This window comes from Pseudomonas sp. GW821-FHT03A09 (genome assembly GCF_059421065.1).
Genome location: NZ_JBWKUX010000011.1, coordinates 113,959 through 171,259 on the forward strand (window position 1 = coordinate 113,959; position 57,301 = coordinate 171,259).

The window sequence follows — 57,301 nt, forward strand, 5'->3', positions numbered from 1 at the left end:
CTGCTGTTGGCGCCGAATGCCGCCTCGGCACAAGGTGCATTCCAGCAACTGAGCGGTGAGATCTACCCGGCCTTGCAGAGCGCGCTGATCAACGACAGCCGTTATGTGCGTGAAGCGGTGGGCGAACGTCTGCGCAACGGCGAGATGGGCGCTACCAGCGCTACCCTCGACAGCCGTGGCAACGTGTGGGTCAAGGCGCTGGGCGCGTGGGGCAAGACCGACAGCCGCAGCGACACGGCGGGCTACACCACCTCCATCGGTGGCATGCTCGCTGGGGTGGATGGTGCACTGGATGAGGCCACTCGTATCGGCGTGGTCGCCGGCTACAGTGACACCTCGTTGAACATGGGCAGCGACACCCACAGCCGTGCCTCGGTCGACAGCTACCACTTGGGCGCGTATGCCGGGCATGAAATCGGCGCCCTGCGCCTGAGCGGTGGCGCGGCGTACAGCTGGCATCGCGCCGATGTGAAGCGTGACCTGCAATACGGCGCTGTTTCCGGCAAACAGAAAGCCAAGGTCGACGCCAGCAGCACCCAGGTATTTGGCGAAGCGGCTTACCGCATCAACCTGCAACCACTGGCCCTGGAGCCGTTCGCCAACCTGGCCTACGTGCACCTGGACACCGATGGCGTTACCGAGAAGGGCGATGCCGCCGCACTGAAAAGCCGTGACGACAGCCGTGACGTGGTGTTGAGCACCTTGGGCGCACGTGCGTTGAAGACCCTCAACCTGAACGACCACCAACAGCTTGAACTGTCCGGCACCCTGGGCTGGCAGCACAACCTGAGCCGCGTGGGTTCCGAGCAGCATCTGGCATTTGCCTCGGGCGGTCCGTCGTTTACGGTGGAAAGTGCGCCGATGGTGCGTGACGCAGCACTCGTAGGCGCGCGGGTCAGCCTGGCGTTGAGCAAGGACGCGCGGGTGAACTTTGACTACAACGGCCTGCTGGCCAGCAAAGAGAACGTCCACGGGGTGGGCTTGAGCCTCGACTGGGCGTTCTAAAGAGGCACGACTCTTAGCTTGAAGATTGGGCTTATGTGGGAGCGGGCTTGCTCGCGAATGCGGTGATTCAGCCAATGAATCTGTTAACTGACACGCCGCTTTCGCGAGCAAGCCCGCTCCCACTTTTGGATCGCGGGGCATCAGAAGGTGTTTTGGCTTTCTCGAAAAATCCAACAACAGAGAGGCACTACCATGGGTATCTTTGACTATAAAAACCTCGGCACCGAGGGCTCCAAAGCATTGTTTGCCGATGCCATGGCAATCACGCTGTATTCCTACCACAACCTGGATAACGGCTTTGCCGTGGGCTACCAGCACAATGGTTTCGGCCTCGGCCTGCCGGCCACGCTGGTCACGGCGTTGCTGGGCAGTACGGACTCCCAAGGCGTGATTCCCGGGATTCCGTGGAACCCCGACTCGGAAAAAGCCGCCCTTGAGGCGGTGCAAAAAGCCGGGTGGACGCCCATCAGTGCAAGCACCCTGGGTTACGAGGGCAAGGTCGATGCGCGGGGCACGTTCTTCGGTGAAAAGGCTGGCTACACCACGGCCCAGGTCGAGGTGCTGGGCAAGTACGATGACGCCGGCAAGTTGCTGGAAATCGGCATCGGTTTTCGCGGTACATCAGGGCCACGGGAATCCTTGATCAGCGACTCCATCGGCGACGTGATCAACGATCTGCTCGCCGCATTGGGCCCTAAGGATTATGCAAAAAACTATGCCGGCGAAGCCTTCGGTGGCTTGCTCAAGAACGTCGCCGACTACGCCAGCGCCCAGGGTTTGAGCGGCAAGGACGTGGTGGTCAGCGGCCACAGCCTGGGCGGGTTGGCGGTCAACAGCATGGCAGACTTGAGCAACAACAAGTGGGGCGGCTTCTACACGGACGCCAACTACGTGGCCTATGCCTCGCCGACCCAGAGCGCTGGCGACAAGGTGCTCAATATCGGCTACGAGAACGATCCGGTATACCGCGCCCTGGACGGCGCATCCTTCAACCTGTCGTCCCTGGGTGTGCATGACAAGCCTCATGAGTCGTCCGCCGACAATATCGTCAGTTTCAACGACCATTACGCCTCGACGCTGTGGAATGTATTGCCATTCTCCATCCTCAACCTGCCGACCTGGATTTCCCATTTGCCTACCGGTTATGGCGATGGCATGACACGTATTCTTGAGTCCGGGTTCTACGACCAGATGACCCGCGACTCCACGGTGATCGTCGCCAACCTGTCCGACCCGGCGCGGGCCAACACCTGGGTGCAGGACCTCAACCGCAATGCCGAGGCTCACAAGGGCAACACCTTCATCATCGGCAGTGACGGTAACGACCTGATCAAGGGCGGCAAGGGCGTGGACTTTATCGAGGGCGGCAAGGGCAATGACACTATCCGTGACAACAGTGGGCATAACACCTTTCTGTTCAGCGGCCACTTTGGCAACGACCGGGTAATCGGCTACCAATCCACGGACAAGCTGGTGTTCAAGGACGTGGAGGGGAGCACCGACCTGCGTGACCATGCCAAAGTGGTCGGCGCGGACACGGTGCTCACCTTTGGCGCCGACTCGGTGACCTTGGTCGGCGTTGGGCATGGCGGCCTATGGGCAGATGGCGTCAGCATCGGCTGATCAACGCCAATGGTGCCCCCGCCAGCCGCCATCCCAGTGCGGCCGGTGGGGGTAGCCATAACCGTAGTAGGGATGTGGATAGTAATAAGGCCGCGGGCCGTAACCCCAATGCCCGTAATAGATGGGCGGTGGAGGGGACTGCACCACGATCACCCGTGGTGGCTGGCGGATGATGATGGTATCGGCAAACACCGGTGCACTGACCATGGCCGCCAGGGTCAGGGGAATGAGTAAAAGCGCGCGTACCGCTCGGGACATGCGTGCCATGGCCGTGATTCTCCGTACTGCCACCTTCGAAGATGAAGTTGGCTTATCGGTTAAACGCAGCCGCGTGGAAAATCCTTCGGTAAATAAATCTTTAGCTTCCCAACGCGACGGATCGGTCGGTGCGCGCGCGTTTAACGATCAAGCGAACCGTTTCGCGTGATGACGTGGGAGGAGCCGAACATGTCCCGTTTGCGATTGCTGCTGTGCGCCCTGGTCCTGCTGGGGTTGGGTGGGTGTGCGGTGTACCCGGCGTATCCGGGGCCGTGCTGCTATCGTCCGTACTACCACTCGTACTATTACCATCCCTACTATCACCCGTATTACCACCCGTACTACCGGTATTGAGCGATTGGTCGCGCTAAACAAAAAGCCCCGCATTTGCGGGGCTTTTTGTTGTCATTTTTCTTTGATGACGGTCGCCACATCCGCGGCTTTCACGCGTACATGCTTGCCAGCGATGTCGGTGAACTCATAGAAACCATCGGCTGTTTTGGTATTGGGGATGTCTTTGGTCAAATACTGCGTGCCATTTTGCAAGGTCACCACGGTTTGCGTCGCGCAACCGGTCAATAGCAGAAAAGTGAGTGCAACCAGTGGCAGACCCAAATTCTTCATGTTCATTACCCTTAGCCTTAACCCTGAAAAATCCCGCAACCTATGGCTACGGGCCATAAATGTTACGCCATCAACTGAGCTATCTGATCACTTTTATACAAAAAGTTGCGTACGCCATTTATCTATTACCGATTGCAACAGCCGGTTTGGGACGGCACTCTGTATGCATAACCAGTATTAAGTCAGCGCGTGACATGGCCAATCCCCTCGACGATCCCTTGTATTACCTGCATAACTTCCGCCAAGTGCTGCTCTGGCTGCGGCAGCGCTATGCCGATTTGCTCGACGCGGACGAAGTGCATTTTATTCAGCAATTCGACAGCTTGCCCCAAGCGTCTCAGGCGCTGCTGGTACGCATGGTGATGCGCAAGGGTGTGCATTTTCGGGCGAGCAAACTCAATTACGTCGAAATTGGCTGTACCCACACGGCGGCGCTGACGCTGGTGGAGCAGGGGTGGGTCGATGACCAAGGCGAGCTGGGCTTTGCAGCCTTGTTTGCGTTACTGCAAAAAGGCGAAATCCTCGAGGTCTTCAAGCCATGGATCGAACAACCCAAGGGTAATAAGACGGACTGGCTGGAGGGGCTGGCCGCCCGGTTTACCGAGAACCGAAGTTTTGCCCAATGGTGCCCGGGCCTGGACGATGCCCTCTACAGCCTCACCGTGATGGACCTGTGCGACCGATTGCGGCTGATGTTCTTTGGCAATCTTCACCAGGACTGGTCGGAGTTCGTGCTGGCGGACCTGGGCATCTACACCTATGAGAAGGTCGAGTTTTGCGCGCAGTCCCGTGGCTTGCGTCACCGTGAGGATGTTCACGGCTTTCTGTTCCTGCACCAGTGCCAGCAGGCGTTTGAAGCGGGGGAGGCGGTGGACGCTGTATTGGCGCAAATCGCCACCTTTGCCACCGACAACCCTTGGCTGGAAAAACGCCGCGCCAAGCTGTTGTTCCAGATCGGCCACGCTTGCGAACGCAGCGCCGAGTTGGACGTGGCGCAACGTATCTACCGCCTGTGCGCCTACCCCGGCGCACGTTCACGGCTGATTCGCGTGCTGGAACGCCAGGAGGACTATGCCCAGGCCATGACCCTGGCGTGCGCCGCGCAACAGGCACCGGAAAGCGCTGCCGAACAGCAACACCTGCTGCGTGTGTTGCCACGTCTGCGCCGCAAGCTGGGGGAGCCGGCGTTGCCCAAGGCCAAGCCCCGCGCCGTCACACGCCTGGACCTGGCCTTGGCGCTGCCCGAGCCGCTGGTGTCGGTGGAGTACTGCGTCCAGGCCCATCTCAGCGAGCCGGACGCACCGGTGCACTACGTCGAGAATGGCCTGATCAATTCGTTGTTCGGGCTGTTGTGCTGGGACGCGATTTTCGCGCCGTTGCCGGGTTCATTCTTTCACCCGTTCCAACGTGGGCCGGCGGATTTGCACAGTGAGGATTTTCATCAGCGCCGCGCTCCGCTGTTCGCCGCTTGTTTTGAGCAACTGCAGGATGAGCGCTACAAGACCCGCATCCGCCAGCGCTACGCGGACAAATGGGGCATCCAGTCACCTTTCGTGTTCTGGAACCTGCTCAGCGAAGAGCTGTTGGAGCAGGCGTTGGAATGCCTTCCCGCCGAGCATCTGCGTTACTGGTTCGAACGGTTACTGTTGGATATCCGCGCCAACCGCGCCGGTATGCCGGACTTGATCCAGTTCTGGCCCGCGCAAAAAACCTACCGCATGATCGAAGTGAAGGGCCCGGGCGACCGCCTGCAAGACAACCAACTGCGCTGGCTGGAGTTCTGCGGCGAGCACCAGATGCCGGTCACGGTCTGCTACGTGCGCTGGGCGGAATCGGCTTGAGCTATAGCGTCGCGGTACGAGCACTGTGTGAGTTCACGGCCAAGGTCGGTGACCTTGACCTGCGTTTCACGCCGTCGCCCAGTGCCCAGGAAGGCATCATCGGGCATCGCACGGTGGCTTCCCGGCGCAGCGCGCACTACCAGAACGAAGTCGCCCTGGAGGGCGAGTACGCGCAACTGACGGTACGGGGCAGGGCGGACGGCTATGACCCGGATGCGAATCGCCTGGAAGAAGTGAAAACCTATCGCGGTGACCTCGACGCCCAGCCCGACAACCATCGCCAATTGCATTGGGCCCAAGTCAAAGTCTACGGCTGGCTGATGTGCCAGAAGCTCGGCCTGGACGAGATCGACTTGGCGTTGGTGTACTTCGACATCGTCGGCGAAGGGGAAACCCTGCTCAACCAGGGTTTCCAAGCGGCGGACCTGGAGCAGTTCTTCAACCAGCAATGTGCGCTGTTTCTCGGTTGGGCCCAGCGCGAGATGCAGCACCGCGACGCCCGCAACAGCGCCGCGCAACACCTGGCATTCCCCCATGCCGCATTTCGCCCTGGCCAGCGCCCGTTGGCCGAGTCGGTGTACAAGGCCGTGAGCACCGGTCGCTGCCTGATGGCCCAGGCGCCGACCGGCATTGGCAAGACCGTCGGCACGATTTTCCCGATGCTCAAGGCCCTGGCGCCCCAGCAGTTGGACAAAGTGTTCTTCCTCACCGCCAAGACCCCCGGGCGCAAACTCGCCCTGGACGCGGCCCAGGTGCTCTACGACAGCAGCCCGGCCTTGCCGCTGCGCGTGCTGGAACTGGTGGCGCGGGACAAGGCCTGCGAACACCCGGACAAAGCCTGTCACGGCGACGCCTGCCCGTTGGCCAAGGGTTTTTATGACCGTCTGCCGGCTGCGCGTGAGGCCGCTTCCCAGGTGCGCCTGCTCGACCAACACAACCTGCGGGAGGTGGCACTGGCCCACGACGTTTGTCCGTATTACCTGAGCCAGGAGATGGCGCGCTGGAGCGATCTGGTGGTCGCCGACTACAACTACTACTTTGACTTTGGCGGCATACTGTTCGGGCTGGCCCAACTCAACCAATGGCGCGCCGCCGTGCTGGTGGACGAAGCCCATAACCTGGTGGGGCGCGCTCGTTCGATGTACAGCGCCAGTCTTGACCAATACGCGCTCAAGACCTTGCGCGACATCGCGCCCGAAGCGTTGAAGAAGCCGTTGCAGCGCCTCAACCGTGAGTGGAATGCGTTGCACAAGGGCCAACTAGCGCCGTATCAAGCGTATGCGTCCAAGCCCGACAAACTGCTCCAGGCCCTGAGTCTATGCAGCAGCGCCATGGCCGAGTATTTCAATGACCACCCCGAAGCCCTGTCCGGTGAGCTGCAAACCTTCTACTTCGACGCGTTGCAATTTGCCAAGGTGGCCGAGCTGTTCAACGAACACTTCATCTTCGATATCAGCAAGCGCCAGTTTGGCGGCAAACGCAGCGCTTCAACCCTGTGCCTGCGCAACGTGGTGCCGGCTGAGTTCATCCGCCCACGCTTGACGGCCGCCCGCAGCGGCGTGCTGTTTTCCGCGACCCTGAGCCCGCGTCACTATTACGCCGACCTGCTGGGCCTGCCGACAGATACCGCGTGGATCGATGTGGAATCGCCATTCAAGGCCGAGCAACTGCACGTGCACATCGTGGATCAAATCTCCACGCGCTTCGTGCATCGGCAGGCCTCGCTGGAGCCGATCGTTGCTCTGATTGCACAACAGTTCGCCGCGCGACCGGGCAACTACCTGGCGTTTTTCTCAAGCTTCGATTACTTGCAGCAGGTGGCCCAGTTGATGGCCGAGCGGCACCCGCAGGTGGCGCTGTGGTTGCAGTCCCGGGGCATGGCGGAGGCTGAGCGGCAGGCGTTTCTCGATCAATTCACCCTGCACAGCCAGGGCATCGGCTTTGCCGTGCTGGGCGGTGCGTTTGGCGAGGGCATTGATTTGCCCGGCGCACGCTTGATTGGCGCATTCGTCGCCACCTTGGGCTTGCCACAACTGAACCCGGTCAATGAACAAATGAAAGCGCGCATGGGCGCTATTTTCGGCTCTGGCTACGACTACACCTATCTATACCCCGGCATTCAGAAAGTGGTGCAGGCGGCGGGGCGGGTAATCCGCAGCCAGCAGGACCAGGGCGTGGTGATGTTGATCGATGACCGTTTCGGCGAGGCGCGGGTACGCCAGTTGCTGCCCCGTTGGTGGGTGGTTGATTGAGTTATTCCTCTCATCAATGATGCTGGCGTCGATGCATGACATCTTCCAGGCTGTGCAAAACCCTGAGGGAGGCCATGCCCATGAACCCGCACACAATCGCCGTCAACGGCATTGCACTGAGTATTCACATTGCCGGTCCCGAGCAGGGGCGACCGATATGGCTGCTGCATGGTTTTCCCGAGTGCTGGCACTCCTGGCGTGAGCAAATCCCGGCCTTGGCCGCCGCCGGGTATCGGGTGTTTGCCCCGCAGATGCGGGGTTATGGGGAGTCGAGCTCGCCGTCGGACATTGCCGCCTACGATGTGCTGACGCTGTGTGCCGATATTCAGCAGGCCATGGATCACTTCGGTCACCAGCAGGTGGTGATGGTCGGTCATGATTGGGGCGCCGTGGTGGCTTGGCACTTGGCGCTGCTGGAGCCGGAGCGGATCACACGGTTGATCACGATGTCAGTGCCGTTTGCCGGACGTGGCCGTCGACCGGTGATCGAGGTCATGCGTGAACTGTACGCCGACCGCTTCAACTACATCCTGTACTTCCAGGAGCCCGGCGTGGCCGAACAGGAGTTGGACGCCGACATCGCGCGCACGCTGCGCTTGTTCATGCAGGATCAGGATGTGTTCCTGCAGAAAAAACCGGCCAACGCCAGGTTGCTTGAAGGCGTTGGCGCACCGAGCGCGTTACCGCACTGGTGCAATCAGGCGGACTTGGATGTGTATGTGCAGACCTTTGCCAAGCACGGTTTCCGCGGCCCACTGAACTGGTATCGCAACTTTGCGCGCAACTGGCAACGCACCGAACATCTGGCTGGTCGACAGGTGTTGCAGCCGACGCTGTTCCTGATCGGCGACCGCGACCCGGTGGGCGTGTTCGAAGCCCATACCCTCAAGCGCATGCCCGACGTGGTGCCGCGGTTGGAACAGCATGTCCTCGCCAACTGCGGTCACTGGATTCAGAACGAGCAGGCCCGGCAGGTCAACGCGCTGATGCTCGGGTTTCTAGGTAAAACGTAAAGGTGGCGCCATGGCCGGGACGCTCCACCAGTTGGATGCTGCTGCCGTGCAATTGCAGGATGCGGTGCACGATACGCAGGCCCAGGCCGCCATCGCGACGAGCACCGCCGATGGTGAAGGCACGCAGGAACAAGCCCTCGTGCAACTCTGCATCGATGCCTGGGCCGCTGTCGCTCACCGTAACGGCCACTCCATTGGCCTGAAGCGCCAGGATCACTTCGACTTCGCCATTCACCGGTGTATGACGCAGCGCATTGTCCAGCAGGTTGGTCAGCACCCGCTCGATCAGGCCCAGGTCGGCCAATACCGTCGGCACATACGGCGGCAAGATCGCGGTCAGGGTGATGGCACGGGCTTCGGCAGTGAGTTCGAACTTCTGGAAGATGTCCTGCACCAGGTCCGGCAGTGAAAACCCTTCGATCACCGGTTGCACAAAACCATGTTCCAGGCGCACCAGTTCCAGCAGTGACTGAGCCAGGCCGCCGACCTTGCGACTCTGGTCCAGGGCGATGCCGAGGTAACGTCGGCGTTCTTCGGGGCTGAGGCTGGCGTCCTTGAGCGAGAGGGTTTCCAGATAGCCATGCAAGGAGGCCAACGGTGTCCGCAGGTCGTGGGAAATATTCGCGACCATTTCCCGGCGTTCCTGATCCTGGTGGGTGATGGCGCGCCATTGTTCGCCCAGGCGGTTCTCCATCTGCACGAAGGCGTGGTCGAGCACCGCGATTTCATCGCCGCTGTCGAGCGCTGGCAGGGGAGTTTGCATCGGCACGGGCGTGCCGTTGACGTCGAAACGAGCGACCTTGTCGGTCAACTGGCGCAATGGGCGGGTGATCCAGGCGAAAGCGATCAGGCCGGCCATCAGGCACAGCAACGCCACCAGGCCGATGGACCACAGGGCGATTTTCAGCGCCATGCCCGTAGCGTCCTTGGCGTCGTACACATCGTGGGCTTCGCCCAGCAGCACCACGTACAGGAAACCGGTTTGCTGGCCGTTGGCCCGCAACGGCGCGACGCTGAACACCTTGCGCGTGTCGACGCTGCGCGGGTCGTCACCGAGGATCGGCAGCATCGCACCGCTGAGGAAGCGCCGGATCGGCGCAAGGTCGACGCGATCACGCAGCAGGTGCCCGGCAGGTGCGGCATTGCCCACCACGCGGCCGTCGATATCGAGCAAGTACACCTCGACGCTGGGGTTGACCAGCATCAGTTGGCCGAACAGGTTGCGCACCGCGTCGGGCTTGAGCCCGTCGGCGTCCATCAGTTGCGTGTCGCGGGCGATATGTGCCGCCAAGTCGCGGGACAAGCCTTGCACCACTTCCAGCTCGTGCATGCGGTTGGAGCGCACTTGCAGCCAGGCCGAGGTGCCGCTGCAGATCACCAGTAGCACGGCGAACACCACCGACAGGCGCTGGGTGAGGGTCAGTTTCATGGTGAGGTCTCGGCGAATTTGTAGCCACGACCCCACACCGTGAGGATGCGCGCCGGGTTGGCCGGGTCGGCCTCGACCTTGGCGCGCAGTCGGTTGATATGGGTGTTCACCGTGTGCTCGTAGCCTTCGTGGCTGTAGCCCCACACGGCGTTGAGCAGGTCCATGCGTGAAAACACCTTGCCCGGCTGGCGGGCGAAGAAGTACAGCAAGTCGAATTCCCGCGGCGTGAGGTCCAGGCGTTGGCCGCTCAAGGTGGCGTCGCGGGTCAGTGGATTGATGAACAACTGGCCGAGATCGAGGCTGCCGGCGTCCATCTTCAGGTTGCGTGCCATGGCGTCGACCCGACGCAGCAGCGCTTTTACCCGGGCCACCAGTTCCGGCATGGAAAACGGCTTGGCCAGGTAGTCGTCGGCGCCCAGTTCCAGGCCGAGGATGCGGTGCAATTCGCTGGAGCGGGCGCTGGTGATGATGATCGGCGTGTAGCGCGTCATGGCGCGGGCGCGGCGGCAGATTTCGAGGCCGTCGACGCCGGGCAGCATCAGGTCGAGGATCAACGCGTCCCAACCGCCTTGCTCAAGCAGCCGCAAGCCTTCGTTGCCGTCGGCGCTGTGCACCACTTCAAACTGTTCGTCACGCAGGTGCAGGCAGATCAGATCGGCAATATGGGCGTCGTCCTCGACCACGAGGACACGTTTGGGCTGTTCCATGGAAAGAAACCTTGGCTTGTCGTTCGCGCATTGTGCGGGTTTTGCAACAGTGTAGTTATCACGAATTGTTTAACTCTGCGTGAGGATTTCGCGACCGCCCAACGCCCAGAATCAAGTCATTGGCATGGCTCACTACAGGTGCAGAGTCCCTCAGGAGGACCGATGCTTTTATCTACTTATAAGGGACGATCCCATGTGGCTTCTGGTTCTCGCGTATCTGGGCGGCGTGCTGACTATTGTCAGCCCGTGCATCCTGCCTGTTCTGCCTTTTGTCTTCGCTCGCACCGGGCAGCCGTTTATGCGCAGTGGCTTGCCGCTGTTAGCGGGGATGGCGGTGACGTTCGCCCTGGTGGCCACACTGGCGGCGGTGGGCGGCGGTTGGGTGGTGCAAGTCAATCAGTACGGGCGCTGGCTCGCGTTGCTGTGCGTTGCCCTGTTCGGCTTGACGCTGCTGCTGCCACACCTGTCGGAGCGCCTGACGCGCCCGTTGGTGGCGGCGGGCAGTCGCCTGTCGGAGGCCGCAGGCGCCGATGCCAAACCGCGTCCGGGCGCTTCGTTCCTGATCGGCGTGGCCACCGGTTTGCTCTGGGCGCCGTGCGCCGGGCCAATTCTCGGGCTGCTGCTGACCGGCGCAGCGCTGCAAGGCGCCAGTATCGCCACTACCTTGCTGTTGCTGGCCTACGCCGCCGGTGCTGCGACGTCCCTGGCATTGGCGCTACTGGTCGGCGGTAAAGTCTTTGGCTTTATGAAGCGCTCCCTCGGTGCTGGCGAATGGCTGCGCCGTGGCCTCGGCGCGTTGATGCTGGCCGGTGTGGCTGCCATTGCCCTGGGCTTGGATACGGGCGTGCTGGCCCGTTTGTCGACGGCGTCCACGGGTGGTTTGGAACAAAGCCTGGTGGATCACTTGAGCGCCAAGCCCGAGCAAAAGGGCGGGGCGATGATGATGGCGGCCAACCACAGCGATACGCTGCCGATCGAAGGCATGCTGCCGCCGCTGGACGGCGCGGTGCAATGGCTCAACAGCCCGCCACTGACGGCCGAGGGCTTGAAAGGCAAGGTGGTGCTGGTGGATTTCTGGACCTACTCCTGCATCAACTGCCTGCGCAGCTTGCCGTATGTCAAAGCCTGGGCCGAGAAGTATCACGACCAGGGCCTGGTGGTGATCGGTGTGCACGCCCCGGAATTTGCCTTTGAACGCGACGTGAACAACGTCACCCAGGCGATGAAGGACCTGGGGATCACCTACCCGGTGGCCATCGACAACAACTACAAGATCTGGCGCGCGTTCAACAACCAGTACTGGCCGGCGCATTACTTTGTCGATGCGAAGGGACAGATCCGTTATCACCACTTCGGCGAAGGTGAGTATGCCGAGTCGGAGCGGGTGATCCAGCAATTGCTGCGTGAAGCCGGGGCGCAAAATGTTGCCGGTGGGCTGATCGAGGCTGCCGCCAAGGGCGTGCAACAGGCGCCGGACATGAATGAAGTGCAGTCGCCGGAAACCTACCTGGGCTTCCAGCGCGCCGAGAACTTCGTCAAGTCGGGGCCCCTGGCGCTGAACAACTGGACCCTGGACGGCCAGTGGAACGTCGGCGGTCAGCAAGTCACCCTCGATCAGGCGGGCGGGCACATTGTGTACCGCTTCCATGCCCGTGACCTGCACCTGGTGCTCGGCCCGGGGGCCGATGGCAAGCCGGTGCGCTTCAAGGTGACCCTCGACGGCCAGGCGCCGGGCGATGCCCACGGCACCGACGTGGCGCCAGACGGCAGCGGCACTGTGACCGAGCAGCGCTTGTACCAACTGGTGCGTCAACCCGGTGCCGTGCAGGACTGCACCTTCAGCATCGAATTCCTTGACCCGCATGTGGCGGCCTACGCCTTCACTTTCGGTTAACTGACTTATGAACTGTTAACCCCATCGATGTGGGAGCGGGCTTGCTCGCGAAGGCGGTACTTCAAACAACATATTCAGTGCCTGACACACCGTTTTCGCGAGCAAGCCCGCTCCCACATTTTGACGCCGTTTATTCAGTTGCATTGGAGTGAGAGTGATGAAGCTGCTCAGATATTTACCGGTTTTCGCTTTTGTTGCATTTGTAGGCCAAAGCTCGGCCTTTCCCTTTGGCGGCACTGAAGACGCCGTGGTGATTGCGCCGCCTGCCTTGGACCTGCCTGCCGAACCGGGCAACCTGCAAACAGCGGTGTTCGCCGGTGGTTGCTTCTGGGGCGTGCAGGGTGTGTTCCAGCATGTGCAAGGCGTGAAAAATGCGGTGTCCGGCTACGATGGCGGTGCTGCGAACACGGCCCAGTACGAGTCGGTCAGCGAGGGCAATACGGGCCACGCCGAAGCGGTGTCGGTGACCTACGACCCGAGTACCGTCAGCTACGGCAAACTCTTGCAGATCTACTTTTCGGTGGCCCACAACCCCACCGAACTGAACCGCCAAGGCCCAGACAGTGGCACTCAGTACCGTTCGGAGATCTTTGCGCAGAATCCCGAGCAGCAAAAAGTCGCCCAGGCTTATATCGCGCAACTGGACGCCGCAAAGGCCTTCGACAAGCCGATAGTGACCCAAGTGGAGACGGGCAAGACGTTCTATCCGGCGGAGGCCTATCACCAGGACTTCCTCACCGAGAACCCGTCTTACCCGTACATCGTGATCAATGACCTGCCCAAGGTGGCGCAGCTCAAAAAGCTGTTCCCGGATCAATACCGCGCCGAGCCGGTGCTGGTGAAGAACCAGTAGTCAGCCTTTGGCCTTGGCCAGGTAAGGCGCCAGGCGTCGGCCCATCTCGTCACCCAGGGCCTGCAGGCCGCTCAAGGGGCGGATCATCACTTCAAACTCGATGATCTGCCCTTGCTCGTTGAAGCGAATCAGGTCGATGCCCTTGAGCTGCTTGTCGCCCACCCGTGCGCTGAACTCCAGCACCACGCTCAGGCCGTCGCCGGTGGCCAATTCACGGTGGTAGATGAAGTCTTCGAACACGTTGATCACGGTGTTGAGGATCATCGGCACCACAGGCGCGCCAGGGTAGGGCGTGTGGGCCATGGGCGAGCGAAACACCGCGTCGGGGGCCAGCAGCTCGGGCAACGCCTTGAGGTCGCGGGCGGCCAGCATGGCATGCCAGCGTTGCAGGGTGTGGGCAGCGGTGAGGGTGAGGGTCAGTTCGGATATGCTCTGTACCTTTTCTTATGTTGGTAAGGCGTTGCACCTGCCCAACATAAGAGCCGCATCAAAGAAGGGTCAATCACCCGAATTGACAGTTAAGTGACCGTACTGCACTCACACCACTTCCAAGTAGGAGCTGTGAATGGCTCGAGCCAGTTCGCGCACCGTGTCGATAAAGTCGGTGAGGCGGCTATGCAGGCCGTCTTCGAGGATTTCATCGATCCCGGTGTAACGCAGCCGCGCCTCGAATTCCGCCGCCAGGCGTTGCGCGGCGCGCCCATAACTGCCGGGCAGGTCCGCCAGGATATGGCTCAGTTCCTCGATGCAGGCATGCAATGAGCGTGGTACATCACTGCGCAGGAGCAACAGCTCCGACACCGAGCGGGCATTCAGCGCATTCGGGTATAGCTCGGTGTACGCCTCGAACGACGACAGCGCACGGAGCAAGGCGCTCCACTGGTAATACCCGCGTGCCGACAGGTCGCTGACTTCTTCGGACTCTTCACCAAACATCTCGTAGCGCGCATCCAGCAGGCGCAGGGTGTTGTCCGCGCGCTCGACAAAGGTGCCCAGGCGGATAAATCGATAGGCGTCATTGCGCATGATGGTGCCCGAGGTGGCGCCTCGGAACAGGTGCGAGCGTTGCTTGACCCAGTCACAGAAGTGGCTGATGCCGTGGCGCGCCAAGCCTCCTGTGGCGATGCTGCGCATTTCCAGCCAGGTGGCGTTGAGGTTTTCCCACATGTCGGCGGTGATGCGTCCGCGTACCGCATGGGCATTACCCCGGGCGGCGCGCAGGCAGTTGTAGATGCTGGCGGGGTTTTCTGCGTCAAGGGCGAAGAAGTGCAGCATGCGCTCGGCGTCCAACTGCTGGTGACGTTCGAGGTAGCTGTCCAGGGTGCCGCTGCTGAGCAACGACATCGCCAGTTCGTCCAGGCCATCGCTGCGCCCGGCCTGGGGCATCAGCGACAGCGAATAACTGACTTCCAGCATGCGTGCCAGGTTCTCGGCGCGCTCCAGGTAACGAGACATCCAGTACAGATCTGCGGCGGTTCTACTCAACATACTCAGCCCTCTACCACCCAGGTGTCCTTGGTTCCGCCGCCTTGCGACGAGTTGACGATCAACGAGCCTTCCTTCAATGCCACACGGGTCAAGCCACCCGGCACCAGGCGGGTTTCCTTGCCGGAGAGTACAAAGGGCCGCAGGTCGATATGCCGTGGCGCGATGCCGTTTTCGACAAAGGTGGGGCAGGTGGACAGGCTCAAGGTCGGTTGGGCGATGTACGCATGGGGACGCGCCTGGATACGTTGACGGAAGTCCTCAATCTCGGCCGCCGTGGACGCCGGGCCCACCAGCATGCCGTAGCCACCGGAGCCCTGGGTTTCCTTGACGACCAGTTCGGACAGGTTGGCCAACACGTGGGACAGCTCATCCGGCTTGCGGCATTGGAAGGTCGGTACGTTTTGCAGGATCGGTTCTTCATCCAGGTAGAAGCGGATCATTTCCGGCACATAGGGGTAGATCGACTTGTCATCGGCCACCCCGGTGCCAATCGCATTGGCCAACACCACATTGCCGGCACAGTACGCCGCGACCAGGCCGGGGACGCCGAGCATTGACTCCGGGTTGAACGCCTGGGGATCGAGGAATGCGTCGTCGATGCGCCGGTAGATCACGTCCACGGCCTTGGGCCCGTCGGTGGTGCGCATGAACACCTTGAGGTCGTGCACGAACAGGTCAGCGCCTTCCACCAGTTCCACGCCCATTTCCCGGGCCAGGAATGCGTGTTCGAAGAAGGCACTGTTGAAGCGCCCTGGGGTCAGCACCACGACATTGGGGTTGTCCAGGCGACTGGAGCTTTTCAAAGTCTTGAGCAGCAGGTTCGGGTAGTGGTCCACCGGCGCGATGCGCTGCTTGGCGAACACTTCCGGGAACAGGCGCATCATCATCTTGCGGTCTTCGAGCATGTAGCTCACGCCGCTGGGAGTACGCAGATTGTCTTCCAGCACGTAGTAGGTGCCATCGCCGTCGCGCACCAGGTCCACACCGGAGATATGGGAGTAAATGCCCCGGTGCAGATCCAGGCCGACCATGGCCTGCTGGTAACCCTCGTTGCCCAGCACCTGGTCCGCTGGAATGATTCCGGCCTTGATGATGCGCTGGTCGTGGTAGATATCGGCCAGGAACAGGTTCAGTGCGTTGACCCGCTGGATGCAGCCGCGTTCGATCACGCTCCATTCACTGGCGGGGATGCTGCGGGGGATGATGTCGAAGGGGATCAGGCGCTCGGTATCCTGCTCGTCGCCATAGAGGGTGAAGGTGATCCCGGCGCGATGGAACAACAGGTCGGCTTCGCGGCGCCTTTGGGCCAGCAATTCCGGGGGCGTATTGGCCAGCCAACGGGAGAAATCCTGATAGTGCGCACGGCACACGCCGTTAGCGTCATTCATTTCATCAAAGAAAGATCGAGCCATTCCAGTTCCTTGTCAGTGCAGAGGGACGCCCAGAGACATAAAGCAATGCGTGTGCCGAATACCCTGGTTTGTAGTGAGCGGGCTTGCCCCGCGCTGGCGTGCGCAGCGTTCCCGTTTTTTTTGGGGCAGCTACGCAGCCCAGCGCGGGGCAAGCCCGCTCACTACAAGGCATATATGCTCCGAATTGGTGCGCGAGTACGGGGCATCCCACAGGGGGAATCGCAAGGCGCTGCTATTCTTAATGTTCAGGTGGACAATCCTGGCGCTTGAAAGAGGAAGTGGTCATGTCTGAAGAAGAGGCCGACGAGGAGCTCAATGACCCGGGAAACGAAGATCCGGGCTCATTGATGGATGACGCGCAGGTGCCGCTCAAAGACCCGGATGAGTTGCGGTTTGTCGAGCCGGTTGCCAAGCCCTTAACGACCTCTTTGGCCGATAAACGACACCCCGGCAAACTTACCCATTGAACGACTGTTCAGTTTGAACTATGTTGACCGCATCCACCCGTTTGCACATGAACGGGTCAGCGCTTTTTCTTTTTGAACGAGAGGCTACGGCATGCGGTTTTCCCCCTTCGTTGAGCGAATTTCAGGGCAGGGCGTCGCTGCCTGGGACATCCATCACGCCGCGTTCCACGCCGCCAGCCAGGGCGAGGACATCATCATTCTTAGCGTCGGCGACCCCGATTTCGCCACGCCATCGTTCATCACCGATGCCGCCGTCGGCGCCCTGCGTGACGGTGATACGCACTACACCGAAATCCCCGGCCGCCAGCGTCTGCGCGAGGCGGTGGCGGCGCGTTACAGCAGCAGCCTGGCACGCAACCTGAGCGCCGAAAACGTCATCATCGTGCCCGGCGCGCAAAACGCCTTGTTCATCAGTTCCCTGTGCCTGCTGCAGGCTGGCGATGAAGTGCTGGTGCTCGATCCGATGTACGTCACCTACGAAGCCACGCTCAAGGCCAGCGGCGCGACCTTGGTGCGCGTGCCGTGCGCGCCGGAGTCCGGATTCCGCCTGGATGCCCAGGCACTCGCCGCCGCGATCACCCCGCGTACCCGTGCGATCTTTTTCTCCAACCCGAACAACCCCACCGGCGTGGTGCTGAACCCCCAGGAACTGCAAGCCATCGCCGACCTGGCCATCGCCCATGATTTGTGGGTGGTGGTCGATGAGGTCTATGAAAGCCTGGTGTTCGATGGCGAGTACCACAGCCTGGCCGCGCTGCCGGGCATGGCTGAGCGTTGCATCGTGATCGGTAGCCTGTCGAAATCCCACGCCATGACCGGCTGGCGCATCGGCTGGATCATCGCTGCGCCGCAGATGGTGGTCCACGCGGAAACCCTCGTGCTGAGCATGCTCTACGGTTTGCCTGGGTTTGTGATGGAGGCCGCCACGGCGGCAGTGCTGGCCCATGATGATGTGACCCAAGGCATGCGCGAGATCTATCGGCGGCGGCGGGACTTGGTGGTGGCCGGGCTGAGTGCCTGCCCGGGCATCAAGGTGCAGGCGCCACAAGCCGGCATGTTTGTGCTGGTGGATGTACGTGGCACCGGCCTCGACTCCCTGGATTTCGCCTGGCGCTTGTTTCGTGAAGCCGGCGTGTCGGTGCTTGATGCGGCGGCTTTCGGCGAACCCGCCCAAGGGTTTGTGCGCTTGTCATTCACCCTCGGCGAAGAGCGTCTGGGCGAAGCGTGTCGGCGCATCGCGGGGTTTGTCGCTCAGTTGGCCGGTGAGCCACGTGTCGTTGCGGCGGCGCCGGTCGAGGTCGCACCCGCAGCAGAAGCCCGGAAGATGATCGAAGTCATCGACCTGCATAAGCGCTTCGGCAACATCGAGGTACTCAAGGGCATTTCCCTCACCGCCCGCGAAGGTGACGTGATTTCGTTGATCGGCGCCAGCGGCTCGGGCAAAAGCACTTTGTTGCGGTGCATCAACATGCTTGAAGTGCCCGACCAGGGCAGCATTCATGTCGACGGCGAAAGCATCAAGCTGAATTACGGCATCCCCGGCGCACCGTTGGTGGCCGATGCCAAACAGCTGGTGCGTATTCGTTCGACCCTGGGCATGGTGTTCCAGAACTTCAACCTGTGGCCCCATCGCACCGTCCTGGAAAACCTTATCGAAGCGCCCACCCAGGTGCTGGGCGAAAGCCGCGCCGAGGCCACCGAGCGGGCCGAAGCCTTGCTTGACCGTGTGGGGCTCGCCGCCAAGCGCAATGAGTACCCGGCGTTTCTATCCGGTGGCCAACAGCAACGGGTGGCGATTGCCCGCGCGCTGGCCATGCGGCCCAAAGTCATGCTGTTCGACGAGCCTACCTCAGCCCTTGATCCGGAACTGGTGGGCGAGGTCTTGCGCGTCATCCGCTCGTTGGCCGAAGAAGGCCGCACCATGATCCTGGTCACCCATGAAATGGCCTTCGCCCGGGATGTGTCCTCCAAAGTGGCTTTTCTGCACCAAGGCATGATCGAGGAGGCCGGCTCGCCGGACTCGGTGTTTATCAACCCACGCAGTGAGCGTTGCCGGCAGTTCGTCAACGCGCATCAAACTCGCTAACTCCAATAAAAAGACGGGGCAAATCATGACATTCAAATCCATGGCAAGCTGGTTGGGCAGTGCAGTGTTGGTGGTGGCCGCAGGTTTCACTCAGGCAGCGGAAAAGCCCATTGTGTTCGCCGTGGCGGCCGAACCGTACCCGCCGTTCACCCTGAAAGGCGGCAACGGCCAGTGGTCGGGCTTTGAGGTGGACCTGATCCACAAGCTGTGTGAAGGCATGAAGGCCGAGTGTCAGATCAAGGAAGTGGCGTGGGACGGCATCATCCCCTCGTTGCTGGCGAAGAAAATCGACGTGATTTTTTCCTCGATGTCGGTCACCGATGAGCGCGAAAAACAGATCGCTTTCAGCCGTGCCTATTACGACTCGCTGATCGGCGTGGCAGGGCCGAAGGGCAGTGAAATCGAAGTGTCGCCAGCGGGCTTCAAGGGCAAGCTGATTGGTGTGCAGATCTCCACCGTCAGTGCCAATTACTTGAAAAAGTATTACGAGAACATCGCTGATCTTAAGTACTACGACACCCAGGAATCGGCCAACGCCGACTTGATCGCAGGGCGTATCGACTACATGGTCGCTGACGACACCGCCATCGCCATGATGATCAAAACCCCGGAAGCCCAAGGCCTGGCCCATATCGCCAGCGTGCCCTACGACCCGATCATCGGCCGTGGTGTCGGCGCCGGGTTACGCAAGGAAGACACTGCGCTCAAGGCCCGCCTCGATAAAGCCATCGGCGAACTGCTGGTCAGCAAGGACTATGACGACCTGTCCCAGCATTACTTCGGCCTGTCGGTGAGCCCGTGCAAACGCACTGACACGCCAGCGTTTGTCAGCAAGACCTGTGACAGTCCTTACCAGCAACTCGCCCAGAAGACCGAATAATGCTGGATCTCCTCAGCTTGGGTGAACAAGGATGGGGCAACGCGCTGCTTAAAGGGTTATGGATGACCCTGCAAATTTCCGCCGGCTCATTCGCCGTAGGCTTGTTGATCGGCCTGGTGGTGGCCTGCGCCAAACTCAGTGCGCCGCGCCCGATTGCATTGCTGATGCGCGGCTACACCACGGTGTTTCGCGCGGTGCCGGAGCTGCTGCTGATCCTGCTGCTGTATTACGCGGGTTCCATGGGGCTGAACGCGTTGATGCTGGGGTTGGGTTTCCAGCAAGTGAATATCAGCGGGCCGCTGGTGGCGATTCTGGTGCTGGGCCTGGTACAGGGCGCTTATGCGTCGGAGATCTTCCGCGCCGCCATCCTGGCGATCCCTCATGGGCAGATCGAAGCGGCGCGGGCGTTCGGCTTGAGCGGCTTTGGCCTGTTTCGCCGGGTGACCTTGCCGATCATGGCACCCTACGCCTTGGCCGGCATGTCCAACCTGTGGATCAACCTGATCAAGGACAGCGCCTTGATCAGCGTGGTCGGCACCAATGAGTTGCTGTACACCGCCAAGCAGGCGGCGGGTTCCACGCGCCAATACCTGTTGTTCTACCTCACCGCCGCCGCCTTGTATTACCTGGTGACGCTGGCTTCCAACCACCTGTCCGGACGCCTGGAGCGACGTATTCGTCGCTGGATGCCGGTTGTCGAGTGAGGGGCGTATGCCTGAGTGGATAAGCTATTACGCGGGGCTGATCGCCAAGGGTTTGCAAACCACCTTGTCGCTGCTGGTGGTCTCGGCGCTACTGGGGTTTGCCCTGGCGGTGCTGGTGGCCTTGGCGCGGTTGTCACGGCGCAAATGGCTGGCGCGCTGCGCGTCGGCCTACACCAGCATGTTGCGCGGTACGCCGCTGTTGATCCAGATCTACATCTTCTATTACGGCCTGGGCAGTCTGTTCGCCCAGTTCCCCATGGTGCGCGGCAGTTTCCTCTGGCCATTCCTGCGTGACGGCTATTGGTACATTGTGTTCGCCCTGGTGCTGTCAGTGGGCGCTTACGTGGGGGAGGTGATTCGCGGCGGCTTGCTGGCGGTGCCCAAGGGCGAGATGGAGGCGGCGTCGGCCTTTGGCATGACCCCACGCCAGGCGCTGCTGCGCGTGCGTCTGCCTCGGGCGATGCGCCTGTTGCTACCGACCTTGGCGGGGGAGACGGTGATGTTGCTCAAGTCCACGGCATTGGCGTCGACGATTGCCGTGGTCGACCTGTTGGGCGCCGCCAACGTGGTGCGCGCGCAGACGTTGCAGATCTACCAACCGCTGCTGCTGGTGGCCGGTGTCTACCTGTGCCTGACGTTCCTCATCGAAGGCGTCTACGCCATCGCCGAACGACGCGGTACGTCGCTGCGCAGGTCGGCTGGATGAAACAGGACCGCGCGTTGCAAGGGATTGCCCTGTGCTCACTGGCCTACGCGTTCCTGGCGTTGCAGGACGCGGTGATCAAATGGCTGGTGGCCGATTATTCGGTGTTTACCATTCTGTTCTGGCGCAGCCTGGTGGTGGTCGGCGCCTGTGTGATCGCCGGACGCATGGGCTTGTTGCACCGCGCGTGGGCCTCCGCCAGCCGCAAACTGTTGATCATTCGCGGGTTGCTGTCGTTGCTGGCGTGGCTGCTGTACTACACCGCGGCCAAGGACCTGACCCTGGCGGAAATGACCACGCTGTATTTTTCCGCGCCGATCATGGTCACGTTGCTCGCGGCCTTGATCCTCAAGGAGCGCGCCAACCGGGGCCAGTGGGTCGCCTTGATCATTGGGTTTGTCGGTGTGGTGATTGCCTGTCGCCCCAGCCATCTGCAAGACCCGGTGCCCATCGCCCTGACCCTGGCCGCCGCGCTGTGTTGGGCGTTCACCTATATCCAACTGCGCCAGGTTGATCCGGCCACTTCGGTGTTGGAGCAGATGCTGATCACCAATGGGGTGTTCGTGATCTGCATGGCCCTGACCTTGCCCTGGACTCACACGCCAGCGCCGACACCCGCGTGGCTGGGCATGCTGGCCGCAGGGCTGGTGGGCGGTATCGGGCAGTTCCTGTTGTTCGCCAGTTTTCGCCGCGCCACCGCAACCTTGCTCGCACCGTTCGAATACACCGGCTTGATCTGGGCCTTTCTCTTATCCAGCCTGATCTGGGGCGTCTCGATGGACACCTCGCTGATCATCGGGGCCGTGCTGATCGCCGTCAGCGGCACCTTGGCCATGCTCAGTGCACGGCATCCCGAATCACAAGATGTGGTCGGCGCTGAATGCTCCGTGACGCAACCCCTGTACCCAGCAGCGACAGATGTGCAGGCCGTTGGCGGGGCTGAAAGTGCCGGGGTTGAGGCAGCCCTCAAGCCAGAGCCCGTCGAGCATCGCCGATAGACCGATGGCGGCCAGGTGGCTGTCGTGGATCACGAGGTTTTCACTGCGGGCCAGGTCGTCCAGCAGTTGCTGGATCAAGGCCAGATAGGCGCGGTAGCTGTTTTCGTGGGATTGGTTCACATGGGGTGAATGGCGGATCAGGCTCCAGAACACCACCCACACGCCCAGCAGGTCGGGGTCCATGACCCGTGGCGAAAACGATGCGCTGAGAAACGCATCCAGGCGTGCGGCGGCACCGTCGGCCTGCTCGACCTGTGCCCACAAGGCGCTGGTCAGTTCGTTGGCCAGCTTGTGATACGTCTCGGCGATCAGCGCATCAATGGTGCCGAAATGATGATTGAGCAAGCCCACCGACACACCGGCTTCGGTCGCGATCCGCCGCACGGAAATCCCGGCGTGGCCGTCGCGGGCAAGGCAGGTGAGGGTGGCGGCGACCAACAAGTCCCGGCGTTCATCGGGGTCGGCGCGGCGCAGTTTGGGAGGGTCGACGGTCATGTCAGGGCCTTTGATCAAACACCAGTGTCCAGATTAGTTGAACAGCTGTTCAATCACTAGCGAATAAATGATCAGGGGAGGGCAGGGCATGGCAAGAGACCTTTCGTGGCAGGTATCCGGCGATGCGGGCAACCCGTTGCACGTCGGTGCCTGGCGTTTTGAGGGCGATGGCAGCGGGCCGAAGGTGCACCTGCAGGCGGGCGTGCACGCTGACGAAATCGCCGGAATGCTGGTGTTGCATCAACTGCTGCCGCGTTTGCAGGCCTGCCAGGATCAAGGCCGCCTCAAAGGGCGCGTGACCGTGGTGCCCCAGGCCAATCCTTTCGGCATCGGCCAATTTCGCCAGGGACGGCTACTGGGGCGATTCCACGAGGCCACCGGGCAGAACTTCAATCGCGCTTTCGACCTGACCATGGAGCGGCCGGCGACCAACCTGGCGCATTGGCAAAAAAGCCTGGTGCAACTGGCGGCGGACGCGGACTTGGTGCTGGACCTGCACACCGACGACGACGCGCTGCCTTACCTCTACATCCACCGCCGTTTCTGGCCGGACCAAGGGCTGGCATTGGCGGCGGCATTGCAAGCGGAGGTAGTGATCGTCTGGGATGAGGGCGGCGACGGCTCCTTTGAAGAGACCATCATCAACCACGGCGCACCGCGGCTGGCGGCGACCATTGAATTGCGTGGCCAGGCGGACGTCAGCGATGCCCTGGCCCAGCAAGACGTCGATGGGCTGTGGGCGTGGCTGTGCGTCAATGGTGTGATCGACGAGGTGGCGGCTATCGGTGAATGGCAAGGCGAGGTGGTGGACATGGGCTGCATGGAAACCATCCTTGCCCCGCGTGCTGGTGTGCTGGTGTTTGAACGAGGCCTGGGTGATTACGTCGAGGAAGGCCAGCGCTTTGCACGGATCATCGCGCGCCCAGGCGACCCCGACTCCGAGGTAGTTTTGCACGCCGCACAAACCGGGCGCATGGTCACCCGCCACCGCGAACGACTGGTGGCCCAGGGCGCGGTGGTGGCCAAGTTCACCGGTAGTCGTTTATCCGACAGCTACAGCGGTGGGGTGCTGGACCCGTAGCGCGTCTGGTGCCGAGGGGCATGGCTGACGCGGTAAAATGTGGGAGCTGGCTTGCCTGCGAAAGTGGCGGTATGGCCGATGAATAGGTTGCCTGTACCACCGCCTTCGCAGCCTCGCTGAAGCTCGACAGCTCCCACAGGTGATTGGCGGTGTTACTGCCGTGTTCACCAACGACATAGATCAAATGTGGGAGCGGGCTTGCCCGCGATATCGGTGTACCAGTGGATGCATGTATTGGCTGAGCGACCGCCATCGCGGGCAAGCCCGCTCCCACATGGTTTACCTGCCCAGGGACTTGAACAGCCTGGCAAAAGCCTCCAAACGATCCTCATCCGTAACGCACGAGTTTCGTACTTTAGTGCTAGATGAAACGATTCATCAAGCGATAAACGGCTTACGCAAGCGCTTGCGTAAGGAAATGTATCTGGCATAGAGTCGGCAGCACTCGACTACAAAAATAATAATGCCAGGAGCTCATCCATGAGCCTTGAACCCTTGCTTGAGATGCAGGGCATCAGCAAAACCTTCAACGGTTTGCGGGTGCTCAAGAATGTCGGCCTGAAGGTCTATTCCGGTGAAATCCATGCCTTGATGGGTGAGAACGGCGCCGGTAAATCGACCCTGATAAAAATCCTCTCCGGCGCTTACCAGGCCGATCCCGGCGGCGAAATCTGCATCGACGGCCAGTCCGTCGCGACCTTTGACCCCGCCACTGCCAAAACCCTCGGAATCGCCGTGATCTATCAGGAACTGAGCCTGTGCCCGAACCTGAGCGTGGCCGAAAATATCTACCTGGGCCGTGAACTGCGCCGTGGCTGGACCATTGACCGCAAGGGCATGGAGGCCGGGTGTGTGGAGGTGCTGCAACGCCTGGGTGCCGATTTCAAACCGGCGACACGGGTCAGCAGCCTGTCGATTGCCGAGCGCCAGTTGGTAGAAATCGCCCGCGCCCTGCATGCCCACGCCAGGATTCTGGTGATGGACGAACCGACCACGCCATTGTCGTCCCGCGAGACCGACCGCCTGTTTGCGCTGATCAAACAACTGCGCAGCCAGGGTCTGGCGATTATCTATATCAGCCACCGCATGGCCGAGATCTATGAGTTGTCGGACCGGGTTTCGGTGTTGCGCGACGGCCAATACATCGGCGAACTGAGCCGCGATGCGCTGTCGGCCGAAGTGCTGGTGAAAATGATGGTGGGGCGCGACCTGTCCGGTTTCTACAAGAAGGAGCACGCTGCGTATAACCCCGGCAATGTGGTGATGCGCGTGCGCGACATGGCCGATGGCAAGCGCGTACGTAACTGCAGCTTCGACGTGCATGCCGGTGAAGTACTGGGCATTGCCGGGCTGGTCGGGGCAGGGCGCACCGAGCTTGCGCGGTTGATCTTCGCCGCCGACCCGCGCACCTCTGGCACCCTCGAAGTGGTCGGCAAGACGGTGACTCAACTGCGCACCCCGGCAGACGCGATTCGCGCCGGCGTGGTGTACCTCACCGAGGACCGCAAGGCCCAGGGCCTGTTCCTGGACATGAGCGTGGCTGACAACATCAACGTTTGCGCCTGTGTCCCGGATGCGCATGCCGGTGGCGTGCTGGATCGGGGGCACGCCGCGCAACGTTCGAATGATGCGATCAAGTCGCTGTCGATTCGCGTGGCGTCGGGCAAGGTCAACGTCGGCGCATTATCCGGCGGCAATCAGCAAAAGGTCCTGCTGGCACGGCTGCTAGAGGTCAAACCGCATGTGCTGATCCTTGACGAGCCTACGCGTGGTGTCGACATCGGCTCCAAATCCGAGATCTACCGCATCATCAATCAACTGGCACTGGCCGGGGTTGGCATCGTGGTGATCTCCAGTGAGCTGCCGGAAATCATCGGCACTTGCGACCGCGTGTTGATCATGCGCGAAGGCCAGCTGGTGGCCGAAGTCGGCGGGGCTTCCGGCCACGTTATTTCCCAGGAACGCATTATTGACCTCGCCACCGGTGGCGATCAGGTGGCTGCCAATGGTTGATTCAAACAACACGCTGACAATTCCAGTGACGGGTAAAGCTGAGCGCGTTCGAGAGCTGATGCGCACGGTCGGCATGCTGCCGGTGCTGGTGTTGCTGCTAGTGGGCTTTGCCCTCGCCAGTGAAAACTTCCTCACGGTGCAGAACCTGTCAATCATCACCCAACAGGCCTCGGTCAATGTGGTACTGGCGGCGGGCATGACTTTTGTGATCCTCACGGCCGGTATCGACCTGTCCGTCGGCGCGATTCTCGCGGCGTCCGCCGTGGTGGCGTTGCAGGCGTCGATGTCGCCGCAGTTCGGCATGTTCGGGATTGCCGCCGGGGTTGGCTTCGGCTTGTTGCTGGGCCTGGTCAACGGTGGGTTGATCGCATTCATGCGCCTGCCGCCGTTTATTGTCACCCTCGGTGCGCTGACCGCCATGCGTGGCCTGGCGCGTTTGCTGGCCGATGACAAGACGGTGTTCAACCCTGATTTACCGTTTGCGTTTATCGGCAATGACTCGATTCTCGGCGTGCCCTGGCTGGTGGTCATCTCGGTGGCGGTGGTGGGGCTGTCGTGGTTCATCCTGCGCCGCACCGTGATGGGCGTGCAGATTTATTCGGTGGGTGGCAACCCGGAAGCTGCACGGCTGTCGGGGATCAAGGTGTGGAAGGTGTTGCTGTTCGTCTACGCCATGTCCGGTGCGCTGGCCGGGCTGGGCGCGGTAATGAGCGCCTCGCGCCTGTTCGCCGCCAATGGCCTGCAACTCGGGCAATCCTACGAGCTGGATGCGATTGCTGCGGTCATCCTCGGCGGCACCAGTTTTACCGGCGGCGTCGGCACCATCGGCGGCACGCTGATCGGCGCGCTGATTATCGCGGTACTCACCAACGGCCTGGTGCTGCTGGGGGTGTCGGATATCTGGCAGTACATCATCAAGGGCATCGTGATCATTGGCGCGGTGGCACTGGATCGCTATCGCCAGTCCGGTGCACGGACCTGATTTCACTTAAAACAACAATCACAAGAGAGACCCGCATGAACTTAAAACGCATCTTTCCCGTCATTGCCTTGGCTGCCCTGATGTCCCATGTCGTGGAGGCCCGTGAACTCAAAGCCCTCGGTATCAGCATGGGCTCGCTCGGCAACCCGTATTTCGTCACCCTGGCCGACGGTGCCACGGCACGGGCCAAGGAGCTGAACCCCAACGTCAAGGTCACTTCGGTGTCGGCTGACTATGACCTGAGCAAGCAGTTTTCGCAGATCGATAATTTCATCTCGTCCAAGGTCGACCTGATCCTGATCAACGCCGTCGACCCATCGGCCATGGCTTCAGCCATCAAGAAGGCCCGTGACGCCGGCATTGTCGTGGTCGCGGTCGATGTGGACGCCAAGGGCGTGAACGCCACGGTGCAAACCGACAATGTCGAAGCCGGCAAGCTGGCCTGCCAATTCCTGGTGGACAAGCTCTCGGGCAAAGGCAACGTGATCATCCAGAACGGCCCGCAAGTGACCGCCGTGACCGACCGCGTCAAAGGCTGCAAAGCCGCATTGGCCGGTGCGCCGGCTATCAAGGTGCTCTCCGTTGACCAGGACGGCAAAGGCTCGCGCGAAGGTGGCCTGAACGTAATGCAGGGCTACCTCACGCGCTTCCCGAAAATCGACGGCCTGTTCGCGATCAATGACCCACAAGCTATCGGCAGCGACCTGGCGGCCAAACAGCTTAAACGCAGTGGCATCATCATCACGTCGGTGGACGGTGCGCCGGATATCGAGAACGCGCTGAAGACGGATACCCAGATTCAGGCCTCCGCCAGCCAAGACCCCTGGGCCATGGCCCAAACCGCAGTAAATGTCGGTCATGACATTCTCAATGACAAGGCACCCGCCGAAGCGGTTACCCTGCTCACGCCAAAACTGATCACCCGCGACAACGTCAGTACGTACAGCGGCTGGTCGAGTAAACATTGATTCAGTGAGAGGGAACAGCGTCGTGGTCACTATGGATGACGTGGCAAGCAGGGCGGGAGTATCGACGTCGACCGTCTCACACGTGTTGAACGGCACCCGCAAAGTCAGCCCGGCCACGGTGTTGGCCGTGCAGCAAGCGATCCAGCAGTTGGGCTATGTGCCCAACACCCTGGCGCGTTCGTTGGCGCGGTCAAGCACCAGCACGATTGGTGTGGCGATCTCCTCGCTGTCCAACCACTACTTCAGCGAAACGGTGCACGCGATTGAAACCGAGTGTGCCAAGCACGGCTTCATGATGCTGTTTGTCGACACTCACGACGATCCGGAGCAAGAGCTGAGGGTGATCACGGCATTGCATCACCGGCGCGTCGACGGGATTTTGCTAGCCCCGTCACCCGGCTCGGTCGCTCGTGAGTATTTGCAGGCCAACGAGATTCCGGCGGTGCTGGTGGACCGCATGATGGACGGGCCCTTTGATCAGGTCGGGGTGGAGAATACCCAGTCCACCCAGGCCCTGGTCACTCACCTGATTGAACACGGGCACCGGCGTATCGGCTTTATCGCCGGGCGCGAGGGGCTTGGCACCACCGATGAGCGTGTTGCCGGTTATCGCGCGGCCTTGCAGGCGGCGGGGCTGGCGTTTGATCCGCAGCTGCTAGTCAACGGCGGTTCCAACAGCGCGCCGGCACGTGCGGCCACCGTGCAGTTACTGGCGTTGGCAGCGCCGCCGACGGCGATCATGGCCGCCAACAACTTGATGACCCTGGGCGCGATGCACGCATTACGTGACGCGCAGCTTGAAGTGCCGGGGCAGATGGCCCTGGTGGGGTTTGATGATTTTGACTGGGCGGATTTTTTCGTACCGCGCCTGACCCTGATCGCGCAGCCGGTCAAGGAATTGGGGGCACTTGCCGTCAATCTTTTGCTGCAACGCATGGCGACGCCTGCCGCGCCTATCCAGCGCGTGCATCTGGCGCCGACCCTGCAATACCGCAATTCATGTGGCTGTATTTGATTGGAATGATCCGCGTATGAGCAGTCCTGTTTCCCTCGGCATAGACCTCGGCACCTCGGAACTCAAGGCCATCTTGATGGGGGCAGACGGCGCCATTCTGGCTCACACCGGTGTGCGCTTGAGCGTTTCACGGCGCCACAGTGGCTGGTCAGAGCAGGCGCCCGAAGCGTGGTGGCAAGCCTGTTTGCAGGCGTTGGACCAACTGAGACTCGAGGCGGCTTTTGAGCGTGTGGCGTGTATTGGTCTGTCCGGGCAGATGCACGGCGCGGTCTTGCTCGGTGACGACGACCGCGTGCTGTATCCGGCTATCCTCTGGGACGACTCGCGCGCCATCGCCGAAGCTGAACAGCTTGGGTCAGGGTTTGCCGAGGTCAGCGGCAGCTTGCCCATGGCCGGGCTGACGGCGCCGAAACTGCTCTGGCTGCAACAGCATGAGCCAGAGGTATTCAAGGCGATCGACTGCGTGCTTTCACCCAAGGATTACCTGCGTTTGCGCCTGAGTGGTGAGCGCATCAGCGAGATGTCCGATGCCGCCGGCACGCTGTGGCTAGACGTGGCGCAGCGTCAATGGTTTGGCCCCATGCTGCATGCCACAGGCCTTGCGCTGGCGCAGATGCCAAGACTGGTGGAAGGTGGCGCGGCGAGTACGTGTTTGACGGCGAGCATGGCGGCACGGCTGGGGTTGTCTTCTGAGGTCGTGATTGCCGGTGGCGGCGGTGATAACCCGGTGGCTGCGGTGGGCATCGGCGCAATCAATGCCGGTGACGGTTTCATTACTCTCGGCACCAGCGCGGCCATCGTTGCGATCACCGACCACGCAGCGGGAAACCCGGCAAGCGCGGTGCACAGCTTCTGTCACGCGTTACCCAATCGTTGGTACACCATGGGCGCCATGTTGGCCGGTGCCAGTTGCCTGCGCTGGGTCACACGACTGACCGGTACGTCAGATGAACAGGCGTTGTTGGATCAAGTGCAGGCACAGCTGCCGATCGGGCAGCCAGTGCCTTTGGGCACACCGTTGTTTCTGCCGTACCTGGCCGGTGAGCGCACTCCTCATAACGATCCCTTGCTGCGTGGTGGCTTCATGAGCCTTGGCCACGACTGCACACCGGCGATGCTCGGTTATGCGGTAATGGAAGGCGTCGGCTTCGGTTTGCTGGATGCCCTGCGCGCGGTGCAATCGGCGGGGGCCGACGTGGAGGCATGCGCCTTGGTGGGGGGCGGTGCGCGCAGCGAATACTGGGCGCAGTTGCTGGCTAATATCCTGCAACGTGAAATCTTCACCTTGCAGGGGAGCGAGCTTAGCGCCTGCGTGGGTGCGGCGAAGCTGGGGTTGCTGGCGATTGGGCAGGCCGCGGATGTGTTACAGGCGGGCATGCCGGTCAAGGCACGGTACGCGCCGGACGCGACGCAACAGCCGGTGCTGGAGGCGCGGTATCGCAAGTTTCAAGGGTTGTTGACTGCCGCGAAGGCCCTCCACGATTGAAGTGGCGGGCTTTCTACATTCTCAAGATCGGACTCGGTCAATGTGGACAGTGCTAGCTGACCCACCGCTTTCGCAGGCAAGCCAGCTTCCACCGTTGATTTTTGGTGTCCCTAATCAGCCAGTGGCGGCAAACGCCGTTTCACCGGGGTTTTCTTGACGATAGCGGTATTGGTTTCGGCATAGGCGTTGAGCCGATCCAGCAGGCTGTCCAAGTGATCCATCGTGCGCACATGCAGGCGCGCAATGAAGCAATCCTCGCCAGTCACCTTGTCGCACTCGGTGAATTCAGGGATCGCCTGGATCTGCCGTTCCACCTCCTGCAATTTACCGGGCAGCGGGCGGATGCGCACGATGGCTTGCAGCAGGTAGCCGAAGTGCTTGGGGTCGATATCGACCGTGTAGTGGGTCAGCACACCGCGTTCTTCCAGGCGGCGCAGACGCTCGCCGACACTGGGCGATGACAGCCCGGTGATGCCTGCCAGCGCCTTGAGGGACAGCCGTGAGTCGTCCATCAGGGCGGCAATCAGTTGCTGGTCAATGGTGTCAATCATGGTGTTTGCCTAATAAGAAAAGGTTACTTGGGTGTTTGGCCTTTTTTAATCCCTGGAGCCGCTGCCAAGCAGATTGCCATAATTGAGCCTCACTTGAGGAGCCTCTATCGTGGACACATCTATCCGTCGCGGTTCGTGGGAAATGATCGCCGCCATGCTGATCTCGGGCACCATCGGTTGGTTTGTGCTGGTGTCGGGCGTGTCGGTGATCGAAGTGGTGTTCTGGCGCTGTGTGATCGGCGGGCTGACACTGTTGTTGGTGTGCGCGTTGCTGGGCTACTTGCGCCTGGACTTGCTCACCTGGACCAAGCAGGGGTTGGCGATGCTGAGCGGTGTCGCCATCGTCGGCAACTGGCTGCTGCTGTTCGAGTCCTACTCCCGTGCGTCTATCGCCATCAGTACGGCGGTGTACAACGTGCAACCGTTCATGTTGGTGGTACTGGCGGCGCTGTTCTTGGGTGAAAAGATCACCGTGCAAAAACTGGCATGGCTGAGCGTGGCGTTCCTGGGGATGCTGGCGATTGTCACCGCTCATGGCGATCAACAAACCGGCGAGGATTACTTGTCAGGCATCGCATTGGCGCTGGGCGCTGCGTTCCTGTACGCGATTGCGGCGCTGATCATCAAGCGTTTGAAAGAAGTGCCGCCGCATCTGATGGCATTGATCCAAGTGACCACCGGCGCGCTGTTACTGGCGCCGTTGGTGCCCTGGAATAGCCTGCCCGTCACGCCCAACGCCTGGGCGGCGCTGGTGACACTCGGGGTGGTGCACACTGGTTTGATGTATGTATTGCTGTACGGCGCCATCCAGAAACTGCCGACGGCCCTGACCGGCGCGCTGTCGTTTATCTACCCGATAGCGGCGATTTTCGTCGATTGGATTGCCTTTGGGCATCGCCTGGGCTGGCTGCAGTGGCTGGGGGTGGCGGCGATTCTATTGGCGGCTGCGGGGTTGCAGCGGGGCTGGTGGTGGCCCCGCATGTCCAAGGTCAGTGCGTGCCCTGAAAGATGATGTTTTCTGGATCGAAGTGAGCCACACCGCTGCCCGGCTGTGGCAGACCGAGGATATGCCCCTTGATCTTGCCCACCACGTGCATTTCGCAGGGCTTGCAGTCGAACTTCAACGTCAGCACTTCATCGCCGTGGATCAACTGCATCGGCGCCACCTTGGTTTTCACCCCCGTCACACCCTTGGCCTGTTTAGGGCACAGGTTGAACGAGAAACGCAGGCAGTGCTTGGTGATCATCACCGGCACTTCGCCGGTTTCTTCGTGGGCTTCGAAGGCGGCGTCGATCAGCTTCACACCATGACGGTGATAGAAGTCGCGGGCTTTCTGGTTGTAGACGTTGGCCAGGAACGACAGGTGCGCTTCCGGGTACACCGGCGGCGGTGAGGTTTCAGCCTTGCGCCCGCCACGCGGGTGAGCCGCTACACGAGCCGCGGTCAGCGCTTCGATCACTTCGCGGCGCAAAGCCTTGAGCTGCGAATTGGGAATGAAGAACGCTTGCGGTGCATCCAGCTGGATGTCGGTAGCGTGGTATTCGGTGGTGCCCAGTTGGCCGAGCAGGTCACGCAGGGTGTCCAGCGCCTGTTCCGGCTTGTTGGCCACGCCGAATGGGCCGGGCAGGGTGACGCTGGCGCTGATGCCTTCTTCGCTGGTGGCGGTGACTTCCAACTGTTCTTCACGCAAACGAGCGGCCCAGGTCAAGCCGATACGGCGCTCGGACGAGGTCTTGAGCAGCGCTTGTTGCCAGTTATGGTCCAGGTTGCGGTTCAGTGGGTGGTTCGGCCGCAACTGGTGCAGGCCTGCCGGCATTTCATTCGGCTCGACGCGATAGCGGTAGCGCTTCTCGCCGTCTTCTTCGAACTCGCCCTTGGGCTCGGCAATGTTGGCGCGGAAACCCACGACTTCACGCTTGATCAGCACATTGAGGCCGTCGCCATTGGACAGCGGCTCGTGTGTGATCACCTGCAAGTCACGTTTGCCGGCTTTTTCCACCACACCCACCGGCAGGCCGGTGAAGGTCGGGGTATCGAAGGCGCCGATGTCGACCTTACGGTCGGTGACGAAATAGTCAGTGCTGCCACGGTGGAAGGTTTTTTCCGGGTCGGGCAGGAAGAAGTGCGCGGTACGGCCGCTGGACGCACGGGCCAGGTCTGGACGGTCTTCAAGCACTTCATCAAGGCGCTGGCGGTAATAGGCGGTGATGTTCTTCACATAACCCATGTCCTTGTAGCGACCTTCGATCTTGAACGAACGCACGCCCGCTTCGACCAGCGCACGAATGTTGGCGCTTTGGTTGTTGTCTTTCATCGACAGCAGGTGCTTTTCAAAGGCCACGACACGGCCCTGGTCGTCTTTCAAGGTGTAAGGCAGGCGGCAGGCCTGGGAGCAGTCGCCACGGTTGGCGCTACGCCCATTCTGCGCGTGGGAAATGTTGCACTGCCCGGAGAACGCCACGCACAGCGCGCCGTGAATGAAAAACTCGATGGCGGCATCGGTTTCGTCGGCGATGGCGCGGATCTCTTGCAGGTTCAGCTCACGGGCCAATACCAACTGGGAGAAACCTGCCTGGTCGAGAAACTTGGCGCGACCCAGGGTGCGAATGTCGGTCTGGGTGCTGGCGTGCAGCTCGATAGGCGGAATATCCAGCTCCATCACACCCAGGTCTTGCACGATCAAGGCGTCGACACCGGCGTCATACAGCTGATGGATCAGCTTGCGCGCAGGCTCTAGCTCGTTGTCATGCAGGATGGTGTTGATGGTAGTGAACACACGGGCGTGGTAACGGCGTGCGAATTCCACTAGGGACGCGATATCGCTCACGTCGTTACAGGCGTTGTGGCGCGCGCCGAAGCTCGGGCCGCCAATGTACACGGCGTCGGCGCCATGCAGGATAGCCTCGCGCGCGATGGCGACATCGCGGGCAGGGCTGAGCAATTCCAGGTGATGCTTGGGCAAGGACATAGTTTTTTTAGTCAGGCTTGTCACGGTTGAGGCGGGCATTGTAGCCGTGAAACGCTGGGGGGGCACCTACCACAGGGCTGGCTGGTTTGGTGCTGGAGCCAATGAGTTCCAGTGTGGGAGCGGGCTTGCCCGCGATAGCGGTGGGTCAGTTGGCACATTGATCGACTAATGCACCGTCATCGCGGGCAAGCCCGCTCCCACAGGTTCAGGCTTTTGCGGCCATTGCGGTGACTTCTACACGCATACCTTCAACGGCCAGCGAAGCAACACCAACTGCCGCTCGCACAGGCCACGGCTTGGCAAAAAAGCGCTTATAGACTTCGTTGAATGCAGCACGATCAGCCATATCGGTGAGGTAGATGGTCAGGTGCATCACCCGGTCCATGGAGCTGCCGGCCTTTTCCAGGGCGACTTTCAGCGCTTGCAGGGTGCATTCGCTTTGCAGGGTGACATCGCCCAGTTCCAGGCTGCCGTCGGCCCGGGTCGGAATCTGGGTGGAGACCAGGATGCCGTTGAAGCCGATGACATCGGAAGAGATGGAATCGGCGTCGGGATCGGGAGTGTAGGACAGGTCGTGGTTGGCCATGGGCGCCTCTTGTTGACTGAACAGAAGGCGCCATGGTCCCCGAAAAAAACGCCCGGGGCAAACCGGAAGCCGGGCGGATTACAAGAGGGTGAACGGGTAGTCGACGATCACCCGCAGCTCGTTCAGCTTGCCATCACGCTGATCGGCGTTCGATGAAACCATGGCGTCACGTACGCGAAACGACAGGTTTTTCGCCGGGCCGCTCTGCAGTACGTATTTGGCTTCCACATCGGTCTCGTGATGGTCACCGTTGGCGCCGTAGTCGCCCACGTAGGCACTGTTGGCCGGAGTGTGGGTACCATCGATGCCCGAGCCATTGACGTAGCGGGTCATGAAGCTCAGGCCCGGTACGCCGAAGGTTGCCATATTCAGGTCATAACGAACGCCCCAGGACTGCTCGCCGGGACCGTTGAAGTCGCCCCACTGGATCGAGTTGGCCAGAAACACCGAATCACCGCCTTCACCCGCGCCATTATTGCCGGTGCCGATGTAGTCAAAGGGCGTGTCGCCATGCACTTTCTGGAACGACAGCGTCAGGGTGTGGGCCGCCAGGAATGAGTAGGCCGCTGCCACCGAGTACGTGGTGTTGTTGATCGCCCCGGCCTTGGCACTGCCCGTGTCGAGGGTGCGGTACAGGTTGCCGTCCAATGCCAGCGACTGGTCCTGGCTCAACGGAATCACGTAGTTGAGATTGGTGTAGTACTGGCGCCAGATATCTTCCAGCTCACCTGCGTACAGGGTGGCGCTCAGCGAAGGCGTGAAGGTGTATTTACCGCCGATGAAACTCGCACTGTTGGCTGCCACGTTAGCGTAGGTGGCGTAGATGTCGTGGTCATGGTTGCTGGTCATGCCGCTGTTGGTGCTGGTGAAGTGCCCGGCCTCCAGGTCCAGCCCGGCGATCTCGCTGCTGGTCAGGTCGAAGCCGGTGGCGGTCTGCGGCAAGATGCGCGTACCACCAGTGGCGAAGACGGGGGCGGTGGGCTGCATGTCACCGAATTTCAGCTGGGTCTTGGAGACCTTGATCTTCACCGCTGCGCCGACTGAGCCATAGCCATTTTCCGGATCGCCATGGCGGTCGGTCGGCAACTCGCCGGTGCCGGCGTCCGCGTGGGTGGCGTCGAGCTTCATCGCGCCATAGGCGTAGGCATCCACGCCAAACCCGATGGTGCCCTGGGTGAACCCCGAGGCGTAATTGAGCATTGCGCCTTGGGTCCAGTCGCGGTTATCCGCCTTGCCACTTTGGCGGTCGCGGTCGAAGTAATAGTTGCGCAGTAGCCCCGTGATGCTGCTGCCTTCGATAAACCCCTTGGAATCGGCCTGGTCGGTCACGGACTCGGCAAGGGCGAATTGGCTGACACTGGCGCACACAGCCAGTGTTAACAGGCTCCACTGTTTGATCATGTTCTTATTTCCCAGGAATAATTATCGCGCGCACAGAAACACCGCATTTTTTAATGGCGCATGGGGTTTTATGGCAGATGTTTGCAGATGAGCGTGATGCTGTTTTTATTGTGCTCGGCGTGTTTGCCGAGCCTGATTATTAACAGATTTTTCGCGGGGCGCAGCCTTGGCCTTGATTAAACTCAATTAATTAAACTTCACCTTGTTTAATCGGCCACAGGTGTAGCGTGGATAAGGTCTTAGCCGCTCTGCTTCGACAAAAAACCTTTGGTTTGCCGCCGCAGGCTCTGCGGCGGATTTTTTAGGTTTAGTTAAGTTATATAAAAATGCATATCCAACATCATCTCATCAGTGGACTTCATTGATTCTGATGACCACTGCAGATCTCATGGCGCGAGAATAGCAAGAGAGCTGCTAGAAACAATTTGATGCCCTATCATGGCGCCCACATTCCTCTCTACAAGGACCTGGAGACCTCATGAGAAAAGCCTCGCACATCCTGCTGACCACGCTTTTATTGACGGCCAGCGCCACGGCATTGGCGGCTGAGGGCTTCATCGGCACCGGCGCCAATGCGGGCAATGGCTACGAGCCGGACGGTTATGGTGGTTTGCGAGGCACCGGGGGTAACGCTGGTGGTGACTATGTCCTGGAAAAGGACGGTTCGCTGCGCGGTACCGGTAAAAATGCCGGCAAGGGCTACGTGCCGGCCGATGATGGTGGGCTCAAAGGCACTGGTTACAACTCCGGCTATCGGTTCACGCCGGATGGCAATGGTGGCTATAAGGGCACCGGCCTCAATTACGGTGAAGACTACAGGTCTGATGGCAAGGGTTATTTCCGTGGCGACGGCACCGCTTCGGGGGGGAGTTGGGTGTCTGATGGCAAAGGTGGCTATGAGGGCACCGGCGACAACCGTAAGCGCGGCTACAAGTCTGATGGCCGTGGCGGCTACATAGGAACCGGTAGGAACGAGGGCAGGGGGCTTGAGTCCGATGGCCGAGGCGGCTTCATCGGTACGGGTGACAATGCCGGGGGTGGCTGGAAGCCAGATGGGTACGGTGGCTACAAAGGCACGGGCAATAACAAGGGTGAGCGCTGGCGGCTGGAGTGATTCAGGTGCTGATGGAACCCATCAGCACCCGTATCGGGATTACTCTTTGACGTCCATGAACTCTTCAGCCCAAGCCATGTAGCTCTTAGGCAACGTGTAGGTATGGGTCAACTCTGTAGCGCTGAGGTTCGAGGTGTTGTGGGTCAGTTGGCGTTGTGCGCGCAGGCTGTCGTAGGTGGCCTTGATCGACGCAAAGTAGGCGCCATGGCCGGCCACCACGATACGTACGCCGAGCTTGGCCAGGCGTTCGCTGTCATTGAGCTTGGGGTTGGCGTAGGTCACCAGCATCAATGGCACCGTGAGGTTTGCCGCGATCTGCTCAAGGTGGTCGAAGTCTTTGACGCCGACCATGCAGATACCATCGGCGCCGGCTTTTTCATACGCCTTGGTGCGGGCGATGACATCTTCCGTGGGCAGCACGCCGGCATTGGTACGGGCAATGATCGACAGCTCAGGGTCAACACGGGCCTCAAGCGCTGCCTTCACTTTGCCGATGCCTTCCTCGACGGAAATCAGGTCGGTGGATTTGCGCCCGAACTGCGCTGGCAATAGCGTGTCCTCAATCGTCAGCGCCGCCACACCGGCACGTTCAAGCTCTTCTACGGTGCGCATTACGTTCAGGGCGTTGCCGTAACCGTGGTCGGCGTCGGCGATGAAGGGCAACTGGGCCACGCGCCCGATGCGGGTGGCCTGTTCAACGAACTCACTCAGGGTGATCAGCGAAAAATCGGGGGCCGCGAGTACCTGCAACGAAGCGACCGAGCCACCCAGGATACCGACCTCAAACCCCAGGTCGGCCGCGATACGCGCGGACATGGGGTCGAAAACCGAGGCGGTTTCAACGCACATTTTCTTGGCAAGCAATTCACGGAAGTTGCGGCGCAACGCTGAGTGAGAGATTTTCGGCATGTTCTTTCCTGGCTCTGTCGTCGTCGTGACGATCACTGTCTATTCATGGTTGCGCGAGATTACCATGCAGACGAGCCGGGGATTATGACGTTTGAACATGAGGCAGGCGCCGGACGCATGGATCATCGATTCACGGTTGGGCGCTGGACAAGCCGCTACTTGTTAAGCGTGATGTACGACTTGCCCAGGTCATGGGCCCAGCCATCGAGTACCGCCTTGACGTTGCTGGCGGTCATGACTTGCTTGTCGTTGTCCAAGGGTATGCCAGTGCCCTTGCGGACCACGGCTGCAACCACGTCACCCGTCGAACCGTCCTCGAAGGAGACTTCCGTCGCGATCTGACTGTCTTGGTCACGCCAACCAGCGGCCGTACTGACGCCTGCGGCGACCAGCGTGATCGGCATCCACTCATAAAACCGCAGCCCCTGAGTGCTGGCGGCAATCCGGGTGATGGCTGGCCGCACGATCAGTGTGTCGGGCCCCGGTACGGAGACCAGGTGCACGACCCGCCCCAGTTCGGCCCTGAGCGCCGAGTCGTAGTACCCGGTCACGAGAGAGAGCGTAGTTTGTGGAATGCGCCCAGTGGGTTCGACAGCAGGATAAAACTGGCTAGGTGCCAGATAGACCTGTCGGTACCGGCCTCGTTTCAAGGCCGGGCTGACCCAGCTCAGTACCGTTTGCCCCTCAGGCGTCTGATGTTCTTTCAATACGCTGTAATCGTGCAGAAACCCGGTGTACATCTCAGGCTCGACCTTTGTGCTGCTGCACGCCGCCAGGCTGAGGGTGGCCGCGAGCATCAGCGGTAGCGAGTACTTGATTCTCATCAGTGGGATTCCTTAGCGGTTCTTTCCGGGGTGTTTTCCGAGCAGGTGATCTGCAACTGGCCGTGGGTCATGATCCAGTGGATGAGTTCAGTGGTCGGGATCGAATGGGCGTACTCCACCCAGCGGGCCGTGTCCGGGCTGTAATGTTCGAAGTAGCGCCGTAGCACGATGCGGCCTTGATCGTGGGCCAGCCCCAGGCACAACTCCTGGAACAGGATCGGGCTATCCTGTTCAGGGACCGACGTGCGTTGGCTCAGGACCAGTGGCTGTTCGCTGTGTTGCGGTGGTGCGGTATACCGACTGCTCAAGACCTTCATGAAAGCCCCCTTGGATGGAAGGCGTGCAGGATGCCTGCGGGCCGTTGCCCGAAGATGTCCGGCTTATGTCTGCGGCGAAGGAATATTGCTCGATTGAAATAAATGACCTGAGCGCCGGAATGGTTTTAGATGTGCTCCTTTTTTGACCTGAAGGGTCCTGCCAACGTGAGCCGACTACTGATCGTCGATGACGATATGGAAATCCTGTCATTGCTGAAGAAGTTCTTCGTCCAGCACGCCTATGAGGTGGACGTGGCGCCGGACGGCGAAGCCATGTGGGCGGCGATCGAACGTAATCGTCCAGACACGCTGATCCTCGACCTTATGTTGCCCGGTGAAGGCGGTCTCAGCCTGTGCCAGAAAGTACGCGCGCAGATGGGCATTCCCATCATCATGCTGACGGCCATGGGCGAATTGAGTGACCGTATTGTTGGTCTTGAGCTGGGGGCTGACGACTACCTGACCAAGCCTTTTGCACCCCGGGAACTGCTGGCACGCTTGCGTGCCGTGCAGCGGCGGACGGGGGAGCCGATTACGGCCAGTGATCGCACACGGCCAGTGCTTGGGTTCGCCGGTTGGCACCTGGATATCACCTGCCGGGAGCTACGCTCGCCCGAAAACGTGATGATCCCGCTATCCGGTGGCGAGTTCGACTTGCTGGTGGTGTTTCTCGAGCATCCGCAGCGCATCCTCACCCGCGAGCAACTGATCGACTTGACCCATGGCCACGGCCATGACGCCTTCGACCGCAGTATCGACGTGCAGGTGAGCCGGCTGCGCCGCAAGATCGAACCCGACAGCAAGCGCCCCGACCTGATTCGTACCGTGCGCAATGGAGGCTATATGTTCAGCACCCAGGTCACCCGCTCGTGATCCTGCGCCTGTTGCGCCGCGACACCTTGAGTCGCCGGATAGCCCTGACCATCGTCGCTGCGATGCTCGCCTCACTGGCCCTGAATGCCCTGTTCGTGCAAGTGGCGGGGATCTGGGCGCGCCCACCCATCGAGCGCACCGGCCTGTTGGAACAGATCGCCGTCACCTCGAAAGTGGTCCAGGCGGCGCCGGTCTCATTGCGCCCGCAATTGGCTGAAGCGGCCGGCAGTTCGATGTTGCACGTAGCGTGGAGTACGCACCTGGCGGATTTCGGTCTGCCGGCCTCAGGCATGCGCTTCAAGTCGGGCAGGGTGCCGGCGTTGCAGCAACAGCTGGGCGATGAGCACGAGGTCCAGGTGCTCAACCCCGAGGACTGGCCAAGCGGAAGTCCCCAGGGGCGTTATGTTGCGTTAGTGCAATTGCTGGATGGCAGCTGGCTGTCGTTCACGCCCTCCGAACGCAGTTGGGGCTTGGATATCAATATGCGGATCGCGGTGATTATCGGGCTGGGGCTGATCGCCACCTTGCTGGTCGCCTGGGTCGCCACACGGCAGTTGGCCAATCCATTGCAGCGCTTCGCCCATGCTGCCAGGCGCTTCGGTGGAGACCTGCGTGCACCGCCCATCGACGTTGAAGGCCCCCAGGAAATCCGCCAGGCGATCATCGCTTTCAACACCATGCAGGCGCAGATCCAGCATTTCATCGGTGAACGCACCCACATGCTCGCAGCCATTTCCCACGATTTGCGCGCACCTCTGACACGGATGCGGCTGCGCAGTGAGTTCATGGAAGATCTCGATCATCAGCGCAAGCTGATTCGCGATGTTGAAGAGATGCAATCGATGATCAACGCGGCGCTGGCATTCTTTCGCGAAGACACCCTCCCGGAGCAAACCACGGCCTTCGACCTGTCGGAGTTGCTGCAAACCATCATCGACGATTACCGCGACCAGCACATAGCCGTCGACTTCACCGGCCCGGCGCATCTGGTGTACCACGGCCGGCCGCTGGGTATAAAACGGGTGATCGTCAACCTGCTGGAGAACGCCACAAAGTATGCCCAGCACCCAGCCATTACGCTGAGTGCTGACCCTCACGTGATCTGCATCGAGGTCAGCGATGAGGGGCCGGGGATTCCGGAAGCAGACTTGCAACGCGTCTTCGATCCTTTCTATCGCCTTGAGGCGTCGCGCAACCGTCACACCGGCGGGGTTGGGCTCGGGCTTTCGGCCGCGCGGGCGATTGTTCGCGAACAGGGGGGTGAACTGACCCTGAGCAATCGCCATGGCTCAGGGCTATTGGCGCGGGTTGAGCTACCCCGCACCCGTTAGGGCTGACTCACCTGGTTGCTCGGCCTCGTGGTGATGCGTGGCCCCGATGAACATGTACATCGCCGGTACCATGAATAGCGTCAACAGCGTGCCGATCGACAAACCGGCGAAGATCACCAGCCCCATGTCATGGCGCCCCGCAGCCCCGGCGCCGGAGGCCCACACCAGCGGCACCACGCCCAACACCATCGCCGCCGTGGTCATCAGGATAGGGCGCAAGCGCACGGCGGCTGCTTCTTCGATTGCCTCACGCTTACTGTGACCGGCGCGCTGCAGTTCGTTGGCAAACTGCACGATCAGAATCCCGTGCTTGGTGATCAACCCCAGCAGCGTCACCAGGCCCACCTGGGTGTATACGTTGATCGACGCGTAGCCCATGGTAATGAACGCCAGTGCGCCGAAGAGGGCGGGCGGCACCGAGAACAGGATCACCACTGGGTCACGGAAACTCTCGAACTGAAAGGCCAGGGCCAGGTAGACGATCAGGATCGAGAACATCAGCAGGCCGACGAAACCACCCGATTCCTGCATGAACTGCCGCGATTCCCCGGCAAAGTCCGAGGTATAGCCCGAAGGTGCCACGTTATTCAGGATGGTGTTCAGCTTGGCGAGCAGTTCGCCCTGGGCCACGCCGCTGACGCCTCCCAGCGTCGCGGAGTTGAGTTGCTGGAAGTGGTTGATCGATTCCGGCTGGGTCGAGGTCTCGATATGTGCCACCGTGCGCGCGGGGATCATGCTGCCTGCGGGCGTGCGGATGTAGTAATCGAGAATCTGCTCGGGGTTGAGGCGGTTGACTTGCAGCACTTGGGGAATGACTTTGTACGAGCGCCCGGCGGTGGAGAAGTAGTTCACGTAGTTGCCACCCAAGGCGGCTGACAGTGCGGCGCCGACGTCGGCCTGGGTCATGCCCAAGGCGGCAATTTTTTCCCGGTCTACCACCAGTCGGGCCTGTGGCTTGTCCAGTTTCAAATCCATGTCGGCGAACCAGAACAGTTGCTGTTTCTGGGCCTCGGCCATGACCGCTTGGGCGACTTCGTTGAGGTTTTCCACCGAGTCAGTGGTGGTGATCACAAACTGCACCGGCAAACCCTGGGCACCCGGCAGGGAGGGTAGCGGGAAGGCAGCGATGGTTGCGCCCGGCACCTGATTCCATTTTTGCTGGAGGTCCAGAATCAGTTGGGCCTGGGAGCGCGTGCGATCACCCCAGGATTTGAGCAGTACGCCGCCCAGGCCCTGGTTGAGGGCGGGCAGGCCGGTCAGTTGGAACATCTGCGCGTATTCCGGTTCTTTGTTGGCGATCTGGAAGGCTTGGTCGGCAATACGCTCCATCTGTTGCGGCGACGCCGTCGGCGGGCCTTTGATCTGCATGAACACCAACCCCTGGTCCTCGGTGGGCGACAGCTCGCTCTTGGCGGTCATGCCACTGGCCGCGACCAACAGGAACAGGATGAAACCAAAGGTCACCAGCACCGGCCAGACATTCAGCCCGCCGGACAGCACACGGTGGTAGCGCTTGCGCAGCCAGTCAAAGTACTGGTCGAGCCGCTTGGCGAATCGACCTTCTTCCTGGCCAGGCTTGAACAGCTTGGAGGTCATCATCGGCGACAGCGTCAACGCCACCACCGCCGACACGGTCACTGCGCCCGCTAACGAGAAGCAGAACTCCTTGAACAACGCGCCCGTGAGGCCACTGCGCAACCCGATGGGCACATAGGCGGCCACCAGCACCACGGTCATCGCGATGATCGGCCCACCCAGCTCTCGCGCCGCCACCAACGCGGCCTCCAACACGCCTTTGCCTTCCTCCTTGATGTGACGGTCGACGTTTTCCACCACGATGATCGCGTCATCCACCACCAGCCCTATCGCCAGCACCAGGGCGAGCAAAGTAAGCAGGTTGATGGAGTAACCCAGCAGGTACATGACGAAGAACGTCCCCACCAGCGACAACGGGATCGCCACCAGCGGCACAATCACCGCGCGGAACGAGCCAAGGAACAGGTAAATCACTACCGACACAATGATCATGGCCTCGACGAGCGTCTTCACCACCTCGTAAATCGAGGTGTTGATGAACTCGGTCGAGTCATACACGATTTCACCGCGCACCCCCGTCGGCAGTTGCGATTGCAGTTCGGGGAAGGCTTCGCGCACGCTATTGGCGACGGTCAGGATGTTCGCGCTGGGTGCCGCCTTGATGCCGATGAATACCGAGCGCTTGCCGGAAAACGCCACGCTGCTGTCATAGCTTTCGGCGCCGAGGGTGACGGTGGCCACATCCTCCAGGTACACCAGCGCATCGCCTTTCTGCTTGATGACCAGCCGTTTGAACTCATCCACCGTGTGCAAATCGGTGCCGGCGGTCAGGTCGACCGTCACCGTTTGACCGCGGGTCGACCCCACGGCAGACAGGTAGTTATTGTTGGCCAGGGCCGTGGACACGTCCTGCGCCGTGACGTTATGGGCCGCCAGCTTGTCCGGGTCGAGCCAGGCCCGCAGGGCGAATTGGCGACCACCGAGAATTTCTGCGGTCTGCACGCCCTGGATCGAATCGAGCTTGGGTTTGACCACTCGCACCAGGTAGTCGGTGATGTTGTTGGTGGGCAGCGTGTCACTGTAGAAACCCAGGTACATGGCATCCGTGGTTTGCCCGACGGCCACCGTCAACACCGGCTCCTGGGCTTGGGCCGGCAGTTGGTTCTTCACCGAGTTGACCTGGGTGTTGATCTCGGTGAGCGCCTTGCTCGCGTCATAGTTCAGCCGCAGCGTGGCGGTAATGGTCGAGACCCCAGTAATGCTCGATGAGGACAGATAATCGATGCCCTGGGCTTGGGCAATCGCCGCTTCCAGGGGCTGGGTGATAAAGCCTGCGACCGTTGACGCATCCGCACCATAGTAAGCCGTGGTGATAGTGACCACGGTGTTCTCCGTGCGTGGCCATTGATTCACCGGCAACTCGAAAATCGAGCGCAGCCCCAGGATCAGGATGAACAGCGAAACGACCACGGCCCAGACCGGTCGGTGGATAAAGGTATCGGTAAGCTTCATGGGACACCTTTAATGTTCTTGGGGAGTCGGGGCGGGGTCGTTCAGCGGTGCGGCGCTGTTATCGACCTTCACCGGCGAGCCATTCTTGAGCTTCATCTGGCCGCTGGTGATCAACAAGTCGCCTTCCTTGACTCCGGACAGGATCGCCACCTGGTCGCCACGGGTCGGCCCGGTCTTGATAAAGGTTTGTTGTGCGGTGAGCAGCTCTTCGCCCTTGTCGTTCTTGCTCGAAGTGGCGATGAAAACCGTGGTGCCGTAAGGGTTGTAGGTCACCGAAGTCTGCGGCACGGTGAGGTAGCGCTGGGTGGCGCCCGAGTTGACCACCGCACGGGCAAACATGCCGGGCACCAGGCTTTGCTTGGGGTTTTCTACGGTGGCTTCGACGGTGACGTTGCGCGTGGTGGCGTCGAATTGAGTGTCGACGGTGCTGATCCGGCCCTTGAACGTCTGGTTGGACAGGCCGTCGGCGGTCACCACGACCCCTTGGCCAATGGCGATGGCTTCCAACTGGGTCTGAGGCACGGTGAAGTCGATATAGATGGGATCGAAGGTCTGCAGCGTAGCGATTTTGTCGCCCGGGTTGAGGAATTGGCCGGGGTTGACGCTAGTGATCCCGATGCGTCCGGCAAACGGCGCACGAATGGTCTTTTTCGCCACCAGCGCGCGCTGCTGTTCTGCGGCGGCCAGCTTAGCCTTCAGGTCGGCAGTGTCGGTGTCCACTTGGGCTTGGGACACCGCGTTGACCGCCAATTGGGCTCTGTCACGCTTGAGCACGATGCCCGCCAGATCGGCGGTGGCCTCAAGGGAATGCAGTTGCGCGATGTCGGAGTCGGCATTCAGCTGCACCAGCAATGCCTGGGTCGCCACTTCTTGCCCGGGCGTGAAACCGAGGGTGCGCACGATGCCGCCGACTTCAGTGGTCACATCCACGCCGCGTACGGCCTTCATCGAGCCTACGGCGGACACGCTGGGTTGCCACTCGGCATACGGCACAGGCATGGCGGTGACCACGGCGGCGGGCAAGGGCATCTTCGATTGGGCGATCAGCGCGGAAATTTGCACGAACTTCACCCCGGCGATGATCGCGACAATCACCAACACCACCACGATCATGATCAGCATCGGCCGCCACAGTCGACGCTTGTGCGGTGCGCCGGGTTCGGAGGGCAGGGGAGAGGCAGTCTGGACGTCGGCCATGGAGGGTCTCACTGTTTCAATGATTCGGTTCAGTCCAACCGCGCCGCATTGGCGGGCGTGGCTTTCTGGTTGTCAGCCGGCATGATTTCCTGCCACGACGGCAGGCCGAAGCGATCCGGGTGGCCCTTGGAGGCGGGGTCCACATCGGTACGGTTCCACCAGCCACCACCCAGTGCCTGGAAGAGGGCGGTGGTATCGCTGTAGCGAGCGGCCTGTGCCTTGACCCGTGCCAGCACGGTGTTCTGGTAGATTTGCTGGGCCGTGAGCAGGTTGATGTACGCCACCGCGCCCAGGCGGAATTGGGCTTGCACCAGGTCCAGGTTGGCTTGCGCTGAGCGCTCAGCGGCGACCTGCTGGTTCAGCGTCTCGGCGTCGGCTTCCAGTGCGCGCAGGGCATTGGCGACGTCCTGGAATGCGGTCAACACGGTGCCGCGATAACGCGCCGCGGATTCGTCATAGGCCGCCACGGCTGCGCGCTTGCGATGCTCAAGGGCGCCGGCATCGAAAATCGGCTGGGCGATCGAGCCGGCCAGGCTCCAGACGCCGGAACCGGCCGAAAACAGTTTGGTCCCGCTCGCCACCGTCGAGCCCACGGAACCGGTAATGCTGAACTGCGGCAACTGATTGGCGACCGCTACACCAATGTTGGCGCTGGCCTGATGCAACTGAGCTTGGGCAGAGCGCACATCCGGCCGCTGACCGACGATCGCCGAGGGCAGGCTGACGGGCAATTCTTGTGGCAAATGCAGGGAGGCCAGTTGGAAACGTTCGTCCCGATCCTGGTTGGGAAAACGGCCGAGGTAGGCCATCAGTTGATTGCGGGTTTGCGCCAGTTGCTTTTGCAACGGCGGCAGGGTGGCGCGGGTCTGTGCCAACGCGGTCTGCTGGGTGAGCACGTCAGCATTGCCGATAGCACCCAGTTGCCGTTGCGCCTGCAGCACGTCGAGCTGATCGCTTTGCAATCGGATGATGGTCTCGGTGGCCGCCACTTGATCGCGCAAAGACGCCAGGCTGACGGCGGTGTTGACCACATTGGAGGTCAGCGTGAGGTAGGTCGCCTCCAACTGGAAGCGCTCGTACTCGGCCTGGGCGGTGGTGGATTCGATTTGCCGGCGAGTGCCGCCGAACACGTCTGGGGCATAGGAGACACTCAGCGATGCCGAGCTGACCGTGAGAATCGGTGACGAGGGTGCGCCCGTCGTGACGCCAGACACTTTCTCACGGGTTTTTTGCACATTGGCGCTGACCGAGGGAAACAGCGACGCCTGGTCGGCGTAAACCAGCTCGTTGGCCTGGCGCAAAGCCGCCTGTGCAGCGCTCACGTCCGGATTGGCGTGCAGGGCTTCTTCGACCAGTGCATTCAATGTTGGCGAACGAAACAGCGTCCACCATTGCCCCGGAATATCCATCCCCGCAATCAAGCGTTGCGCTGCACCACCGGTGTCGATGTCGGCCTGAGCGGTAGTGGTGAGCTTTTCTTTTGAGTAACCGGCATTCGCGGGCACGTCAGGGCGGGCGAAATCCGGTCCGACCGTGCAGCCGGCGAGGGCCAGGCACAGGAGGCTGAACGGAGCCAGAAAGTGTGATACACGCGGCCGCGACTGCTCTTTCATATTGACTCTATTAATCAGTGGGTTAACTGTTTTTTTTGTTGAGCAATAAGTGCAGGTACATCTGGCGAACCCACTGGAACGGCCTTGAGGATCGCTGGATTCAGATCAGTGTAGGTGGTGCGGGGCGCTGCGCAATGTCAGCGCATTTATGCTGGACGTTCCGTCGAGCCTATAAATGCAATAAGCGCATTATTATAGAATTAGGTTATGCGTTATTAGTATTTTACTCATAATGCCCCGTCGCTCATCTTGTCCACCCCTACGAACAGGCATCTGGAGAAGAATGTGCGTTATCTGACAAAACTGACGGCCGGGATGGCCGCCGCCTTGCTGTGTCTGACTGCGCATGCACAAACGTTGGTGGTAGGCGACCAGAGCTATAACGCCCAGGCGGTGATGGAGGCGGCGGGTGTGCTGGATGACCTGCCTTACACGCTGGAGTGGAAGCAGTTCACGGCGGGTTCGCCGGTTGCCGAAGCGCTCAATGCCAACAGCCTGGACATCGGTCTGCTCGGCGATGCACCGGTGTTATTTCTGGGCGCGTTAGGCGCGCCGATCAAGGTGATCGCCATCAGCCGGCAAAATCTAGACGGCGTGGCCATTCTGGTCAGGAAGGATTCGTCGATCCACAGCCTGGCGGATCTGGCGGGCAAGCGGGCAGCCATTTGGAAAGGCTCCTGGAGTCAGCAACTGCTGCTGACCGCGCTGGATAAAGCCGGGGTTTCGCGAGATTCACTGGAGTTGCGCTATCTCAGCGCGCTGGATGCATCCCATGCATTGGAAGGTGGCTCGGTAGACGTCATCGCCACATGGGAACCCTATGTCACGCAACAAGAGCGCCAAGGGGCACGGGTGCTTGCCACGGCAGAAGGCTTGATCCCGGCCCAGAGTTTCATTGCTGCGAATGCTAAGGCCGTCGATGCCAAGCGTGTGCCCATCAATGATTTTCTCCAACGCCTGAAGAAAGCCCGTGACTGGACCCGCCAGAGCCCAGCCAACGCCGACGCTTATGCGGATGCCTGGGCCAAACGTACTCGCGCCGACGCCGATATCGCCCGCGCCTGGTTCGCCCGGGCACGCACCACCGTGGAGCCCGTCACCGCGCAATCGCCAGTGGAGGCGCAAAAGACCGTGGACTTCTTTGCCAGCCAAGGCCTGGTCAAGTCTTACTCGGCCGCGACCTTGTTCGACGACTCATTCGCCGCGTCCTTGCAACCCGTTGTCGCCAAAACCCAGCCATAAGGAATCCGTCAGAGATGACCAAGAGACAGCTCAAACTGGGCGCCCTGACCATGGGCTGCGGTGGGCCGGGACGCCACAACCTGTGGCTTGATCCACAGTTGCCAGCGGATGCCAGCGTCAACGTCGACTGGTACATCGACATCGCTCGCCAGGCCGAGGCGGCCCTGTTCGACTTGATGTTTATCGTCGACAGCCAGTTCATCACTCCCGGGTCGCCCTCCCATTACCTCAACCGCCTCGAGCCGCTGACGCTGTTGTCGGCACTGGCCGTGAGCACGCGCCATATAGGCCTGGTCGGCACCCTGACCACTTCATACAACTCGCCCTATAACGTCGCCAGGCGACTGGCGTCACTGGACCTGATCAGCAAAGGCCGCGCCGGCTGGAACGTGGTCACCAGCGGAGATGCCGGTACCGCTGGCAACTACAGTCGTGACGAACATTATGACTACGACACCCGCTACAGCCGCGCGGCTGAACACGTGCAAGTGGTGCAGGGGCTGTGGAACTCCTACGAGGACGATGCATTCGTGCGCAATCGCGCGACTGGCCAGTTCTTCGACCCGAACAAGCTGCACAGCCTGAATCACAAGGGCGAGCATTTCTCGGTGGTCGGTCCGTTGAACATCCAACGCTCACCGCAAGGCCAACCGGTGATCTTCCAGGCCGGCGACTCAGAACAAGGCCGCGACCTGGGCGCCGCTACGGCAGATGTCATTTTTACCCATGCCGCCAGCATCGAGCAGGGCCAAGCGTTTTACCGGGATATAAAGGGCAGGGCGGTGCAACACGGCCGCGATCCTGAGCGATTACTGGTGATGCCGGGCGCGGAAATCTATGTGGGCGACACCGATGAACATGCCCGGGAAATCGAGCAGCACTATCATCACGCCGACCACAGTTTTGAGCTGGCACTAAAGGAGTTTGGGCGTAATTTTGGCTGGCATGATTTCCGTCAGTACGACCTGGATGCGCCATTCCCTCAGGAGAGCCTGGAGGCGGCGCGCAGCAGCTTTTTCACCGCCGCCAAGCGCATCGCCGATCAAGCCCGGGACAAAGGCTTCAGCCTGCGCCAAACCGTCGAGTTTGGCCGGCAACTGCGCCCAGGCGCCTTCGTTGGCAGCGCCGCCACGGTCGCGCAGAAAATGGCCGACTGGTTCGAAGCGCGGGCCGTGGATGGGTTCAATATCTACATCGGGCACCCTGGGCAATTTGATCGATTCACCCAGGAAGTCATTCCGTTGCTGCAGGAGCGCGGCGTTTACCGCACCGCCTATGAAGGCTCGACCTTACGCGAAAGCCTGGGCTTGACGGTTCCGCGGTTCACGCGCCAGCCCTCACCCTAACGGGTGATTTCGATGACTTTGCGGGTGTGGGACTATCACGCCAGTCCCGGGCGCCAGTGATGCATGGATTCAGGTTTTCCCTGAAGATGCCGGGCTAAAGGGTGAGCGAATTCCTATGCATCATATTCAGGGTTCGCCACTTACCGTGCCGCTGCCTGATACACGTCATTTAGACGCGCATATGCCGGGAGGCTTTAGATATAATCCTGGCGGTCCTGGGTCAGCACTTCCAGCATACCCGCCGAAGAAAGGAACTGAGTAATGCATGTCATGCCGCTAGATCATGCGAAGCAGAAGTTAATCTTCTATGTGGCTCAGGATTTGGACCAGTTAACTAAGTCTGATGTGCAGCAGCTTGTGAAAGATCTTGCTGCGTCAAGGGTATGGGGCATTGCGCCACCAAGCTTGATTGATGAGATAGACGAGAATGGCTTGGAGGTCGTAGGTGGGATGCTGGAAATTTATTCAGCTTTACCGCCGAGCATACTCCCTCTTGATGTGGACTCGAAGAATCTAGAGGAAGTAGAAGAGCTGATTGATGCTGTTAGGTACTTATCTGAAAAAGCCAGCCTTTCCTTTGAGTTTCAATTGGATACTACCTATGTTGGTAGTATTGATGATGGCGTCGTTGATCGAGTTCTTCAGGAAGGTTTGCTTGCGTCATGGAGAGAAAATCTCAGCGGGAAAAGTTGAATCAAGAGTACAAATACAGTATTCACCTGGCACCGGTCTCGCGCCGGTGTTGTTTTACCTGCGGTCAGCATTGCGTTGCGGCTTGTAGCGCTACTGGCGTAGAAAATCGAGCAGTCAGCGATATTGCCTACTTTTTATTTCAGTTTGGAAAACTAAAAAATTCCGATTTAGCAGAGGCCCCTGGCCAGGGTACGACCCTTGCTCAGGAGCGTGTGTGCCACGCCTAATCCTCGTTTTTTGCGCAATCTTTCTGGCCTTTACCTCATGTGTGTCGCCCGCCAAACCTGGTTTTTGCGCCGTTAGGTGTCTGCAACGGCAGGTACGATTTAGGCTGTGCCGGTGTATTAAACCGTCAGTGATTAAGTGCCGGTGAGGGTCAGAAACGGATTGTCGGCAGGCACGCTGTCGAACAGCACTGTGGGCGTCTCGAGTAAGTAACCTTTGAGGTGGGCCTTTTTTCGAGGCCCTTGGACCTGACAGGTCCAGATGTTTAATCCATCGTCGCGTTTTTTGTGGCGTTTCAGCTGTTCAAACTGTCGTTGCACCCAACGCCATTCTTCAAGCGATTGATTGGCACCCTTGGCGATGCCGGGAAACTCCTGGACGTAGCGTTGGAAGAGGCCCGGCGTGACCAGAAACACCGAACCGTTCACCGTGTGCACCCGGGCCTTGGTGTCATTGAGGATCAGTGTGTGGCTGTGCAGGCCTGCTTTGACCCAATCGAGGAATACCTGACCGGGTGTGCCCGCGGTGGCGGGTGTACTTGCGAGCGTCACAGAGGCGGGTTCGGGGGCTACCGCGTCGACCTGGTCCAGTAAGGCGTTCAGGTAGTCATCTTCCTCCTGCCGCAGGGCGATGGGCTGGGGTGGGTTTTGTGTGGCGCCGGTAGGGGCTGCCATCGGCGACGGCGGTGATGACGGGTCGTGGCTTGGGGCGTCGTCCAGCACCACGCTCACGGTCCCTGCAAACACCTCGGGACGTTCTTCGCTGCCCCAAATCAGCGCAGGTTGCAGGCGCAAAAAGGTCAAGCGTTGCTGCCAATTTGGTTGGTCGACGAGCGCGGTCCAGATGGCTTTGCCCTGTGGGGTCGGTTCAATCAGGCCATGGGATTGCAGTTCGTCAAATACCGCGAGGTTGGAGGAGGGAATACCTTCAATCGATTGTGCTAGCAGATAGGCCCGCAGCTTATCGGTCACTGCCTTGCTGACCAGCCACAGGGCGTCCTGGGTCAGCCATCCGGCCGCGCCGGGTTGGTTGAGTTTTAGCTCGTGTTGAACCAGATGACGCAGGCCGCTGATCAGGTGATGTTGCAGCGAATGGCGCGGTGCATGCAGGGCCTTGCTGGGGTTGCCACCGATGTTTTGTGCGGTGGAGACCCGGTCGGCTTGAAGCACGATCTCACCCAACACCCCGGCGCGGTCATAGTGGCCGACCAGGACATACAGCAGACTGGCCCAGAGCGCCGGGAAGCTACTGAGCCAATCGAGGATCGGTTGGTCGAGGATTTGGGTGTAGAGCAAGCCCGCGGCAGCGCCATGCAAATGGTAGTCACGACCCTTGAGGTAGCGAAACCGGTAGGGTTGATCCAGTGGGCCCTGCCACGGGTGCCACAGGCGGCCGTCCTGGCGTTCGACCTCTAAGTCCACGGCGATCTTGCCGATGTCATGCAGCAGGGCGCCATAGGCGATGCCGGCTGACCACGCGTCGGTTTGGGCGGCCTGGTCTTCGGGCTCACTGCCGGTGGCAAGCACGTTATTGTCGGTATAGGCCGCTCATCGCATCCCTACCTTGGTTGAAGGTTCTATGATGTCCGAGCGCACGCACTGGCAAAGCAACGGGTGCTGCTAGGCGTGTGTGTTTTATTGTTTTTTCTTGTCTCGTGCGAGTGGGATCGACATCTGGTGTCTGAAGAGGTTTTTTGGGTCCACCTGATTTTTCAACAGAATCAACTCCTCTACCAGTCCTGAGTTTCCATAGTAAAGCTCAAGCCAGCTGTCATTCGCTGCGCCATTTACCGTGAGCATGTCCACATCCGGGTAGTTGATATAGCAGCCTTCATAGCGTCCATCGACACTGGGCCTTTTGTTAGGCTGACTGGCGTAGACATCTTCGTAAATTTTACTGATCCACGCGAGCTGCACACTGTCTTGTGCGGGATCGGTCCAGTACGTTTGAAATTGAGACTTCAATAAGGATTTTCGCTGGGGCACGGCAGTGTCGCCTTGACCAAGGCTATTGATTTTCCCCCCGTAAGAATCAATTTGGACAAGTGATTGACTGAAGGTCCCGTCGGTAGACCGGGTACTGAGGTTGTCGTAAAACGCATCACACTCAGCATCAGTAAAATTATCCACTTGGTAGGCAGACTTGTATTTGCCTCTTTGGTTGTTGCCTGACGCATTAATCATCTGGGTGATGTAAAACCAGTCCATAAGCAGCCCTGGCGAGGCCTTGGTAATCGTGCTGCCGGCCATGCTATGAGGCCTTGGAGCAATGTTTGGCAATACAAATCCATCGTAGAGCTTGCCATGACCCGGGGCTGCACTGTTTATTGCAGTGAGAAAATCATTAAAGGGAGCGTCTCGCTCATGATCACCCACCATGCCATCACGTCCTGTGTATTGGATGGCCAGGATGATTTTCGGATTGGAGTCGATGTGATTCAGTTTCAGCAGGGTGAAGAGACCACCGTTTGCTTTTGACAAAATATTGGAGGTCGCGTCTGCGTCGTTGTTGGCGAACCAGGTGTGATAGCCGCGCAAGAATGTTCTAAAACTGACCTTATCGAAATCCGACCACTCCCAAGAGAGCGTGGTCCAGTAGGCTTTTTGTGGGGCTTCGGGCAGGTTGTTGAAGTAGTAGCGAATGATGATGCCGAAATTGCCGCCTCCCGCACCGCAACACGCCTTGAAAAGCTCGCGGTGGGTTTTCTGTCTTGAGTTCGGGCTGACATGAATGGGGATGAGCATTTTTGCGCTGTTGGTTGGGTCAGGGATCAAAATGTCCACGCCAGTCACCCAATCGACGGTTAACCCCTGAAGGCGAGACAGTAAGCCGTAGCCACCACCGCTAATGTGACCGCCGACCCCCACGGAGTAGCATGAGCCACCAGGTATTGTCTTGCCACTCTGTTTGTACATTGCCACATAGCCGTCCCAGTTTTGATTACCGGTAAAGGCGGCGTATTGATAGTGCGTAGGTTCGTTGCTGTCGTGCGCATACAAAGGTTGAATGTCACCCTCAGCATCATGCGAGAACCCTTTGAGTTCGCCCACGTCGATAATGGCTAAGTGTTCGGTATTTAACTGATTCGAGACAAAACCTTCATAGCAGTGCGCGCCGCTCCTGACGGTGATTCGAAAATCTTGCGAGAGCGCTTCATTCGCAGCATCGAGGACTTCTTCTGGGGTTTTACAGACGTAGATGCGCTTCGCACCGGTTCCGGTGCTGGGAGGCCAGCGGAGATTGAAGCCTTTCTGTAGGGTCGAAAATGTCTTGCTGTCCTCGGTTATTCTAATGAAAGCCGAAGTTTCTTTTATTGTTTTCATCGTCGTATGCCTCCTGGCAGAAAACTGTACGCACAGACTGCTGCGCAATTGTCCTGTGACCTATTCACCCACGTGACGCTGAAATATTTGCCTGATTGGGCGTCAACTCACCATAGTCGACATTTTCAAACTGTCCATACTTCTTTTCGGTGAGTCGAAGTTATGTTGCGCCGGAATTTGTATTTCGAATGGGTATAGGTGACTACTGGATTTGGTAGTGGAAAATTATGACGGGGTGTACTACATCTCTATTTTCTGAAACGGGTTCGGTCGAATAGATACAGAGGTCAGACGAATGGTGTAAGCGTTAATGTTACAGATTGTGTGTTGAAAAAGCCTGCGTTTGTTAGTGGCGAGTCGCAAGGGGCGTGTCATCCTCCGATTATTTTTAATCGGGGGTAAAGTGCTGGGCGCTGAAAAAAACATGAATTATTTTTGGCCTTTGATTCTTGCTATCTCGTCTGTTTTTTAAAGTGGACAACGCTAGGTGTTGCGCTAGCCTAAGAGTTCTCCCAAGAGGGAGGTCAATAAATCAAAGGAGTGAATATTATGAACAAACCAGAATCCAAACCTGAATTGAAACACGGTCGTGTAGTTACCCCACCTAGCCGTAGTGCTATTGCCACACAGGAAGGACTTATTCTTGACTGGCAAGCTAACGAAATGGAAGGAGGAAAAAACTTTCCGTCATTGACAGCTGGTCCCTTCCCTCGGCCGTATGAGACGGATAGCGCAAGTTCAGCTCCACCGGCGGATGGCTACATCCTCAGTGGGGGCAGGACCGATGCCCGCGATTGCGTTAACTTTACCAATGAGGAAATGAGCCAGAAGCTGGGTCGCACATTTACCTGGCCTCTATTAAATGTCGATCCTGGTCAGATATTTCATGTCGAATGGGTATATGCCATGGCCCACGTGACTCGGGGCTACAGCTGGTTTATCACCAAGGATGGCTGGGACCCGAAGAAACGTATTAGCCGCGCTCAGCTTGAGCCAAAGTCTTTCTATGAGGATTTCTATACGCAAGTTCCCTTTTATGAGCACACCGCCGAGTTGAACGCAAAAGTTGAGCATGAAGTGAAACTGCCGACGGGTAAAAAAGGCCATCACGTCATTGTCTTACTGTGGGTTGTTGCGGATACCGGAAATGCCTTTTATCAGGCATTTGACGTGAACTTTAAATAACCCATAAACCATGAGCCATGCACGGCTCTTTGTACGGTTCTGAGGGAATAGAACAATGTCTAAGATTGATTTTTCATTACTGAAGTCTAACGTCAGTGACTCGGCCTCCCTGATGCCGAGTATTGCCAACAAGAAAATTCTGATGGGGTTTTGGCATAACTGGGCAGCCGGTCATAGTGACGGCTATCAAGGTGGGCAGTTCGCTAATCTGAATCTGGTGGATGTACCCAAGGACTACAACGTTGTGGCTGTGGCTTTTATGAAAGGCCAGGGCATCCCTACCTTTAAACCCTATAACCTCTCTGATGAAGAGTTCCGTCGTCAGGTGGGCGTGCTTAACAATCAGGGAAGGGTTGTGTTGATTTCGTTGGGTGGTGCCGACGCGCATATCGAGTTGCACAAAGGGGATGAGCAGCCACTGGCGAATGAAATCATTCGTTTGGTTGAGGTCTACGGTTTTGATGGGCTGGATATCGACCTCGAGCAAAGCGCCATTGATTTTGCTGACAACAAGACAGTGCTGCCTGCCGCTTTGAAACTGGTGAAGGATCACTACAAAGGCGAAGGCAAGCATTTCATCATCAGCATGGCCCCCGAGTTCCCCTACCTCAGGGTTGGCGGTAAATACGTAGGTTATATTCAGGCGCTTGAGGGGTATTACGACTTCATCGCGCCTCAGTACTACAACCAGGGTGGCGATGGAATTTGGGTTCAGGAGGCCAATGGCGGTCAAGGTGCCTGGATTGCGCAGAACAATGACGCGATGAAAGAAGATTTTCTCTACTACCTGACTGAGAGCCTGGTAACCGGTACTCGGGATTACATCGCCATTTCTGCGGACAAGTTTGTCATCGGTTTACCGGCCAACGTGGACGCCGCGGCAACAGGTTATGTGATTGATCCTGCGGCGGTCGTCAATGCGTTCAAGCGTCTCGATGCCGCCGGCCACCCCATCAAGGGGCTAATGACCTGGTCGATCAACTGGGATGATGGCGTTAGTAGCACGAATGTTCACTACAACTGGGAGTTCTACAATCGTTACGCCCCGCTGATCCACGGCGAGCCTGGTGGGGAAGAGCGGCCGACAGCCCCGGCCAATCTGACCTCCAGGGGCGTGATCGAAACCAGCGTGAGCTTGAGTTGGGCGGCTTCAAACGGTCCTCGTCCAATCGAGACCTACACGCTGTACCGCAATGGGACTGCAATAGGACGCACGGCGGCGTTAACGCTGAACGATTCAGGCCTGACACCGAATACCCAGTACAGCTACTTTGTCACGGCAACCGATTCTTTGGGAAAAGAATCACTGCCCAGTCAGAGTCTGAGTGTTCGAACCGCTGGAGACATCACCGATCCAGAGTTCCCGGAGTGGCAGTTGAACTATCGGTATCGCAAGGAGGAGGGTGTGACGTACGAGGGCAATAAGTATGTGTGCCTGCAGGAGCACACCTCGAACTCGGGTTGGACACCACCTGTTGCCTTTACCCTTTGGTCCAAGGTCGCAATCAAGCGGCGCGCGTAGCGCTTGTAGCTGAAGCCCGGCAGAAATGCCGGGCTTTTCTTTGCCTTTGGAATGAGTCGATCTCGATCATTTTTGAACAATCACTTCAGTGGCGCGCCAGCCATTGCGACCATTTTGCTTGGCCAGGTAGAGCATCGCGTCAGCCGACTTCAGCAAGTCGCTGGGGTGACCTGCTCAGTGGCCGGGTGGCTTGTAGTGATACCGGCACTGGCGGTGACGTAGCCGAGCGGATGTTCGGTGTGCTTGATTTTCAGTGCTCGAATGGCTTCCAGAATATCGTTGGCAACCTGCGTTGCCCCCGCATTGTTGGTATTCGGTAGTAGCACTGTAAATTCTTCTCCACCGTACCTGACCGCCAAATCCCCTGGTCTTTTGATCGCGTGCTCAATCGCCTGACCCACTGCACTCAGGCACTCATCGCCAGCGGCGTGCCCATAGGTGTCGTTGTAGCGTTGAAAAGTGGGCGATGTCAGATGTTCATAAGCAGATCAGTAGCTCAATAATACTGATTCAGTACGCCTCAAATGATCGCAACTGTTCATCGATTGATGTTCATAGACCGAGTTTTCCGAGGCCCGCGTTAGCCTCGTGCCGCGGGTTACACGTGAGCACTAGATCATCGGTAACGCCGCGATCAATTTCCCGTATCCGCACGTGTTGGCATTTCTTGTCGTACTGGAGTCGTGATTCGGGGGGCAAGGTGTCCCTTGCTGGCAACCATTTTCCGGAGTCACATCGTTTTTTGGTGACGCCGG

Annotated in this window: 48 protein-coding genes and 3 pseudogenes (1 of these 51 cut by a window edge); 30 read left to right on the forward strand and 21 right to left on the reverse strand. The window is 59.9% G+C overall.

The window, feature by feature from the left end:
* Window positions 1-1,005 carry the 3' portion of an autotransporter outer membrane beta-barrel domain-containing protein gene (locus AC07V4_RS20200; protein WP_492636724.1) on the forward strand. The gene continues 2,076 nt to the left of window position 1, outside the view, so only the last 1,005 of its 3,081 coding nucleotides appear in the window; its start codon lies off the left edge, out of view; it ends in the stop codon at window positions 1,003-1,005.
* Window positions 1,006-1,197: 192 nt separating this feature from the next.
* Window positions 1,198-2,628 (forward strand): polyurethane esterase, encoded by a 1,431-nt coding sequence (locus tag AC07V4_RS20205; protein ID WP_492636667.1) that lies wholly within the window; start codon window positions 1,198-1,200, stop codon window positions 2,626-2,628.
* Here AC07V4_RS20205 and AC07V4_RS20210 read toward each other — a convergent pair whose 3' ends face one another.
* Window positions 2,629-2,895, reverse strand: a complete 267-nt coding sequence (locus AC07V4_RS20210) for a hypothetical protein (protein ID WP_492636668.1) — start codon at window positions 2,893-2,895, stop codon at window positions 2,629-2,631.
* On the opposite strand from AC07V4_RS20210, the gene AC07V4_RS20215 reads away from it, so the two are divergent.
* Entirely contained in the window at window positions 2,894-3,055 is a 162-nt protein-coding gene (locus tag AC07V4_RS20215) for a hypothetical protein (RefSeq protein WP_492636669.1), read from the forward strand. The two genes, AC07V4_RS20210 and AC07V4_RS20215, sit on opposite strands and share 2 nt — an antisense overlap.
* A gap of 20 nt (window positions 3,056-3,075) precedes the next feature.
* The gene (locus tag AC07V4_RS20220; RefSeq protein WP_164487936.1) at window positions 3,076-3,240 is read left to right on the forward strand and encodes a hypothetical protein; all 165 of its coding nucleotides are present in this window, start codon (window positions 3,076-3,078) and stop codon (window positions 3,238-3,240) included.
* A 51-nt stretch (window positions 3,241-3,291) separates the two neighbouring features.
* Here the strand turns inward: AC07V4_RS20220 and AC07V4_RS20225 are convergent, their stop codons facing one another.
* Window positions 3,292-3,516: a YgdI/YgdR family lipoprotein gene (locus tag AC07V4_RS20225; RefSeq protein WP_431751713.1), complete on the reverse strand. Its 225-nt coding sequence runs from the start codon at window positions 3,514-3,516 to the stop codon at window positions 3,292-3,294.
* A gap of 188 nt (window positions 3,517-3,704) precedes the next feature.
* Between AC07V4_RS20225 and AC07V4_RS20230 the strand changes: the two genes are divergently transcribed.
* The 3 genes from AC07V4_RS20230 (at window position 3,705) to AC07V4_RS20240 (ending at window position 8,616) form a co-directional block, all read left to right on the forward strand.
* Window positions 3,705-5,351, forward strand: coding sequence for a VRR-NUC domain-containing protein (locus AC07V4_RS20230; RefSeq protein WP_492636670.1), 1,647 nt, complete (start codon window positions 3,705-3,707; stop codon window positions 5,349-5,351).
* Entirely contained in the window at window positions 5,348-7,603 is a 2,256-nt protein-coding gene (locus AC07V4_RS20235) for an ATP-dependent DNA helicase (protein WP_492636671.1), read from the forward strand. Before AC07V4_RS20230 ends, AC07V4_RS20235 begins: the two co-directional genes overlap by 4 nt.
* Window positions 7,604-7,683: 80 nt before the next feature.
* Window positions 7,684-8,616: an alpha/beta fold hydrolase gene (locus AC07V4_RS20240; RefSeq protein ID WP_492636672.1), complete on the forward strand. Its 933-nt coding sequence runs from the start codon at window positions 7,684-7,686 to the stop codon at window positions 8,614-8,616.
* Here AC07V4_RS20240 and AC07V4_RS20245 read toward each other — a convergent pair.
* The gene (locus tag AC07V4_RS20245) at window positions 8,579-10,045 is read right to left on the reverse strand and encodes a sensor histidine kinase (RefSeq protein WP_492636673.1); all 1,467 of its coding nucleotides are present in this window, start codon (window positions 10,043-10,045) and stop codon (window positions 8,579-8,581) included. The genes AC07V4_RS20240 and AC07V4_RS20245 overlap by 38 nt on opposite strands.
* Entirely contained in the window at window positions 10,042-10,752 is a 711-nt protein-coding gene (locus AC07V4_RS20250) for a response regulator transcription factor (RefSeq protein ID WP_431753236.1), read from the reverse strand. Before AC07V4_RS20250 ends, AC07V4_RS20245 begins: the two co-directional genes overlap by 4 nt.
* A gap of 193 nt (window positions 10,753-10,945) precedes the next feature.
* On the opposite strand from AC07V4_RS20250, the gene AC07V4_RS20255 reads away from it, so the two are divergent.
* Both AC07V4_RS20255 and msrA read left to right on the forward strand, forming a co-directional pair.
* Window positions 10,946-12,646 carry a cytochrome c biogenesis protein DipZ gene (locus AC07V4_RS20255; RefSeq protein ID WP_492636674.1) on the forward strand — a complete coding sequence of 567 codons (1,701 nt, stop codon included), beginning with the start codon at window positions 10,946-10,948 and terminating at the stop codon, window positions 12,644-12,646.
* 157 nt (window positions 12,647-12,803) lie between these two features.
* The gene (gene msrA / locus AC07V4_RS20260; RefSeq protein ID WP_492636675.1) at window positions 12,804-13,499 is read left to right on the forward strand and encodes a peptide-methionine (S)-S-oxide reductase MsrA; all 696 of its coding nucleotides are present in this window, start codon (window positions 12,804-12,806) and stop codon (window positions 13,497-13,499) included.
* On the opposite strand, the gene AC07V4_RS20265 is transcribed toward msrA, so the two are convergent.
* The 3 genes from AC07V4_RS20265 to AC07V4_RS20275 form a co-directional block, all read right to left on the reverse strand.
* Window positions 13,500-13,928 (reverse strand): nuclear transport factor 2 family protein, encoded by a 429-nt coding sequence (locus AC07V4_RS20265; RefSeq protein ID WP_492636725.1) that lies wholly within the window; start codon window positions 13,926-13,928, stop codon window positions 13,500-13,502.
* Window positions 13,929-14,036: 108 nt separating this feature from the next.
* A complete protein-coding gene (locus AC07V4_RS20270) occupies window positions 14,037-14,987 on the reverse strand; it encodes an alpha-E domain-containing protein (protein WP_431752685.1) in 951 nt (316 codons plus the stop codon).
* A 2-nt stretch (window positions 14,988-14,989) separates the two neighbouring features.
* On the reverse strand, window positions 14,990-16,399 hold the full coding sequence (locus AC07V4_RS20275; RefSeq protein WP_431752686.1) for a circularly permuted type 2 ATP-grasp protein: 1,410 nt from the start codon (window positions 16,397-16,399) through the stop codon (window positions 14,990-14,992).
* 284 nt (window positions 16,400-16,683) lie between these two features.
* Between AC07V4_RS20275 and AC07V4_RS20280 the strand changes: the two genes are divergently transcribed.
* The 6 genes from AC07V4_RS20280 (at window position 16,684) to AC07V4_RS20305 (ending at window position 22,237) form a co-directional block, all read left to right on the forward strand.
* Window positions 16,684-16,866: a hypothetical protein gene (locus AC07V4_RS20280; protein WP_492636728.1), complete on the forward strand. Its 183-nt coding sequence runs from the start codon at window positions 16,684-16,686 to the stop codon at window positions 16,864-16,866.
* A 91-nt stretch (window positions 16,867-16,957) separates the two neighbouring features.
* Entirely contained in the window at window positions 16,958-18,952 is a 1,995-nt protein-coding gene (locus AC07V4_RS20285; protein WP_492636676.1) for an aminotransferase class I/II-fold pyridoxal phosphate-dependent enzyme, read from the forward strand.
* Between the two features lie 40 nt (window positions 18,953-18,992).
* Window positions 18,993-19,832, forward strand: a complete 840-nt coding sequence (locus AC07V4_RS20290) for a transporter substrate-binding domain-containing protein (RefSeq protein ID WP_492636726.1) — start codon at window positions 18,993-18,995, stop codon at window positions 19,830-19,832.
* Entirely contained in the window at window positions 19,832-20,536 is a 705-nt protein-coding gene (locus AC07V4_RS20295) for an ABC transporter permease (protein ID WP_492636677.1), read from the forward strand. Before AC07V4_RS20290 ends, AC07V4_RS20295 begins: the two co-directional genes overlap by 1 nt.
* 7 nt (window positions 20,537-20,543) lie before the next feature.
* Entirely contained in the window at window positions 20,544-21,242 is a 699-nt protein-coding gene (locus tag AC07V4_RS20300) for an ABC transporter permease (protein ID WP_492636678.1), read from the forward strand.
* Window positions 21,239-22,237 (forward strand): DMT family transporter, encoded by a 999-nt coding sequence (locus tag AC07V4_RS20305; RefSeq protein ID WP_492636679.1) that lies wholly within the window; start codon window positions 21,239-21,241, stop codon window positions 22,235-22,237. The genes AC07V4_RS20300 and AC07V4_RS20305 overlap by 4 nt, the downstream gene beginning before the upstream one ends.
* Here AC07V4_RS20305 and AC07V4_RS20310 read toward each other — a convergent pair.
* Window positions 22,193-22,732, reverse strand: a pseudogene (locus AC07V4_RS20310) (TetR/AcrR family transcriptional regulator); the annotation flags it as partial. The gene AC07V4_RS20305 and the pseudogene AC07V4_RS20310 sit on opposite strands and share 45 nt — an antisense overlap.
* 88 nt (window positions 22,733-22,820) lie before the next feature.
* Here AC07V4_RS20310 and AC07V4_RS20315 point away from each other — a divergent pair.
* The 6 genes from AC07V4_RS20315 to xylB all read left to right on the forward strand — a co-directional run bounded on the left by AC07V4_RS20315 (window position 22,821) and on the right by xylB (window position 30,277).
* Window positions 22,821-23,813 carry a M14 family metallopeptidase gene (locus tag AC07V4_RS20315; RefSeq protein ID WP_492636680.1) on the forward strand — a complete coding sequence of 331 codons (993 nt, stop codon included), beginning with the start codon at window positions 22,821-22,823 and terminating at the stop codon, window positions 23,811-23,813.
* Window positions 23,814-24,293: 480 nt separating this feature from the next.
* Window positions 24,294-25,826, forward strand: a complete 1,533-nt coding sequence (locus AC07V4_RS20320; RefSeq protein WP_492636681.1) for a sugar ABC transporter ATP-binding protein — start codon at window positions 24,294-24,296, stop codon at window positions 25,824-25,826.
* Entirely contained in the window at window positions 25,819-26,808 is a 990-nt protein-coding gene (locus AC07V4_RS20325; RefSeq protein WP_492636682.1) for an ABC transporter permease subunit, read from the forward strand. Before AC07V4_RS20320 ends, AC07V4_RS20325 begins: the two co-directional genes overlap by 8 nt.
* Before the next feature lie 35 nt (window positions 26,809-26,843).
* Entirely contained in the window at window positions 26,844-27,776 is a 933-nt protein-coding gene (locus AC07V4_RS20330) for an ABC transporter substrate-binding protein (protein WP_492636683.1), read from the forward strand.
* Between the two features lie 22 nt (window positions 27,777-27,798).
* Window positions 27,799-28,791, forward strand: a complete 993-nt coding sequence (locus tag AC07V4_RS20335) for a LacI family DNA-binding transcriptional regulator (protein WP_071483275.1) — start codon at window positions 27,799-27,801, stop codon at window positions 28,789-28,791.
* Between the two features lie 16 nt (window positions 28,792-28,807).
* Window positions 28,808-30,277 (forward strand): xylulokinase, encoded by a 1,470-nt coding sequence (xylB, locus tag AC07V4_RS20340; RefSeq protein ID WP_492636684.1) that lies wholly within the window; start codon window positions 28,808-28,810, stop codon window positions 30,275-30,277.
* A 110-nt stretch (window positions 30,278-30,387) separates the two neighbouring features.
* Here the strand turns inward: xylB and AC07V4_RS20345 are convergent, their stop codons facing one another.
* Entirely contained in the window at window positions 30,388-30,828 is a 441-nt protein-coding gene (locus AC07V4_RS20345) for an Lrp/AsnC family transcriptional regulator (protein ID WP_492636685.1), read from the reverse strand.
* Window positions 30,829-30,937: 109 nt separating this feature from the next.
* Between AC07V4_RS20345 and AC07V4_RS20350 the strand changes: the two genes are divergently transcribed.
* Window positions 30,938-31,840 carry a DMT family transporter gene (locus AC07V4_RS20350; protein ID WP_492636686.1) on the forward strand — a complete coding sequence of 301 codons (903 nt, stop codon included), beginning with the start codon at window positions 30,938-30,940 and terminating at the stop codon, window positions 31,838-31,840.
* On the opposite strand, the gene AC07V4_RS20355 is transcribed toward AC07V4_RS20350, so the two are convergent.
* From AC07V4_RS20355 to AC07V4_RS20365, 3 genes are all read right to left on the reverse strand, one after another.
* A complete protein-coding gene (locus AC07V4_RS20355; protein WP_492636687.1) occupies window positions 31,818-33,797 on the reverse strand; it encodes a peptidase U32 family protein in 1,980 nt (659 codons plus the stop codon). The genes AC07V4_RS20350 and AC07V4_RS20355 overlap by 23 nt on opposite strands.
* A gap of 205 nt (window positions 33,798-34,002) precedes the next feature.
* Window positions 34,003-34,383, reverse strand: coding sequence for a RidA family protein (locus AC07V4_RS20360; RefSeq protein WP_185706190.1), 381 nt, complete (start codon window positions 34,381-34,383; stop codon window positions 34,003-34,005).
* Window positions 34,384-34,461: 78 nt separating this feature from the next.
* Window positions 34,462-35,784 carry an OprD family porin gene (locus tag AC07V4_RS20365; RefSeq protein WP_492636688.1) on the reverse strand — a complete coding sequence of 441 codons (1,323 nt, stop codon included), beginning with the start codon at window positions 35,782-35,784 and terminating at the stop codon, window positions 34,462-34,464.
* Between the two features lie 478 nt (window positions 35,785-36,262).
* Between AC07V4_RS20365 and AC07V4_RS20370 the strand changes: the two genes are divergently transcribed.
* Entirely contained in the window at window positions 36,263-36,898 is a 636-nt protein-coding gene (locus AC07V4_RS20370; protein WP_492636689.1) for a hypothetical protein, read from the forward strand.
* Between the two features lie 39 nt (window positions 36,899-36,937).
* Here AC07V4_RS20370 and AC07V4_RS20375 read toward each other — a convergent pair whose 3' ends face one another.
* From AC07V4_RS20375 to AC07V4_RS20385, 3 genes are all read right to left on the reverse strand, one after another.
* Window positions 36,938-37,807, reverse strand: coding sequence for an isocitrate lyase/PEP mutase family protein (locus AC07V4_RS20375; protein ID WP_492636690.1), 870 nt, complete (start codon window positions 37,805-37,807; stop codon window positions 36,938-36,940).
* Window positions 37,808-37,962: 155 nt separating this feature from the next.
* Window positions 37,963-38,631 (reverse strand): DUF3313 domain-containing protein, encoded by a 669-nt coding sequence (locus tag AC07V4_RS20380; protein ID WP_492636691.1) that lies wholly within the window; start codon window positions 38,629-38,631, stop codon window positions 37,963-37,965.
* Entirely contained in the window at window positions 38,631-38,948 is a 318-nt protein-coding gene (locus tag AC07V4_RS20385; protein WP_492636692.1) for a hypothetical protein, read from the reverse strand. Before AC07V4_RS20385 ends, AC07V4_RS20380 begins: the two co-directional genes overlap by 1 nt.
* Window positions 38,949-39,077: 129 nt before the next feature.
* Here AC07V4_RS20385 and AC07V4_RS20390 point away from each other — a divergent pair, with 129 nt between their 5' ends.
* A complete protein-coding gene (locus AC07V4_RS20390; protein WP_492636693.1) occupies window positions 39,078-39,821 on the forward strand; it encodes a response regulator in 744 nt (247 codons plus the stop codon).
* Window positions 39,818-41,152 (forward strand): ATP-binding protein, encoded by a 1,335-nt coding sequence (locus tag AC07V4_RS20395; protein WP_492636694.1) that lies wholly within the window; start codon window positions 39,818-39,820, stop codon window positions 41,150-41,152. The genes AC07V4_RS20390 and AC07V4_RS20395 overlap by 4 nt, the downstream gene beginning before the upstream one ends.
* Here AC07V4_RS20395 and AC07V4_RS20400 read toward each other — a convergent pair.
* Genes AC07V4_RS20400 through AC07V4_RS20410 form a run of 3 tightly spaced genes read right to left on the reverse strand, consistent with a single transcriptional unit; the run spans window position 41,135 to window position 47,010 of the window.
* Window positions 41,135-44,200, reverse strand: coding sequence for an efflux RND transporter permease subunit (locus AC07V4_RS20400; protein ID WP_492636695.1), 3,066 nt, complete (start codon window positions 44,198-44,200; stop codon window positions 41,135-41,137). The genes AC07V4_RS20395 and AC07V4_RS20400 overlap by 18 nt on opposite strands.
* Window positions 44,201-44,209: 9 nt before the next feature.
* The gene (locus tag AC07V4_RS20405) at window positions 44,210-45,397 is read right to left on the reverse strand and encodes an efflux RND transporter periplasmic adaptor subunit (protein ID WP_492636696.1); all 1,188 of its coding nucleotides are present in this window, start codon (window positions 45,395-45,397) and stop codon (window positions 44,210-44,212) included.
* 29 nt (window positions 45,398-45,426) lie between these two features.
* The gene (locus tag AC07V4_RS20410; RefSeq protein ID WP_492636697.1) at window positions 45,427-47,010 is read right to left on the reverse strand and encodes an efflux transporter outer membrane subunit; all 1,584 of its coding nucleotides are present in this window, start codon (window positions 47,008-47,010) and stop codon (window positions 45,427-45,429) included.
* A gap of 285 nt (window positions 47,011-47,295) precedes the next feature.
* Between AC07V4_RS20410 and AC07V4_RS20415 the strand changes: the two genes are divergently transcribed.
* The 3 genes from AC07V4_RS20415 (at window position 47,296) to AC07V4_RS20425 (ending at window position 50,291) form a co-directional block, all read left to right on the forward strand.
* The gene (locus tag AC07V4_RS20415) at window positions 47,296-48,252 is read left to right on the forward strand and encodes an ABC transporter substrate-binding protein (protein ID WP_431751154.1); all 957 of its coding nucleotides are present in this window, start codon (window positions 47,296-47,298) and stop codon (window positions 48,250-48,252) included.
* 14 nt (window positions 48,253-48,266) lie between these two features.
* Window positions 48,267-49,598: an LLM class flavin-dependent oxidoreductase gene (locus AC07V4_RS20420; RefSeq protein ID WP_492636698.1), complete on the forward strand. Its 1,332-nt coding sequence runs from the start codon at window positions 48,267-48,269 to the stop codon at window positions 49,596-49,598.
* Between the two features lie 261 nt (window positions 49,599-49,859).
* A complete protein-coding gene (locus tag AC07V4_RS20425) occupies window positions 49,860-50,291 on the forward strand; it encodes a hypothetical protein (protein WP_492636699.1) in 432 nt (143 codons plus the stop codon).
* A 359-nt stretch (window positions 50,292-50,650) separates the two neighbouring features.
* Here AC07V4_RS20425 and mobH read toward each other — a convergent pair.
* Window positions 50,651-52,042, reverse strand: a pseudogene (mobH, locus tag AC07V4_RS20430) (MobH family relaxase); the annotation flags it as partial.
* A 108-nt stretch (window positions 52,043-52,150) separates the two neighbouring features.
* Window positions 52,151-53,839: a BBE domain-containing protein gene (locus AC07V4_RS20435; RefSeq protein WP_492636700.1), complete on the reverse strand. Its 1,689-nt coding sequence runs from the start codon at window positions 53,837-53,839 to the stop codon at window positions 52,151-52,153.
* Between the two features lie 549 nt (window positions 53,840-54,388).
* Between AC07V4_RS20435 and AC07V4_RS20440 the strand changes: the two genes are divergently transcribed.
* Together AC07V4_RS20440 and AC07V4_RS20445 are read left to right on the forward strand one after the other, a co-directional pair.
* Window positions 54,389-55,024 carry a lytic polysaccharide monooxygenase auxiliary activity family 9 protein gene (locus tag AC07V4_RS20440; RefSeq protein ID WP_492636701.1) on the forward strand — a complete coding sequence of 212 codons (636 nt, stop codon included), beginning with the start codon at window positions 54,389-54,391 and terminating at the stop codon, window positions 55,022-55,024.
* A 55-nt stretch (window positions 55,025-55,079) separates the two neighbouring features.
* On the forward strand, window positions 55,080-56,546 hold the full coding sequence (locus tag AC07V4_RS20445; protein WP_492636702.1) for a glycosyl hydrolase family 18 protein: 1,467 nt from the start codon (window positions 55,080-55,082) through the stop codon (window positions 56,544-56,546).
* Window positions 56,547-56,612: 66 nt separating this feature from the next.
* Here AC07V4_RS20445 and AC07V4_RS20450 read toward each other — a convergent pair.
* Window positions 56,613-57,004, reverse strand: a pseudogene (locus AC07V4_RS20450) (GGDEF domain-containing protein); the annotation flags it as partial.
* Window positions 57,005-57,301 lie beyond the last annotated feature (297 nt).

Excerpts from the sequence above, each read along its gene's own strand:
- AC07V4_RS20205 (WP_492636667.1), top strand. The coding sequence starts at position 1,198 with ATGGGTATCTTTGACTATAAAAACCTCGGCACCGAGGGCTCCAAAGCA.
- AC07V4_RS20215 (WP_492636669.1), top strand. The coding sequence starts at position 2,894 with ATGGCCGTGATTCTCCGTACTGCCACCTTCGAAGATGAAGTTGGCTTA.
- AC07V4_RS20210 (WP_492636668.1), bottom strand. The coding sequence starts at position 2,895 with ATGGCACGCATGTCCCGAGCGGTACGCGCGCTTTTACTCATTCCCCTG.
- AC07V4_RS20220 (WP_164487936.1), top strand. The coding sequence starts at position 3,076 with ATGTCCCGTTTGCGATTGCTGCTGTGCGCCCTGGTCCTGCTGGGGTTG.
- AC07V4_RS20225 (WP_431751713.1), bottom strand. The coding sequence starts at position 3,516 with ATGAACATGAAGAATTTGGGTCTGCCACTGGTTGCACTCACTTTTCTG.
- AC07V4_RS20230 (WP_492636670.1), top strand. The coding sequence starts at position 3,705 with ATGGCCAATCCCCTCGACGATCCCTTGTATTACCTGCATAACTTCCGC.
- AC07V4_RS20240 (WP_492636672.1), top strand. The coding sequence starts at position 7,684 with ATGAACCCGCACACAATCGCCGTCAACGGCATTGCACTGAGTATTCAC.
- AC07V4_RS20245 (WP_492636673.1), bottom strand. The coding sequence starts at position 10,045 with ATGAAACTGACCCTCACCCAGCGCCTGTCGGTGGTGTTCGCCGTGCTA.
- AC07V4_RS20250 (WP_431753236.1), bottom strand. The coding sequence starts at position 10,752 with ATGGAACAGCCCAAACGTGTCCTCGTGGTCGAGGACGACGCCCATATT.
- AC07V4_RS20255 (WP_492636674.1), top strand. The coding sequence starts at position 10,946 with ATGTGGCTTCTGGTTCTCGCGTATCTGGGCGGCGTGCTGACTATTGTC.
- msrA (WP_492636675.1), top strand. The coding sequence starts at position 12,804 with ATGAAGCTGCTCAGATATTTACCGGTTTTCGCTTTTGTTGCATTTGTA.
- AC07V4_RS20270 (WP_431752685.1), bottom strand. The coding sequence starts at position 14,987 with ATGTTGAGTAGAACCGCCGCAGATCTGTACTGGATGTCTCGTTACCTG.
- AC07V4_RS20275 (WP_431752686.1), bottom strand. The coding sequence starts at position 16,399 with ATGGCTCGATCTTTCTTTGATGAAATGAATGACGCTAACGGCGTGTGC.
- AC07V4_RS20280 (WP_492636728.1), top strand. The coding sequence starts at position 16,684 with ATGTCTGAAGAAGAGGCCGACGAGGAGCTCAATGACCCGGGAAACGAA.
- AC07V4_RS20285 (WP_492636676.1), top strand. The coding sequence starts at position 16,958 with ATGCGGTTTTCCCCCTTCGTTGAGCGAATTTCAGGGCAGGGCGTCGCT.
- AC07V4_RS20290 (WP_492636726.1), top strand. The coding sequence starts at position 18,993 with ATGGCAAGCTGGTTGGGCAGTGCAGTGTTGGTGGTGGCCGCAGGTTTC.
- AC07V4_RS20295 (WP_492636677.1), top strand. The coding sequence starts at position 19,832 with ATGCTGGATCTCCTCAGCTTGGGTGAACAAGGATGGGGCAACGCGCTG.
- AC07V4_RS20300 (WP_492636678.1), top strand. The coding sequence starts at position 20,544 with ATGCCTGAGTGGATAAGCTATTACGCGGGGCTGATCGCCAAGGGTTTG.
- AC07V4_RS20305 (WP_492636679.1), top strand. The coding sequence starts at position 21,239 with ATGAAACAGGACCGCGCGTTGCAAGGGATTGCCCTGTGCTCACTGGCC.
- AC07V4_RS20315 (WP_492636680.1), top strand. The coding sequence starts at position 22,821 with ATGGCAAGAGACCTTTCGTGGCAGGTATCCGGCGATGCGGGCAACCCG.
- AC07V4_RS20320 (WP_492636681.1), top strand. The coding sequence starts at position 24,294 with ATGAGCCTTGAACCCTTGCTTGAGATGCAGGGCATCAGCAAAACCTTC.
- AC07V4_RS20325 (WP_492636682.1), top strand. The coding sequence starts at position 25,819 with ATGGTTGATTCAAACAACACGCTGACAATTCCAGTGACGGGTAAAGCT.
- AC07V4_RS20330 (WP_492636683.1), top strand. The coding sequence starts at position 26,844 with ATGAACTTAAAACGCATCTTTCCCGTCATTGCCTTGGCTGCCCTGATG.
- xylB (WP_492636684.1), top strand. The coding sequence starts at position 28,808 with ATGAGCAGTCCTGTTTCCCTCGGCATAGACCTCGGCACCTCGGAACTC.
- AC07V4_RS20345 (WP_492636685.1), bottom strand. The coding sequence starts at position 30,828 with ATGATTGACACCATTGACCAGCAACTGATTGCCGCCCTGATGGACGAC.
- AC07V4_RS20355 (WP_492636687.1), bottom strand. The coding sequence starts at position 33,797 with ATGTCCTTGCCCAAGCATCACCTGGAATTGCTCAGCCCTGCCCGCGAT.
- AC07V4_RS20360 (WP_185706190.1), bottom strand. The coding sequence starts at position 34,383 with ATGGCCAACCACGACCTGTCCTACACTCCCGATCCCGACGCCGATTCC.
- AC07V4_RS20365 (WP_492636688.1), bottom strand. The coding sequence starts at position 35,784 with ATGATCAAACAGTGGAGCCTGTTAACACTGGCTGTGTGCGCCAGTGTC.
- AC07V4_RS20370 (WP_492636689.1), top strand. The coding sequence starts at position 36,263 with ATGAGAAAAGCCTCGCACATCCTGCTGACCACGCTTTTATTGACGGCC.
- AC07V4_RS20375 (WP_492636690.1), bottom strand. The coding sequence starts at position 37,807 with ATGCCGAAAATCTCTCACTCAGCGTTGCGCCGCAACTTCCGTGAATTG.
- AC07V4_RS20380 (WP_492636691.1), bottom strand. The coding sequence starts at position 38,631 with ATGAGAATCAAGTACTCGCTACCGCTGATGCTCGCGGCCACCCTCAGC.
- AC07V4_RS20385 (WP_492636692.1), bottom strand. The coding sequence starts at position 38,948 with ATGAAGGTCTTGAGCAGTCGGTATACCGCACCACCGCAACACAGCGAA.
- AC07V4_RS20390 (WP_492636693.1), top strand. The coding sequence starts at position 39,078 with ATGTGCTCCTTTTTTGACCTGAAGGGTCCTGCCAACGTGAGCCGACTA.
- AC07V4_RS20400 (WP_492636695.1), bottom strand. The coding sequence starts at position 44,200 with ATGAAGCTTACCGATACCTTTATCCACCGACCGGTCTGGGCCGTGGTC.
- AC07V4_RS20405 (WP_492636696.1), bottom strand. The coding sequence starts at position 45,397 with ATGGCCGACGTCCAGACTGCCTCTCCCCTGCCCTCCGAACCCGGCGCA.
- AC07V4_RS20410 (WP_492636697.1), bottom strand. The coding sequence starts at position 47,010 with ATGAAAGAGCAGTCGCGGCCGCGTGTATCACACTTTCTGGCTCCGTTC.
- AC07V4_RS20420 (WP_492636698.1), top strand. The coding sequence starts at position 48,267 with ATGACCAAGAGACAGCTCAAACTGGGCGCCCTGACCATGGGCTGCGGT.
- AC07V4_RS20425 (WP_492636699.1), top strand. The coding sequence starts at position 49,860 with ATGCATGTCATGCCGCTAGATCATGCGAAGCAGAAGTTAATCTTCTAT.
- AC07V4_RS20435 (WP_492636700.1), bottom strand. The coding sequence starts at position 53,839 with ATGAAAACAATAAAAGAAACTTCGGCTTTCATTAGAATAACCGAGGAC.
- AC07V4_RS20440 (WP_492636701.1), top strand. The coding sequence starts at position 54,389 with ATGAACAAACCAGAATCCAAACCTGAATTGAAACACGGTCGTGTAGTT.
- AC07V4_RS20445 (WP_492636702.1), top strand. The coding sequence starts at position 55,080 with ATGTCTAAGATTGATTTTTCATTACTGAAGTCTAACGTCAGTGACTCG.